Origin of the sequence: Klebsiella sp. 4_1_44FAA (assembly GCF_000238715.1) — a bacterium.
GTDB lineage: Bacteria > Pseudomonadota > Gammaproteobacteria > Enterobacterales > Enterobacteriaceae > Klebsiella > Klebsiella pneumoniae.
This window is the reverse complement of sequence record NZ_JH414798.1, coordinates 892,056-932,899: the sequence shown is the minus strand read 5'-3', so window position 1 is coordinate 932,899 and position 40,844 is coordinate 892,056. Positions and strand designations below refer to the sequence as shown.

Below are 40,844 nucleotides of genomic sequence, written 5' to 3'. Positions count from 1 at the left end.
GATGGCCGACGTCGCATGAATCAGCAGGCTATAGCGAATCACCTGCATCGGGAAATATTCCGCAAAATATGGGCGCCAGATAATCACCCCGGTCACCAGCAGCACAAATATCATGCTCATGATGGTCCAGAACATCATCTTCTGCCCGGCGTTATACTTACCGACGCGCGCCACCTTATGCTCGTTGCCTTTCAGCACCTCGACGATGCCTTTCAGCCACGGAATATCCTGTTTATCAGGGATGTTATGGTGGACAAAGCGCACGAACATAAACATCAGCGCGACAAAAATCAGCACCCCAAAGAACGGGTGCAGAATACGCCCCATCTGCGGCGTGCCGAAGGTTTCCGTTAGCCACTGTAGCGTCGGAAAGAAGAACGATATTCCCGACAGCGCCACGAGGAAAAAACAGATAACCACCGTCCAGTGACAGGCGCGATCGATAAAAGTTGTGCGCACAATCATCTTCGATTTACTCATCATGCTTCTCCTCGTCGTCGTCAACTTCCTTGTTCGGCCCGATACCGATGTAGTGGTAAATCAGCCCGGCGAAGGTGGCGATAAAGCCCGCCGCCGCCAGCGGTTTCAGCGCCCCCTTCCACAGACTGATACTGGTATCGATCTGCGGTTCCTTCGGCAGCTTGTGATACAGCTCCGGCTGGTCGGCATGATGCAGGACGTACATCACGTGGGTTCCGCCGACGCCCGGCGGGTTGTAAATCCCGGCGTTGGCATAACCGCGTTTTTTAAGCTTAGCCACCCGCTCCTCGGCCACCTCCAGCATCTCTTTCTTCGTACCGAAGTGGATAGCACCGGTAGGACAGGTTTTCACGCAGGCCGGTTCCTGGCCGACGCTGACCCGATCCACGCACAGGGTGCATTTATAGACCCGGTTATCCTCTTTATTGAGGCGCGGGACGTTAAACGGACACCCCGCAATGCAGTAGCCGCAGCCGATGCAGTTTTCCTGCTGGAAATCGACGATGCCGTTGGCGTACTGAATAATCGCCCCGGCGGACGGGCAGGCCTTCAGGCAGCCCGGCTCTGCGCAGTGCATACAGCCATCCTTGCGGATAAGCCACTCCAGTTTGCCGTTCTGTTCGGTCTCGCTAAAACGCATTACCGTCCAGGATTTGGCGCTGAGATCCGCCGGGTTGTCGTACACCCCGACGCAGTGCCCCACGTCATCGCGGATGTCATTCCACTCGGAACAGGCCACCTGGCAGGCTTTACAGCCCACGCAGGAGGAGACATCGATAAGCTTGGCGACTTCCGCTTTATAGTCCCGCGCGCGCGGCGCGGGGGTGATCGGGTTGGTCGCGGAGCGTTTAATAATGTCTTGGGTTTCCATCGCCATTGAATCGCTCCTTACGCTTTCTCGATGTTGACCAGGAACGCCTTGTACTCCGGCGTTTGCGAGTTGGAATCGCCAACGTTAGGCGTCAGGGTGTTGGCGATGTAGCCTTTGCGGGCCACGCCTTCAAAACCCCAGTGCAGCGGGATCCCGACGGTCTCCACCTGCTGGCCGTTGACGTTCAGCGTGCGCAGTCGGCGGGTCACCACGGCAACCGCGCGAATGAAGCCGCGCTTGCTGCTGACTTTCACCCAATCGCCGTTAGCGATACCTTTGCTTTTCGCCAGCCCTTCGCTGATTTCGACAAACTGTTCCGGCTGCGCGATGGAATTGAGCAACGCATGCTTGGTCCAGGTGTGGAAATGCTCGGTCAGACGATAGGTGGTCCCGACATACGGGAATTTATCCTTCTTACCTAAGCGAATGGCGTCCTCTTCATACAACCGCACCACCGGGCTGGAGACCACCTTCGGGTGCAGCGGGTTAGTGCCAAGCGGGGTTTCCATCGGCTCGTAGTGCTCCGGGAACGGCCCTTCCGCCAGTTTATCGAGCGCAAACAGGCGACCCAGCCCCTCCTGCTGCATGATAAACGGCCCGGTGTTGCTCCCTGGCGGCGCGGTATTGAAGTCCGGAATATCATTCCCGACCCACTTGCTGCCGTTCCACTGGATCAGCATCCGCTTCGCATCCCAGGGCTTGCCGTTGATATCGGCCGAAGCGCGGTTGTACAGCACCCGACGATTGAGCGGCCACGCCCAGGCCCATCCCAGCGTATTGCCCAGGCCCGAAGGATCGGCGTTATCACGATTCGCCATCTGGTTACCCTGCTCGGTCCAGCTGCCGGTATAGATCCAGCAAGACGACGCGGTGCTGCCGTCATCGCGCAGCAGCGCGAAGCTATTGAGCAGTTGGCCTTTTTTCGCCAGCAGAGTGCCATTTTGATCGTAGAGATCCGCCAGCGCGTAGCCGTTGTTCTCTTTTGCCACTTCTTCCGATTCCGGATGGTCCGGCTGCTTGTAGCGCCAGCTCATCTTCAGCAGGGGTTCCGCGCCCTTCCCGCCTTCGGTGCGGTACAGTTCGCGCAGGCGATGGTAAATCCCGGCAAGGATTTCGCCATCATTGCGCGCTTCACCTGGGGCATCCTGACCTTTCCAGTGCCACTGCAGCCAGCGACCGGAGTTGGCGATCGAACCGTCCTCTTCGGCAAAGCAGGTCGACGGCAGACGGAAGACTTCGGTCTGAATCGCCGACGGGTCGACATCATTAGACTCGCCGTGGTTCTGCCAGAAGGTCGAGGTTTCGGTCACCAGCGGGTCGATAACCACCATATATTTCAGCTTGCTGAGGCTGCGAACTACTTTGTTTTTGTCCGGGAAGGAGGCAACCGGGTTAAAGCCCTGGCAGATATAGCCGGTGACGTTGCCGTTATCCATCATGTTGAAGTATTTGATAACGTCGTAAGCCTGGTCCCACTTCGGTAACCACTCAAAGCCCCAGTCGTTCTCTTTTTGCGCCGCCTCGCCGTAGAAGGATTTCATCAGGCTAACGAAGAATTTCGGGTAGTTGCTCCAGTAGTTCACCTGCTCGGGCAGGGTCGCCTTCGGCGTGTTGGCGCTGAGGTAGCTTTGCAGATCGGTCTGTTTGTCCGATGGCAGCGTCAAATAGCCCGGCAGACTGGTCGACAGCAGGCCCAAATCGGTCAGCCCCTGAATATTAGAGTGGCCGCGCAGGGCGTTGACGCCGCCGCCGGCCATCCCCATATTGCCGAGCAGCAGCTGGATCATCGCCATGGTGCGGATGTTCTGCGCGCCGACGGTGTGCTGCGTCCAGCCCAGGGCATACAGGAAGGTGGTGGTGCGGTCCGCGGCGCTGGTTGAGGCCAGCACATCGCACACTTTAAGGAAGTCCGCTTTCGGCGTACCGCAGATGTTTTCGACCACCTCGGGCGTGTAACGGGAAACGTGCTGCTTCAGCAGGTTCCACACGCAGCGCGGATGGCTGAGCGTTTCATCGCGTTTGGCGTAGCCGTTTTCATCGAACTGGTAGTTCCAGGACGATTTATCGTACTGGCGTTTTTCCGCATCGTAGCCGCTGAACAGCCCCTCTTCGAAGGCAAAATCATCCCGCACCAGCAGGCTGGCATTGGTGTAATGCTTAACGTACTCGGCATTGATCTTGTTATTTTCGATCAGGTACAGCAGCACGCCCGACAGGAAGGTAATGTCGGTACCGGAACGAATCGGCGCATAGATATCGGCCACCGACGCGGTACGCGTAAAGCGCGGGTCGACGACGATCAGCGTGGCGTCGTTATTGTTTTTCGCCTCCATCGCCCAGCGGAAACCCACCGGATGGGCTTCGGCGGCGTTACCGCCCATCACCACCACGACGTTGGCGTTTTTGATATCCACCCAGTGGTTGGTCATCGCACCGCGACCAAATGTTGGAGCAAGACTTGCTACCGTTGGTCCGTGTCAGACGCGCGCCTGGTTGTCTACCGCCAGCATACCCAGCGATCGCACAAATTTTTGCGTTAGCATGCCGGTCTCATTGCTTGCCGCCGAGGCGCACAGCATGCCGGTGGAAAGCCAGCGGTTAACCGTCACGCCCTGTTCATTCTTTTCAATAAAGTTGGCGTCGCGGTCGGCTTTCATCAGTCGGGCGATGCGGTTAAAGGCTTCATCCCAGGAGATGCGCTGCCATTTATCCGAGCCCGGGGCGCGGTATTGCGGATAACGCAGACGGTTTTCGCTGTGGACATAGTCCAGCAGGCCTGCCCCTTTCGGGCACAGCGCGCCGCGGCTCACCGGATGGTCCGGGTCCCCTTCGATATGGTAGATCGCTTCTTTGGCGTTTTTCGCACCGTCGCCGAGGCTATACATTAATAGCCCGCAGCCCACGGAGCAGTAAGTGCAGGTGTTGCGGATCTCTTTCGCACGCAGCAATTTGAAATTGCGTGCCTGAGCCAGCGCCATTTTAGGGGCAAAGCCCAGGGCGGCGGCGGTAGTTCCGGCCATACCGCCTGCGCAGATCTTAAAGAACTTTCTGCGGCTGACGTCCATTGCATTCCTCCATGCAGGATGTTGATTCATCGCGCGGAGGAAACTAACAGCAAAATCCCGGGAAAATTTGCGTCAAATCAAGGAGGAAAACCTTCGCCCCCTTAATCGCCAGCCCTGGCCATTTTCGCTAATCCCTAAGGGTTAGCAACGGCGGAAAATTTCACCCCTCGCCGATAAAAAAATGATATATATGCCGGCTGCATTTGCGTAACCATCAGGAAAAGCATGGAGAAAAAGAGAGCCACGACCATCGGCTTCGCCGCCATTATCTTATGGAGCACGATGGTCGGATTGATCCGCGGCGTCAGCGAAGGACTGGGACCGGTTGGCGGCGCGGCAATGATTTATAGCCTCAGCGGCCTGCTGCTCATTTTTACCGTCGGTTTTCCCAATCTGCGCCAGATCCCGCGGCGCTATCTGCTGGCCGGCAGCGTGCTGTTCGTCAGCTATGAAATCTGCCTCGCGCTGTCGCTGGGCTATGCCGCCAGCCGCCAGCAGGCCATTGAGGTGGGGATGGTCAATTACCTGTGGCCCAGCCTGACGATTTTGTTCGCCATCCTGTTTAACGGCCAGAAAAGCAGCTGGCTGGTGATCCCCGGCCTGCTTCTCGCCCTGCTCGGCGTGGGCTGGGTGTTGGGCGGTGAGCACGGCCTGCAGTTGGACGAGATTATCAGCAACGTCATCTCCAGCCCGCTCAGCTATCTGCTGGCCTTTGTCGGGGCGTTTATCTGGGCTGCCTACTGCACGGTGACGGCCAAATATGCCCGCGGAAAAAACGCCATTACGCTGTTCGTCCTGTTAACCGCCCTGACGCTGTGGCTGAAGTTTCTCGCCACACCGCAGCCGCCCATGATCTTTAGCTGGCCGGTAAGCATCAAGCTGCTGACCGTTTCGGTGGCCCTTGGCCTGGCCTACGCGGCGTGGAACGTGGGGATCCTGCACGGCAACGTCAGCCTGCTGGCGGCGGCGTCGTACTTTACGCCGGTACTCTCCTCTGCGCTGGCGGCGATCCTGCTGAGTGCGGCCCTGTCGTGGTCATTCTGGCAGGGCGCCGGGATGGTGTGTCTCGGCTCCCTGCTCTGCTGGTATGCTACCCGGCGTTAGCCGAGATCGCCCCCGGCCACTGGCAGCGTGACGCCGGTGATATAGCTGGCCTCATCGCTGGCGAGAAACAGGATCGCGTTCGCCTGTTCCGCCAGCGTGCCGTAGCGGTGCTGAAGGCTGCTCGCCACCGTCTGATCGACCACCTGTTGATACCACGCCTTCTCCTGCTCGCTCGGCTGCTCTTCGTTACGCGGCGTCAGGCGCGGCGGCGCCTCGGTCCCGCCCGGCGCCACGGCGTTAATCCGAATACCGCTGCCGCTGTACTCCATAGCAATCGACCGGGTCAGCGCGTTAACGCCGCCTTTCGCCGCCGAGTAAGGCACCCGGTTCACCCCTGCCGTCGCCACCGACGAGATATTGACAATGCTGCCTTTGCCCTGCTTCAGCATCCACGGCAGCGCCGCGCGGCAGCCCCACAGCGTGGGGAACAGCGAGCGGCGGATCTCTTTCTCAATCTGCTCCGGTTGGTATTCGGCAAAGGGCCGCGCCCAGATGGTGCCCCCAACGTTGTTGATCAGCACGTCGAGGCGGCCAAAAAGCGCGACGCCCGCGGCAAACGCCCGCTCGGTACTTTCCCACGCTTCCAGATCCGCCTCCAGCGCCAGCACCGGACAGCCGGATTGCGCCAGCGTCGCCGCCAGCTCATGGACATAGGACGAGCGATCGATGAGCAGCAGTGCCGCGCCTTCTGCGGCCGCCTGCTCCGCCGTCTGGCGGCCAATGCCCTGGGCCGCGCCGGTGATGGCGACCACTTTATCGCTAAAACGCATACTGCCTCCTTATGCCGCCGCGCTCTGGCTGGCGATAAATTTCTCATACCAGAATCCCGCCGGGGTGATCCCGCGGTCGCGCAGCGCCGTGGCGACCGCATTGACCATCGGCGGCGGGCCGCAAAGATAGATGTCGACGTCGCCGTTATTCAGCATCGCGTCGTCGAGATGGTCGGTGACGAAGCCGCGCTGCGGACAGGGGCTGTTTTCATCCGCCACCACCGGCAGCCAGCGATACCCCGTCAGCTGTTGAGTAAAGGTGTCCAGCGCGTCGGTTTTCACCAGATCGCCATCGCGGGTTACCCCGTACAGTAACGTTACCGGACGCTGGCTACCTTGTGTCTGCAGGGTGTGGAGCATGGAGAGCAGCGGCGCCAGCCCGGTGCCGCCGGCCAGCATCAGCAGCGGACGATCGCCGTGGCGCAGATAGAAGCTGCCCATGGGTCCGCTAAGGGTCAGGCGATCGCCGGGCTGCGCCCGCTGCGTCAGCCACTGGCTCATCATCCCCCCGGGCACATTGCGGATCAGAAAACGTCCCTCCCGCGCGCCGGCAAGCGAGCTAAAGGAATAGGCGCGGACGTGGGGCGTACCCGGCACCTGGATATTGACGTACTGTCCCGGCAGGAAGGCCAGCGGCTCATCGAGAGCAACCACCAGCTCGATGGCGGAGTCCGACAGCAAATTGACCTGCTGCACCTGCGCCCCGAGCGTCGCCAGGGCGGTTTTGCACTGGGCAGCGGCCACCGGCACATCAATCACGCAGTCGCTGGTGGGCACCATCTGACAGGTCAGCACCTGGCGGGCCTGCGCTTCCTCGTCGTTTAACGCCTCGTCGAGATACTCCTCGCCGAGGGTATATTCCCCGCTGGCGCAGTGGCATTTGCAGGTGCCGCACACGCCGTCCGAGCAGTCCATCGGCAGATTCACCTTCTGACGATAGGCCGCATCCAGGACTTTCTCTCCGGCGTTGCACTGAATAAAGCGGGTTACGCCGTCCTCAAAATTAAGAGCAATAGAAAAGGTCATAAGCGCCTCTTAAATGTGGTAAACGTCAATCACCTGACGGATATAGTCGTTGTTCAGGCGCACGGTTTTGCGCACGATCTGCGGTCTGCCGTCCTGCTCGGTCAGTGTGCAGCAGGTTGAGCCGAAATAAGCATCCGTGTGCTGATAGCGATAGCTCCAGGTGACCCAGCTGTAACGCACCTCCAGCCCCTCGTCATTTTCCCCCAGTAGCTCAACGTTGCTGATAATGTGGGTGGTCCTCGGCTCCGGCGTGCTGGCCCCGGAGCGCTCGGTTTTAATGCGGTAGACGCGATCCTCCAGCCCTTCGCGGTTGGGATAGTAGATAAGCGAAATCTCTTTTTGCGGGTCGCGGGTCAGCTGGTCGTCGTCGCCCCACGCCGGCATCCAGTAGACTACCTGCGGGCTGTAGCAGCTGAGCCATTCGTCCCACTGACGATCGTCCAGCAGACGGGCTTCGTAGTAGAGAAACTGGCGAACCTGTTCGAGGTTAAGCATCAGGCCACCTCCACGCGCTGAGTAATCGACTGTTCAAAACGCTGCTGTTCCTGTTCAATGGCCGCCAGCATCAGCGTCTGCCAGTGGTGGTGATGGGCGATGTACAGCGCTTCGTCCTCCGATTTCACCCCGCTTAACCGCGGCGAAAAGCCGGCATGTTGCGCATGCTCATCCGCGCCGTCGACCCAGTGCAGCGCGCCGCGGCTGAGATCGCTCCACGGAAGATTTTCGCCGAGATAGCCGCGCTGGCAGGCGCTGAACTCTTCGAGGTCGTCCGGCGTCCCCATGCCGCTGACGTTAAAGAAATCCTCGTACTGGCGGATACGCAGGGCCCGCGCCTGGTCGGATTCCCCTTTCGGCCCGAAGCACCAGATGGTGACTTCGGTTTTATCCACCGCAATGGGACGGATCACGCGGATTTGGGTCGAGAACTGATCCATCAGGTAGACATTGGGGTACAGACACAGGTTGCGGGTTTCGTTGACCATCTGGTCGGCGCGTAGTTCGCCGAATTCCGCCTGCAGGCGCTCGCGGTGGGCATAGACCGGGCGCACTTCCGGGTTGAGCGCCCGGGTCCACAGCAGCATATGGCCATTATCGAATCCGTAGCCCCCGCCGAGGCTTTTAGACCAGCCGTTGGCATCCACCGCGTGCGTCCCTTCCGCTTCATAGTTGCGGCGTGACATGGTCGAGGCGTAGTTCCAGTGCACCACGCTGACGTGATAGCCATCGGCACCGTTTTCCGCGCCCAGTTTCCAGTTGCCCTCATACACATAGCTCGACGAGCCCTTGAGGACTTCCAGCCCCTCCGGCGCCTGATCGACGATCAGATCGATGATTTTGCTGGTTTCTCCGAGATAGGCCTCCAGCGGCTGCACGTCGGCATTGAGGCTGCCAAATAAGAAACCACGATAGGACTGAAAACGCGGCAGCTTTTGCAGGTCGTGGGAACCGTCCTGTTTAAAGCTCGGCGGATAACCGCCAGTGCTCTCGTCTTTGGCTTTTAATAATTTGCCATTATTGCTAAAGGTCCAGCCGTGGAACGGACAGGTGAACGAATTTTTATTGCCGGTTTTGCGGCGACATAACATGGCGCCGCGGTGAGCACAGCTGTTAATTAACGCATGCAGCTCATTCTTTTTATCGCGGGTAATAATGACCGGCTGACGGCCCAGCGTCAGGGTATAATAATCACCCGGCTCGGGAATTTGGCTTTCATGGGCAAGAAATACCCAGTTACCTTCGAAAATATGCTTCATTTCAAATTCAAACAGCTGCGGGTCGGTAAATATAGAGCGATGGCAGCGGTAAATATGATTTTCCCGGTCGACAATTAAGGCATTATTGATTTTGTCTTTGAGCGTCGAGAGCGTTTTTTGCATGAGTCAGTCCCTCCTGCAGAATTCAGGATGAAAGAAACAGGGTGAATTTTTCGTTTTCGAGTGCGATGTCGGGCCCGGGCAGTCGCGTGCCCGGACCGATAATGCCGCTTACTCTTTAGCGCGCAGGCGGGTGCCGCGCTGCTCTTCGTCGGCGCTCAGCGCTTTACACAGAGTGAAATCAAAACAGACCTCGGTGTGCTCTCCCTCAAGATGGCGCTGCGCGATGATCTCGCGGTCGGTCACTTTTACCGGGTCAGCAATCAGGCCGTCGCGGGTGGCAAAGGCAAAATCGTCCCACAGGTATTTATCGCCATTGAGGTTAATCTGGCTGGTCAGATGCTTATGCCCCGGGGCGGAGACGAAGAAGTGAATGTGCGCCGGACGGTTGCCGTGGCGGCCTAACTGGTCCAGTAGCTTCTGGGTTGGGCCATCCGGCGGGCAACCGTAGCCGGAGGGCATGATGCTGCGCACACTGTAGCGGCCATCGGCGCCGGTGCGGATCCGCCGGCGCAGGTTGTATTCGCTCTGGCTTTGATCGAAGAACGAGTAATTGCCGAGGGTGTTGGCGTGCCAGATATCAACAATGGCATTGGCTATCGGCTGGCCCTGGTTATCTTTAACCTGACCGTGCAGCCACATCACTTCCCCGGCGTCGGTACCGTCATCCATGCGGGCGTGGCCGTCGGCCAGCGGCGCATTGGCCACGTACAGCGGCCCTTCAATGGTGCGCGGAGTGCCGGTTTCCCGATGCGCCGCCGCGTCGATGGCGTCCTGGCGCAGGTCGAGGAAATGTTCCAGGCCCAGGCCCGCCGCCAGCAGCGCCGCCTCCTGACGCCCCCCCAGCTCGTGCAGATAGTTTACCGCGTGCCAGAACTCTTCTTCCGTGACGTTATAGTCGTCGATGAGGGTGCAGATATTTTCCAGCAGACGATGGACAATCGCCTTAAAACGTTCATCGCCGCCGGCAACATCTAATCCGGCACTGTCGCGTAATAATTTCTGAATAGCAGGCTGTTGTACGAATACATTACTCATACTGGTTCTCTCTTATATTTTTCAGGGTATACGCCGGGAATACCGGCGTGAGGTCAGATATTGTTATTATTAGCGATCGTCATCGCGAATTGATGACGGATGACGACACAGAGCTTCCACTTTTATCGCCATAAAGGGATAGAGCGGTAATCCCATTAATATTTGATGCAACTCTTCGGCATCTTTAACATCGAAAATACTGACATTGGCGTAAAGGCCGGCGACGCGCCAGATATGTCGCCATTTGCCTTCCCGCTGTAATTGTTGCGAATAGGCTTTTTCGCGTTGTTTAATTTCCTCCGCCTCGGCGGCGGGAAAGCCAGGCGGAATATTGACGGTCATATCCACTTTAAATAACATTTTTTTCTCCTGTCCCCGCTATGGCTGGCGGGTATAAAAACGCAGTTTGTCTTCATCCAGCTCGACGCCAAGACCCGGCGTTTGCGGTAACAGCACCTGACCGTCGGCAAAGGTGAGCGGCACGCTGACGATATCGTCCTTAAGCAACAGCGGGCCGAACATCTCGGTGCCCCACTGCAGCGGCAATGTCGACCACGCGTGCAGAGAAGCAACGGTCCCCACGGTCCCTTCCAGCATGGTGCCGCCGTACAGGCCAATCCCCGCCGCCTGGGCGACGCGGGCCAGCGCCAGCACGCTGTTCGGCCCGCCCGCCTTGGCGATTTTCAGCGCGTAAGCGCCGGTAAAGCCCTGTTGCGCCAGTTGATAACCATCGTAGGCAGTCGCGACGGCTTCATCCGCGAGGATCGCGGTTTCGATTTGCTGGCTTAAGCGCACCAGGGCGGCGTTATCGTGGGCGCTGACCGGCTGTTCGATAAGATCGACGCCCATCGCCGCCAGCTCGCGACAGCCTTTCGCGCCGGTGGCGGCGTCCCAGGCCTGGTTAACGTCGACGCGAATGCTGGCGCGGTCGCCTAACGCTTCCACGATGGCGCGGGTATGACGCAGGTCGGTGGCGAGTTCACGCGCGCCGATCTTCAGTTTGAACGCCCGGTGGCGGCCTTCGGCCAACAGTTTTTCCCCTTCGGCGATATCTTTCGCAGTATCGCCGCTGGCTAAGGTCCACAGTACCGGTAGCGTCGTGTGCAGCGCGCCGCCGAGCAGCGCCGACACCGGCAGACCTAAGGCTTTGCCCTGGGCGTCGAGCAGCGCGGTTTCGATGGCGGACTTCGCAAAGGTGTTGCCTTTAATGGCGCTGTTCATGCGGGCGGTTAGCGCATTCAGGTTATCGGCCGACTGCCCTTTCAACAGCGGCGTCAGATAATGGGCGATCGCCGACGAAATGGCCTCCGGACTCTCAACGCCATAGCTCAGCCCACCGATGGTGGTGGCCTCGCCGATGCCGCAGATGCCATCGGAGCGGGTAAGGCGCACGATCACCAGCGACTGGCAGCCCATGGTGGTCATCGACAATTTATGCGGCCGGATGGTCGGGACATCCACAATCCAGCTCTCGATTTGTTCTACGGTGGCAGTCATTTTCTGTTCCTGATGAGATATATAACTTTTTGTACCCACATCCATAACGGGGAGGTCTGTGCCATTGACAATAGGGTTCAGCCTGGCGGATGGTCAACGGCGATAATCGAAATGTTGTGCGATTATCGGCACGTTTGTTAAAGGGCAGTTAATAATGTGATCGTTGTGGTAAAACCGGCACAATTCAGCGCGCCCCATTTCACGCACGGTATAGTGATCTCCCGTGAGCCTTACGTTGCAACGGAGAAGGATGCAATGAGCGACAATATCCCCACTACGCTAAGCGCCAGGCAGGCCGAGCACGACCCCAACTTTATGCTGTCTCTGGCCCGCGGGCTGGCGGTCCTGAACGCCTTTACCCCCCAACGCCAGCGGCTAACCATTTCCCAGCTCAGCCAGAAAACGCAAATCTCCCGCGCGGCGGTACGCCGCTGTTTGTATACCCTTGCCGCGCTGGGGATGGTGCACAGCCCCGATGGCCGCCACTATGAGCTGCTGCCCCGGGTGCTGGCGGTCGGCCACGCTTATCTGGCCGGCACGCCGCTGGCGAAAGTGGCACAGACGGCGCTGGATGGTCTGGGCAAAGCGCTCGGCGAATCCTGTTCGGCAGCCACGCTCGACGGGGATAACGTGCTCTATATCGCCCGCGCGGCGGTCAATAATTTACTGAGCATCGATCTGGGGCGCGGCAGTCGCCTGCCGGCGTGGGCCACGTCAATGGGGCGGGTGTTACTGAGCGCGCTGCCGGAGGAACAGCTCGAAGTGACATTGTCACGTGCGGCGCTTATCCGCTACACACCGCATACCCTGTGCGATTTGGCCGGATTACGTGCTGAGATCGCCCGGGTGCGGATGCAGGGCTATGCCCTCGCCGATCGGCAGATCGAGGTGGGCTTGTGCTCGCTGGCGGTACCGGTGCTGTCACGTCATGGCCAGGTGGTGGCCGCGCTGAATGTGGGGGTGCCCGCCGCGACGGTCAGCGCCGCGGCGTTAAAAGAGAAGGCCCTCGCCCCGCTGCGCCGCGCGGCGATGGACCTGTCGCTGCAGCTATAGCGCCGCCCGCGGTTTCGCCACAGTGGCAAGGCTGCGCCAGATCCCGGCGGCCAGCAGCAGAAGCAATACACCCGCCGTCGCCAGCACCAGACTGTGAGCCTGAATAAATGCTGTCTTTGCCGCTGCCATCAGCGCCTGCGCCACCCCAGCGGGCAGCGCCTGGGTCAGACTCACCGCCTCGCCAATCGATGACGCCGCCTGCTGCGCCATGGCGTCACTCAGGCCAGACGGCAGCACTATAGAAGCGCTGTAGCTACGGGTCAGGATCAGGCCGAACAGCGCAATGCCAAGACCGGCGCCCAGCTCATAGGCCATGGTTTCAATCGCCCCGGCGGCGGCCGCTTTCTCCTTCGGCGCTGCCGCCATGATGGCGGCGCTGGAAGCCAGCAGCGCGCTGGCCACGCTAAAGCCCAGCAGCGTCATCAGCCCCCAGGCCAGCCACTGCTGGGTGCTGAAATCGGTCAGCGCCAGGCCGAGAAAGCTGAAGGCGCTGAGCAACATCCCGCCGGTCGCCACCTCGCGCAGCCCGAGCCGGGAGACCAGCAGTCCGGCAATCGGCCCGCTGAAGCCGCTGGCCACCATCACCGGCAGCATAAACATCCCCGCCTCGAACGGTGTTTTCTGATGCACGAACTGCAGCTCCTGAGCCATCAGTAGCTCAAAGCCCACCAGGGTAATCAGGGCCGTCATCGCCATCATCACCCCGCTTAAAATAATACGATGGGTAAACAGTCGCATATCCACCATCGGGCGGGCCGCCGACAGCTGCTTGCGGATAAACCAGGTTAACATCGCCGCCCCGCCGAGCGCCACCAGCGCGGTGAGCCACAGCGCCAGCTGGCCCTTCAGCGCCGATTTCGCGCTAAACACCAGCATCAGGATCGCGGCAATCAAAACGAGCGCCTGCAGTAGATTGAGCGGCTGTTCGCGGCGCGCGGGCTGGCGCGGCACCACTTTCGCGTTAATCGCGATAACCACCAGCACGATCGGCACATTGATCAGGAACACCGACCCCCAGTAGAAATGCTCCAGCAGGATACCGCCCACCAGCGGGCCGAAGGCCGCGCCGCCGGAGCCGACCGCTGCCCACAGCCCCAGCGCCATATTGCGCTGGCTGGCCTCGGCAAAGGTGCTGCGGATCCCGGCCAGCGTCGCCGGGACGATCATCGCCGCCCCCACCGCCAGCAAAGCGCGTGAGGCAATCAGCGTCATGGCCGTCGGCGACAGCGCGGCGCACAGCGAGGCGATGCCAAAAATGGCGCTGCCGAGCAGCAGCAGGCGCTTAAAGCCGATCTTATCGCCAAGGGCGCCCATCGGCAGCACCATCCCGGCCATCACTAATGAGTAGATATCAATGATCCACAACAGCTCATTGCCGCTGCTACCCAGCGCCACGCTGAGGGTCGGCGCGGCCACATGCAACACCGTAGCGTCAATCGCCACCGGAATATAAACCAGCAAAATCGCCATCAGCGTCATCCATTGCCGTGACATAGCTTGTACCTCAATCAATATTGAATATTGGACACACGTCCAGGATGGCGATCCTGCCGGATTGTTGAACACATGTCCAACTTTTTGTTACACTCGGCCAAAGCCAGATGACAGCGGGGTTTTATGCACTATTTACAACGTGATGCGAGACGGGAAGGGATTATGCAGGCCGCCATGCGCCTGGCGCTGCGCGGCGGCTTTGCCGCCATGACCGTGCGGCAGATCGCCCGCGAAGCCCAGGTGGCCGCCGGGCAGCTGCACCACCACTTCACCTCCATCGGCGAGCTGAAAGCGCAGGTTTTCATCCGCCTGATCCGCGAGATGCTCGACATGCCGCTGGTGGCTGAGGACGCCAGCTGGCGCGAGCGCTTGTTCTCGATGATCGGCAGCGAGGATGGCCGACTGGAACCCTATATCCGCCTGTGGCGCGAAGGCCAGGTGCTGGCCGACAGCGATCCGGACATCAAAGCGGCCTACCTGCTGACCATGAATATGTGGCATGCCGAGACCGTCGCCATCATCGAGCAGGGCCTCGCCAGCGGCGAATTTCGGTCGGCTGAGCCTGCGGCGGATATCGCCTGGCGCTTTATCGCCCTGGTGTGCGGCCTCGACGGGATTTATGCGCTGGACGCGCAGGCCCTGGATGAGGCGGCGTTTAGCCGCTATGTAAATAAGATGATTACGCTGGAGTTGTTTTAGGCATATTTACATTTAGTAACAATTAATTCCGCTACGCTTACCACGTGCTCTCTGTCAGCACGTTTTTTTTATCTACGCTTCATAGATAACGCAAATTAAGCGTTATTCACTATCCCCTTGTATTCAGCTGTTGACCTTATTTATTTACTCCTTTCCGGGCAAGTAGAGGGCAATATGTCGGTGCAGAATGATAAAGATAATCATTACCTTTTGAACAACTGGCGGCCTGAAAACAAGGCGTTCTGGGAAAATAAAGGCCAAGCCATTGCGCGAAGAAATCTATGGATATCAGTGGCCTGTCTGCTACTTGCTTTCTGCGTATGGATGTTATTCAGCGCCGTAGCGGTCAATCTCAATAAGGTCGGTTTTCATTTCACCACCGACCAGCTTTTTTTATTAACCGCCCTGCCTTCACTTTCCGGCGCGATATTACGGGTCCCCTACTCCTTTATGGTACCCCTTTTTGGCGGGCGCTACTGGACCGTATTAAGTACCGTTATCCTGATCGTGCCTTGTATTTGGTTAGGGGTGGCAATCCAGAATATTACTACTCCGTTCTGGGTATTTATTATTATTGCGCTGCTGTGCGGTTTTGCCGGAGCGAATTTTGCTTACAGCATGGGAAATATCAGTTTCTTTTTCCCCAAAGCGAAACAGGGCAGCGCGCTGGGAGTCAACGGCGGCCTTGGCAATCTGGGCGTAAGCGTGATGCAGATGGTCGCCCCGGCGGTCATCTTCCTGCCGCTCTTCACCTTTCTCGGCGTCCATGGCGTCACCCAGCCCGATGGTTCGACAATCACCCTGAGTAATGTGGCGCTCGTCTGGGTACCGCTGCTGCTGCTCGCCACCGTCGCGGCATGGTTCGGCATGAACGATATCGCCGGTTCAAAGGCCTCGATTCGCGATCAGCTTCCCGTGCTCAAGCGACCGCATATGTGGCTGTTAAGCCTGCTCTATCTGGCGACGTTTGGCTCGTTCATCGGCTTTTCCGCCGGCTTTGCCATGCTGGCGAAAACCCAGTTTCCCGCGGTCGATATCCTCAAGCTCGCCTTCTTTGGACCGTTCATCGGCGCGCTGGCGCGCTCGTTCGGCGGGATCATCTCCGACCGTCTCGGCGGCGTGCGGGTGACGCTGGTTAACTTCGTCCTGATGGCGCTGTTTACCGGCCTGCTGTTTCTGACCCTGCCAGGCAGCGGCTCCGGCAGCTTTCTCGCTTTCTACGTGGTGTTTATGGGGCTCTTTTTAACCGCCGGTCTGGGAAGCGGCTCCACCTTCCAGATGATCGCCGTCATCTTCCGCCAGCTCACCATCGACAGCGTAAAACAGCGCGGCGGCAGCGATGAAGAAGCGCAGCACGAGGCGGTGACCGATACCGCTGCCGCGCTGGGCTTTATCTCGGCGATCGGCGCCATCGGCGGCTTCTTTATTCCGAAAGCCTTCGGCACCTCGCTGGCGATGACCGGCTCACCGGTTGGCGCGATGAAAGTCTTTTTTGTCTTCTATGTGGTTTGCGTGCTGGTGACCTGGCTGGTCTACGGCCGCCGTAAATCCGCTTAACCATAACGATTTATCTGCCGGATAGCGGCTTACGCCTTATCCGGCCTTACGAGTTCGTTCGCTCATCCGGCCGGGTGGCACGATGCCGGACATTATCGGAGCAGGAGAAATGTCATGAGTAAACTTCTGGATCGCTTTCGCTACTTTAAGCAGAAGGGCGAGACCTTTGCCAACGGCCACGGCCAGGTCTACAACAACAACCGTGACTGGGAAGATAGCTACCGTCAACGCTGGCAGTTCGACAAAATTGTCCGCTCCACGCACGGTGTGAACTGCACCGGCTCCTGCAGCTGGAAAATTTACGTCAAAAACGGCCTCGTTACCTGGGAAACCCAGCAGACCGATTATCCGCGCACCCGGCCGGATCTGCCAAATCACGAACCGCGCGGCTGCCCGCGCGGCGCCAGCTACTCCTGGTATCTCTACAGCGCCAACCGCCTGAAGTACCCGCTGGCGCGTAAACGACTGATTGAGCTGTGGCGCGAAGCCCTGGCGCAGCATCCCGACCCGGTCCTGGCATGGGATAGCATCATGCAGGATCCGGCAAAAACCCGCAGCTATAAAGCGGCGCGCGGCAAAGGCGGTTTTGTCCGCTCCAGCTGGAAAGAGCTGAACCAGCTCATCGCCGCCGCCAACGTCTGGACCATCAAACATTATGGCCCGGACCGCGTCGCCGGCTTCTCGCCGATCCCGGCGATGTCGATGGTCTCCTACGCCGCGGGCACTCGCTATTTATCGTTGATTGGCGGCACCTGCCTGAGCTTTTATGACTGGTACTGCGATCTGCCCCCCGCCTCGCCGATGACCTGGGGCGAACAGACCGACGTGCCGGAATCCGCCGACTGGTACAACTCCAGCTACATTATTGCCTGGGGCTCCAACGTGCCGCAGACCCGAACCCCGGACGCCCACTTCTTTACCGAAGTGCGCTACAAGGGCACCAAAACTATCGCCATCACGCCGGACTATTCGGAAGTCGCTAAGCTCTGCGACCAGTGGCTGGCGCCGAAGCAAGGCACCGACAGCGCGCTGGCGATGGCCATGGGCCATGTGATCCTCAAAGCCTTCCACCTCGATAACCCGAGCGATTACTTTCTCAACTACTGCCGGACCTACACCGACATGCCGATGCTGGTGATACTCGAGCCGCGCGACAACGGCAGCTATACGCCGGGCCGTATGCTGCGTGCTTCCGACCTGCTTGACGGTCTCGGAGAAAGTAATAACCCGGAATGGAAAACCGTGGCTTATAACAGCGACGGCGAACTGGTGGCGCCGAACGGCTCCATCGGCTTTCGCTGGGGCGAAAAAGGCAAATGGAATCTCGAACAACGGGCAGACGGCAAAGATGTCGAGCTTAAGCTGTCGCTGCTGGATATTCGCGACAGCGTGGTGTCGGTGGGCTTCCCCTACTTTGGCGGCAACGAAAACCCGCATTTTCGCAGCGTAGCGCAGTCACCGGTGACCCTTCACCCGCTACCGGCTAAACAGCTGACGCTGGCCAGTGGCGAAAGCGGCCTGGTGGTCAGCGTCTATGACCTGATTCTGGCCAACTACGGTCTGGATCGCGGGCTTGACGATGTCAATGCGGCGAAGGATTTCGCCGAGGTCAAAGCCTATACCCCGGCATGGGCGGAGCAGATCACCGGCGTACCGCGTCAACATATCGAACAAATCGCCCGCGAGTTTGCCGATACGGCGCATAAGACCCACGGCCGCTCAATGATTATCCTCGGCGCCGGGGTGAACCACTGGTACCACATGGATATGAACTACCGCGGGATGATTAATCTGCTGGTATTTTGCGGCTGCGTCGGCCAGAGCGGCGGCGGCTGGTCGCACTATGTCGGTCAGGAGAAACTGCGCCCGCAGACCGGCTGGCTGCCGCTGGCGTTCGCCCTGGACTGGAGTCGTCCGCCGCGGCAGATGAACAGTACCTCTTATTTCTACAACCACGCCAGCCAGTGGCGCTACGAAAAACTGACCGCGCAGGAGCTGCTGTCGCCGCTGGCCGACGCCAGCAAATTTAGCGGCAGCCTTATCGACTTCAACGTCCGTGCGGAACGGATGGGCTGGTTACCCTCTGCGCCCCAGCTCAACGTCAACCCGCTGACCATTAAGCAGCAGGCCGAGGCCGCCGGGCTCTCCCCCGCGGAGTTCACCGTCCAGTCGTTAAAATCAGGCGATATTCGCTTTGCCGCCGAGCAGCCGGATAGCGGCAAAAACCATCCGCGCAACCTGTTTATCTGGCGCTCAAACCTGCTGGGATCGTCCGGTAAGGGGCATGAGTACATGTTGAAATACCTGCTCGGGACCGACAGCGGTATTCAGGGTGATGAACTGGGCGCCAGCGATGAGGTAAAACCTGAGGAAGTCGAGTGGCAGACCGCGGCGATTGAGGGCAAACTCGACCTGCTGGTGACGCTGGATTTCCGCATGTCCAGTACCTGTCTCTTCTCCGATATTGTCCTGCCGACCGCCACCTGGTATGAAAAAGACGATATGAACACCTCGGACATGCACCCGTTTATCCACCCGCTCTCCGCCGCCGTCGACCCGGCCTGGGAGGCGAAAAGCGACTGGGAGATCTACAAGGATATCGCTAAATCCTTCTCGCAGGTCTGCGTCGGCCATCTTGGCAAAGAGACCGATGTGGTGCTGGTCCCGCTGCAGCATGATTCCCCCGGCGAACTGTCGCAGCCGTTCGAGGTGCTTGACTGGCGCAAGGGCGAATGCGATCTGAACCCCGGGAAAACCGCACCGTCGATTGCCCTGGTGGAACGCGACTATCCTGCCACCTGGGAACGCTTCACCTCTCTCGGCCCGCTGCTCGATAAGCTTGGCAACGGCGGGAAAGGCATTTCGTGGAATACGCAAAGCGAAGTCGATTTCCTCGGCAAGCTTAACTACGTCAAGCCCGACGGTCCGGCCAAAGGCCGGCCGCGGATCGACAGCGCCATTGACGCCTCCGAAGTTATTCTTAGCCTCGCCCCGGAAACCAACGGCCAGGTGGCGGTGAAAGCCTGGCAGGCGCTGGGAGAGTTTACCGGCCGCGATCATACCCATCTGGCGCTCAATAAAGAGGATGAGAAGATCCGCTTTCGCGATATTCAGGCGCAGCCGCGCAAAATTATCTCCAGCCCGACGTGGTCGGGACTGGAAAGCGAGCACGTCTCCTACAATGCCGGTTATACCAACGTGCATGAGCTGATCCCATGGCGCACCCTCTCCGGCCGCCAGCAGTTGTATCAGGACCATCCGTGGATGCGCGCCTTCGGCGAAAGCCTGGTAGCCTATCGCCCGCCCATTGATACCCGCAGCGTCAGCCAGATGAAGGCCGTGCCGCCAAACGGCTTTCCGGAAAAAGCGCTGAATTTCCTGACGCCGCACCAGAAGTGGGGGATCCACTCCACCTATAGCGAAAACCTGCTGATGCTGACGCTGTCGCGCGGCGGGCCGATCGTCTGGCTTAGCGAAACCGACGCGAAAGAGCTGGGCATTGAAGATAACGACTGGATTGAAGCGTTCAACGCCAACGGGGCTCTCACCGCGCGGGCGGTGGTGAGCCAGCGGGTGCCGCCGGGGATGACCATGATGTACCACGCTCAGGAACGGATTATGAATATCCCGGGTTCGGAAGTGACCGGTCGTCGCGGCGGCATTCATAACTCGGTAACCCGCGTCTGTCCGAAGCCAACGCACATGATTGGCGGCTACGCCCAGCTGGCCTATGGCTTTAACTACTACGGCACCGTCGGATCGAACCGCGACGAGTTCATCATGATCCGCAAAATGAAGAATATTGCCTGGCTGGATGACGAAGGTCGCGATCAGGTACAGGAGGCGAAAAAATGAAAATCCGTTCTCAGGTTGGAATGGTGCTGAATCTGGACAAATGCATCGGCTGTCACACCTGCTCGGTCACCTGTAAAAACGTCTGGAGCAGCCGCGAAGGCATGGAGTACGCGTGGTTCAATAACGTGGAGACCAAACCGGGCATTGGCTATCCCAAAAACTGGGAGGACCAGGATCAGTGGCAAGGCGGCTGGATCCGCGGCATTAGCGGTAAGCTGACGCCCCGCCTCGGCAATCGGGTCAGCGTGTTATCGAAGATTTTCGCCAACCCGGTGCTGCCGGCGATCGACGATTACTACGAACCCTTTACCTACGACTACCAGCACCTGCACAACGCGCCGGAGGGCAAATATCTGCCGACCGCCCGCCCGCGCTCGCTGATCAGCGGCGAGCGTATGGATAAGATTAACTGGGGCCCGAACTGGGAGGAGCTGCTCGGCGGCGAATTCGAGAAACGCGCCCGCGACCGTAACTTCGAAGCCATGCAAAAGGAGATGTACGGCCAGTTCGAAAATACCTTCATGATGTATCTCCCGCGCCTGTGCGAGCACTGCCTCAACCCGAGCTGCGTGGCCACCTGCCCGAGCGGCGCCATCTACAAGCGTGAGGAAGATGGCATCGTACTGATCGATCAGGATAAATGCCGCGGCTGGCGGATGTGCATCAGCGGCTGCCCGTACAAAAAAATCTACTTTAACTGGAAGAGCGGTAAGTCGGAAAAATGCATCTTCTGCTATCCGCGCATTGAGTCCGGGCAGCCAACGGTCTGCTCAGAAACCTGCGTCGGGCGCATCCGCTATCTTGGCGTACTGCTGTATGACGCCGACCGCATTGAAGAGGCGGCCAGTACCGAACATGAAACCGACCTCTATGAGCGCCAGTGCGAGGTGTTCCTTAATCCAAACGATCCGGCGGTCATCGAGGAAGCGCTAAAGCAAGGGATCCCGCACAACGTCATTGAGGCGGCGCAGAAATCGCCGGTCTATAAGCTGGCGATGGACTGGAAGCTGGCCCTGCCGCTGCATCCGGAGTATCGCACCCTGCCGATGGTCTGGTACGTGCCGCCCCTGTCGCCGATCCAGTCGGTTGCCGACGCCGGCGGCTTACCGAGCAACGGCAACATCCTGCCGGCGGTTGAGAGTCTGCGCATCCCGGTGCAATACCTGGCGAATCTGCTGAGCGCCGGCGATACCGGACCGGTCTTGCGCGCGCTGAAACGGATGATGGCGATGCGCCACTACAAGCGCTCGCAAACCGTCGAGGGCGTCACCGATACCCGGGCCATTGAAGAGGTGGGCCTCAGCGTTGAGCAGGTCGAAGAGATGTATCGCTATCTGGCGATCGCCAACTACGAAGACCGCTTCGTGATCCCCACCAGCCATCGCGAACTGGCTGAGGATGCCTTTCCGGAACGTAACGGCTGCGGCTTTACCTTCGGCGATGGCTGCCACGGATCAGATACGAAATTCAACCTGTTTAACAGCCGGCGGATCGACGCCATCGACGTCAGCGGCGTGCGTAAGCATGGGGAGGGCGAGTGATGCGGATCCTGAAAGTGATCGGTCTGCTGCTGGAGTACCCCGACGAGTTACTGTGGGAGAACCGCGACGACGCCCTGGCGCTGGTCAGGGCCGATGTCCCTTCCCTGACGCCGTTTGTCAGTGAGCTGTTGACGGCTCCGCTGTTGGATCGCCAGGCCGAATGGTGCGAGGTGTTCGAGCGCGGGCGCGCCACCTCGCTGCTGCTGTTTGAACATGTGCATGCCGAATCCCGCGACCGCGGCCAGGCGATGGTCGACCTGATGAATCAGTATCAGCAGGCGGGTCTGCAGATCGATTGTCGCGAGCTGCCCGACCATCTGCCGCTGTATCTGGAGTATCTCAGTATTCTACCTCCCGCGGAGGCTCGGGAGGGGCTGCAGAATATCGCGCCGATTCTGGCGCTGATCGGCGGCCGTCTTAAGCAGCGAGCCTGCCCGTACTACCAGCTGTTTGACGCCCTGCTGGCGCTGGCTAAAAGCCCGCTCACCAGTGACAGTGTCACAAAACAGGTGGCGGGAGAAAAGCGCGACGATACCCGTCAGGCGCTGGACGCCGTGTGGGAAGAAGAGCAGGTGAAGTTTATCGAAGATAACGCGACCGCTTGCGATAGCTCGTCGATGCAAGCTTATCAACGACGCTTTAGTCAGGATGTGGCGCCGCAGTACGTTGACATCCGCGCCGGAGGCCCGAAATGATCCAGTATCTGAATGTCTTCTTTTACGATATCTACCCTTACCTGTGCGGAACCGTCTTTCTGGTGGGCAGCTGGCTGCGCTACGATTACGGGCAGTATACCTGGCGCGCCTCATCCAGCCAGATGCTGGATAAGCGCGGGATGGTGCTATGGTCGAACTTATTTCATATCGGCATTCTCGGCATCTTCTTTGGCCATCTCTTTGGCATGCTGACCCCACACTGGGTCTACTCGTGGTTCCTGCCGATGTCCCAGAAGCAGCTGATGGCCATGATCCTTGGCGGCGTATGCGGCGTGCTGACCCTGGTAGGCGGTATCGGCCTGCTGATGCGCCGCCTGACCAACCCGCGAATTCGCGCCACCTCCACGACCGCGGATATTTTGATCCTGTGCATTCTGCTGATTCAGTGCGCGCTGGGGCTGACGACCATCCCCTTCTCCGCCCAGCATCCGGACGGCAGCGAAATGCTCAAGCTGGTGGACTGGGCGCAGGCGGTGGTCACCTTCCACGGCGGCGCCTCGGCGCATCTGGACGGTGTCGCATGGATTTACCGCGTCCACCTGGTGCTCGGAATGACCATCTTTCTGATCTTCCCCTTCACCCGCCTGGTTCACGTCTGGAGCGCGCCGGTGGAGTATTTCACCCGGCGTTACCAGGTGGTACGCTCCCGGCGCTGAGCGCTGGCGGCGTTTACCATTCATCCTTACCGGTAGCCCGGACGAGGCCTTCGCGCCAAATCCGGGTATTTATCGTACCTGACTCCAGGCTTTATGCCGGATGGCGGCTACGCCTTATCCGGCCTACAGGGCCTCTCACAGGCTCAAACCTCGCAGGCCCGCGCAGGCGCAGCGCCGCCGGGCAAGATATCAGGCACGGTACCTGTAATTTCGCCGGGTGGCGGCTGTCGCCTTACCCGGCCTACAGGGTCCTCTCACAGGCTCAAACCTCGCAGGCCCGCGCAAGCGCAGCGCCCGCCGGGCAAGATATCAGGCACGGTACCTGTATCGCCGGGTGGCGGCTACGCCTTGCCCGGCCTACAGGGGCCTCTCACAGGCTCAAACCCCGTAGGCCCGCGCAGGCGCAGCGCCGCCGGGCATGAGGAGATTTACTTCCCGGCTTCCGGATGGGTATCGAACGCCGCCATCACCGCCGCCAGCGCCGCTTCGCTGAAGCCATGTTTAGGATCGTCCACCCCCAGGCCGAAACGGGTCTGCAGCGCTTCATACAGCGCGGAGACATCGGCAAAATCGACCTTCTCCACCACATGGTTATTCTCCCAGTGGGTAAAGTGGAAGTTGGTGAGGGTCATTTTGCCGCCGTCCGGGAGATGACGACACATCAGCAGATGGTGACGGAAGTGGGACTGCGGCCAGTGCGCCGACCAGAAATTGCCCATCACATAATCAGACGCATACTGGCGGCCTAAATCGAAATGGTACATCGACTGCCAGTGTTCGTGATGGTTGAACTGCAGCGTCCACTCATCCCCTTCATGCACCAGACGATAGCTGCCGTGCGGCGTTTGCTGTGGGATATCGGCCAGCAGTTTGATCGGCGCGGTCAGCGTCTGGCCGCCGAAGCCGACGTCGGCGATCCAGCGCTCCCCCGCCACCTCCACCAGCAACAGACGGTGAGTACGCGGCGGCATCTGCGGCGGGTTGGCCAGCACCACGCGGCCCAGCAGGCTGCGGACGTTAAAGCCTATCTCGCGCAGCGCGCGCTCCAGCAGGCCATTCTGTTCAAAACAATACCCCCCGCGGCGGGCGGCGATCAGCTTCTCTTCCAGCGCCCCATCGTCAAGGTGGATTTCACGCGGCAGCAGGACGTCGAGGTTTTCAAAGGGGATGGCGCTGTTATGCTGCAGATGCAGTTCCCGCAGGGTATCAATGGAAACATCAGGCTCACCCGTCCAGCTCAGACGGGAAAAATAGGCGCGTAAAAAGGGACTCATCAGGGCCTCCAGCTGTAGGTGTCCGATATTTATAGCCTATTTTTCCGCGCCGACCGTCTTTTTTGTGCGCTTAGCGTTAACCGCACGTGCGGCGCTGCATCAGCGCCAGCGCCGTCAGCATCAGGACCAGACCGGTCAACAACGTCAGGCTGGCCATCGCCATGCCCTGACCGACGGAACCCTGTTCGAACTGGCGCCAGATAAACACCGCCACGGTTTGCGTACCGGCCGGAGAGAGCAGCAGCGAGGTCACCAGCTCCCGGGAGGCCACCGCGAACACCATCAGCATCGCCGCCAGCAGCGCCGGAAAGACCAGCGGCAGGACAATCAACCGCAGCGCCTGCAGTGGCGACGCCCCATGCACCCTGGCGGCGGGCTCAAGGTTCGGGCCCAGCTGGCGCAGCGCGCTGCCGACATAGCGCACCGGCCAGGGCAACAGCAGGCAGCAATAGGAGAGCAGCAGCATCCACAGCGTGTTATAGGGCGAGCGCGGCCAGAAGGGCTGATTCCACAGCAGGATCAAACCGACCCCCACCACCACGCCCGGCAGCGCCGCCGGCATCAGCGACAGCGCGTCCACCATCCCGCGCCCTTTAATCTTCTGCACCATCACCAGCCAGGCGGCCAGCAGGCCCAGCGCGCCGACGATTAGCGCCGAACCCAGGGCCAGCGACAGGCTGGTGCCGAGGGCCGACAGGGCATCTCCCTGCTGGTCAAACAGCGCCGCGAAATGACGCAGTGTGACATTCTCAACACTCACGCCACCGGAGAGCGTGCCCATCACGCTGGTGAGCATCATCGAGACGGCGGGGACGCCGACCGCCAGGCCGCCGACGGCCGCCATCGCCAGCACGGCGGGCAGCGTCATCCAGCCCAGCGATGCCCCGTGGTTCTCCCCCGGCTTACCGGTGATGCTGGTGACCTCTTTCTCCCCCACCAGCCGCCTTTGCAGCCACCAGGCGAACAACGCCACCGCCATCAGCAGCAGCGACAATAGCGCGGCGCCAGGGAGATCCACCGGCCAGTCGGCCAGCTTTTTCTCAATACCGACCGTCAGCATCACCACTCCCGCCCGGCTGCCCAGCGCCGCCGGTACGCCAAACTCCTCGATGGCGAGGGTAAACGCCAGCAGCATCCCCGCCGCCAGCGCCGGAGAGAGCATCGGTAGCGTCACGTGCCAGAAGGCGCGCCAGGCGCTGGCGCCATGGACGCGGGCGACCACCGCCAGCCGGGTCCCGCTCGCCAGCAGGCTGCGGGAGACGGCAAAGTAGACCACCGGAAATATATTAAAGGTCATCACCAGCACGATCCCGCTGCGGCTGAACAGCAGATCGTTCAGCTGCCAGCCGGTCAGCTGCTGCAGATAGCCCTGGCTTTGCAGGGCCAGCATCCAGGAGAGCGCCGAGATATAGGGCGGCGTCAGAAAGGGGATCAAAAACAGGAGATCCCACAGCCGGGGCAGCGGCAGCGAAAACATACCGCGCAGGATGCCGAGCGGCAGGCCAATCATTACGCTGACCAGCGCCACGCCGGCGGCGATCCACAGCGTACCGCCGAGCATCGCCGGCAGCTGAGGATCGGCCAGCAGCGCCGGGATGCCGCCAAAGGCGTCCCCGAGCGAACCGGCGCTAAAATGGGGAAAAATCGCCTGCAGCAGAATAAACACTAACGGTAACGCGACCAGCATCACCAGGGCGGCAAGGGTCGCGCCGGAAAGGAATGTTTGTTTCACAACCGGTTCCTGAAGCTGAGGGTCCTCCGGCGGCCAGCGCCGGAGAAACGGGATCAATTACTGCGCGTACAGCTGACTGAAGCGGGCGAGCACGGCGCCCCGCTCGCTGCTGCCCTCGCTGGTGGTGGGTAGCACCTTCAGCGCGTCCAGTAGCGGACGTTTAGCCGCCACGTCGCGGCGGGCGGGCATCAGCCAGGCGTCGGCGACCTTCGCCTGACCTTCCGGCGACAGCACGTAATCGATAAAGGCTTTGGCCTCGCCGGGATGCTGGCTGGTTTTGAGGATCATCATCGGGCGCGGGGCAATCACCGTTCCGCTGGCCGGGAAGATCACCTTCAGCGACTCGCCCTGCTGAATATTGCCGTAGGAGACATAATCCACCGCGCCAAACACCGCCGCTTTCGCTCCCTGCATCACCGGCGTCACCGCCTGGGCGTTGGGTCCGCTGACTACCATGCCGTTCTTTTTCAGATCGTCAAACAGTTGCCAGGCCTGGTCGCCCATGCTGTTTTGCAGCCCGATCAGCAAATCCAGCGACGCGCCGGAGAGCGCCGGGTCGGGGGTTGTCACCTTGTCTTTAAACGCCGGCTGGGTGAGATCCCGCCACTCTTTCGGTTCCGGGGTGCCGCTTTTACTGTTCCAGACAATACCCAGGGCGGAGACGCCCTGGGCGATATAGTCCGCCGATTTCAGGTTCGCCGGTACCTGGTCGGCGTTGGCGCTCGCAAAAGGCAACAACCAGCCCCGCTGGTGCAGATCTTCGGCGGTATCCCACGAGGCGGAGATCAGCACATCCGCCTGCGGGTTGGCCTGCTCGGCCTCCAGTCGGGCCATCACTTTGCCGGTGGTGGCCTGAAAAACGGTCACCTTCACCCCGGTCTGTTGTTCAAAACCGCTGGCCAGGCTTTTCGCCAGCGAGCCGGGTCCGGCGGTGTAAACGGTCAGCGCATGGGCGCTGGAGAGCATCATGGCGGAGAGAGCCATCGCGAGTACCACTCCTTTCTTAACGGTCATAACGGTGTTCATGCAACTTCCCCTGAGGTTGGCGTAACGGCGCGGACAGCGGCCACGCGGCCCGCGGATAAATAGACAATCTGGTCGGCTAACAGCTCGGCTTCACGTCGGTCATGGGTGACATACAGGGCGGTGATGCCGAGCTGTCGCAGCAGGCGGCTCATTTCGCCACACAGCGATTCGCGCAGTTCGCTGTCCAGGTTGGAGAGCGGTTCATCAAACAGCAGCACCCGCGGCGCGGCGACGATCGCCCGCGCCAGCGCCACCCGTTGCTGCTGACCGCCGGAGAGGCCTGAAGGCTTACGTTCGGCAAAGCCATTGAGGCCTACCCGCGCCAGCGCCTCGCTGACCCGGCGCTCGCGTTCGCTGCGGGAGACGCCGCGCATGCGCAGCGGAAAGGCGACGTTCTGCGCCACGCTCATATGCGGCCAGAGGGCATAATCCTGAAAAACCATGCCGATATCGCGCTGCTCCGGGGGCAATCCCCATCCTGCGCGGGCGACCAGCCTGTCGCCAAAGCGGATTTCGCCGCTGGCCGGCACGCTCAGCCCGGCCAGCAGACGCAGCAGCGTGCTTTTGCCGCAGCCGGAAGGGCCCAGTAGCGCCACGATGCGGCCGGGTTCGATATGCAACGTGAAGCGGTCAAGAATAGGGGTCTCTGCGAAGGCGAAAGAGACCTCCTGCAGGGTGATAGGGGTCAGCGTGCGCATCATCGCCCTCCCTTTCGGGACAGCGAGACCAGCCCGGCGGTCGACATCCGACGGGGCACGCTCACCTGGGATAGCATCAGGGGAGCCAACATATTGTGATCCTCTTTGGGACTTAGTGCTGGCGACTATAGTCAGACGAGATGACGTATTGATTACATTTTCATTGCGGCTTAACGTGTTACCTGCCAACCGACCCATTATTCAAGGAACGCCTATGAGCCGCTTTCGCCACGTTGAACTGCAGTACGCCAGCCGCCTGCTCAACCACGGCCCAACCATTTTGATCACCAGCTACGATGCCCCGTCCGACCGGCGCAACGTTATGGCCGCCGCCTGGTCAATGCCGGTGGAATTCGCCCCGCCGCGGGTGGCTATCGTGGTGGATAAAAGCACCTGGACGCGGGAGATCATCGAGCGCAATGGCACCTTCGGCATTGTGGTTCCCGGCGTCGCAGCCGCCAGCTGGACCTACGCCGTCGGCAGCGTCAGCGGCCGCGATGAGGACAAATTCAATGCCTGGGGGATCCCGGTAGTAACCGGTCCGGAGCTGGGGCTGCCGCTGATCGAGGAGAAATGTCTGGCATGGATGGAGTGCCGGTTGCTGCCGGCGACGGCGGCCCAGACCCAGTACGACACCCTGTTCGGGGAGGTGGTCTCTGCCGCCGCCGATGAGCGCGCGTTCGTCACCGGACGCTGGCAATTCGACGACGATAAGCTCAATACCCTGCAACATCTGGGCACCGGCAATTTTGTCGCCAGCGGCCGTCATGTGCGGGCAAACTCCCTCGACGAATAAACCGTTCTCGACGATTTCGGCAGCAAAGGCTTTACCGCCGGTGGGATATGGAACTTCGGCGTGCAGACGGAGATTTGGTTCTGACCGAGTGTCACTGGCGGACATCATGCCCGCCAGTGGCAACTACATGCTATAACCCGGCTTCTTAATCAACTGCGCCATCTGTGGGGCGATCTCGCTGTCCCACACCGCCTGCCACGCGTCCGGCTCAACCTGAGTGAGTGCGACGCTGACCGCGCCCTCTTTACTGTTCAGATGGCGGATCAGCACCTCGGTAATGTCGGCGGCCAGCGCGGTTTTTTGTTCATCAGTCAGTTCACGGGGAAAGCATTTAATATCAACATGCGGCATAGCAAAGACTCCTTGTGATGAGAGCCATAACGCTACCACAGAATGGCCGTTATGGTTGGCATCGCGTGCGTTAAATCAGCTTGTTACGGCGTAGCGCCGCGGCCAGCTCCGGTCGCTGACAGACCGCCCGGGCGATGGCGGCGAATTTTGGCGCGTGGTCGTCAAACCACGCCTGGCGGGGTCCCCAGCGGTACATCGCCGCGATATAGCAATCCAGCAACGTTACCGACGCGCCCAGCGCCCACGGCCCGGCGGCCAGCTGCTGTTCGAACCAGAGATAGAGATTTTTCCGGTACTGGCGACAATTCTCCACCAGCTGCTCCGCGGCGGCGGGCGCCCAGCGTTCCGGATAATCGGCATAGGTAAAGGTAGGATAGACATTGGCCACCAGCCAGACCAGCAGGCGCTGAAACTGCGGACGCTGTGGCGTCCCCGGCGCGGGGGCCAGATCGGGACGCTGGTCGAGGATCATCAGCGCGATGGCGGCGGTTTCGGTCATGATGCTCCCGTCGGCCAGCCTCAGGGTGGGCACCTGGCACAGCGGATTAATCTGCCGCAGACGCTCGCGCGCCGGACCGGGCTGGTCAAAGCCCTCCACGTCAACCACCTCGTAGGGAATATCGGCCAGGGAGAGCATCAGCTCGCTAATCGTCGAGCCCCATCCCGGCACGCCATAAACGGTTATCATGGTCTGCCTCCAGGGTAAAGCCTAAGTGTAGGCAGAAATTTGCCGCTCACCCACCCGGCACACCATGCCCTGAAAAGCCTGGCCTACGCCGATTCTCGTGCCACCAGCTGAAAGCCGATATCTATAATCACCCCGCTTTCTTCTCCCCCTTCGATGCGGTCAGCCAGCAGCGTGGCTGCCCGTTCACCGATGGCATGGCGATCGACGCTGACGGTGGTGATGGCTGGACGATTGCTGGCGGCGAAATCCAGATCGCCAAAACCGATCACCGCCAGATCCTGCGGTACGCGTAGCCCCCGGCTTTCGGCTTCCATAATCGCCCCCTGGGCGAGGGTGTCTGAGCTGCAGATGATCACATCAAACTCGCCGGCGGCCAGCAGCTCCGCCAGACCGCGTCGCCCCAGCGCCAGCGACGCCGGGAGCGGCACTTCAACCTGAGGCGCATCGTCCAGCCCTTTTTTAGCCAGTCGGGCACAGAGCCCCTGCTTACGCAACATCGCGCGCGCATCGCCCGCCCACAGCAGGCCTGGTCGCTGGTAGCCTTTCTCCAGCACGTACTCGCCAATGGTTTCGCCAACTTTTTCATGGGAAAAACCGACCAGCATATCCAGCGGCGTCGGGGTGAGATCCCAGATTTCCACCACCGGCGTGGCGGCGTTAAGAATCGTTTTCTTTAACAGCGGTGCATGCTGGATGCCGGTTAACACAACGCCATCAGGGCGCCGCGAAAGCAAGGTGGAGACCAGCTCGGCTTCGGTCTGCCGGTCATAGCCCGCTACGCACAGCAGCATATGGTAGCCGCGCGCCGCCAGGGTATCGCTCAGCGCCTGGATGGTATCGACAAACATATTGTTATTGATTTGCGGTACCACGACCGCCACCAGCTTGCTGCGCCTGGAGGCGAGGCCGCCGGCCAGCGCATTGGGGATATAGCCCGTAGACTGCACCGCCTGCATCACTTTCTCTACCGTTTTTGGCCTGACCAGTTGGGGCGTATTCAGCGCCCGACTGACCGTCATCGGCGACAACCCGGCGCTGCGGGCCACATCCTCCAGCGTCGGCGCCCGCGTCGGTTTTTTGCTTTTCACGGCTAAGCCCCTGTGTTAAGTCGTTTCCTGTGGGCATTATTGATGATGCCCCACGCAATTGCCAGCGCCCGCCGCGTCTCCCCTAACAGAATCAAAGACCTGCAATACCAAATGTTATCGCTATCATTTTTGCTTGTCACTTTTCACAAACTGTTTTGGATCGTGACTTGGACAACATAATTTACACCTTTATAACGGCCAATTGTGATCGTTTGTACAAATTAAAACCACTAATGTAGCGTCAAAATCATTTCACCATTACAAATGATAGCGCAATCATTTTATTACCAAAAAGGACACCATTATGACCTCAAGCGCCAATTCCGAGTCCGTAACCTACGCCAAAGCTTTCGGCGTCAAAACCGCCGCAGAAACCGGTGACCGCATTGAACACGTCAAGCTGTCGCTGGCTTTTCTGCCGTTGGCCACTCCCGTCAGCGATGCCAAAGTGCTGACTGGTCGCCAAAAACCGCTGACCGAAGTGGCGATTATCATCGCGGAAATTCACTCCCGGGATGGATTCACCGGCGTCGGCTTTAGCTACTCGAAACGTGCGGGCGGCCAGGGCATTTACGCTCACGCCAAAGAGATAGCTGATAATCTGCTTGGCGAAGATCCAAACGACATCGACAAGATCTACACCAAACTGTTGTGGGCCGGGGCTTCCGTCGGCCGTAGCGGAATGGCGGTACAAGCTATCTCCCCTATCGATATTGCCCTGTGGGATATGAAAGCCAAACGCGCCGGTCTACCGCTGGCCAAACTGCTGGGTTCACATCGTGATTCTGTGCAGTGCTACAACACTTCCGGCGGCTTCCTGCATACCCCACTGGATCAGGTGTTGAAAAACGTGGCTATCTCCCGTGAAAACGGCATCGGCGGGATTAAACTGAAAGTCGGTCAGCCTAATACTGCCGAGGATATCCGTCGTCTGACGGCAGTGCGCGAATTGCTGGGCGATGACTTCCCGCTGATGGTCGATGCCAACCAGCAGTGGGATCGCGAAACCGCCATCCGCATGGGACGCAAAATGGAGCCGTTCAATCTGATCTGGATTGAGGAGCCGCTGGATGCCTATGACGTTGAAGGACACGCGCAGCTGGCCGCCGCGCTGGATACGCCGATTGCCACCGGCGAGATGCTGACCAGCTTCCGCGAACATGAGCAATTGATCCTCGGCAACGCCAGCGACTTCGTGCAACCGGACGCCCCGCGCGTCGGCGGGATCTCCCCGTTCCTGAAAATAATGGATCTGGCCGCGAAGCACGGCCGCAAACTGGCCCCGCACTTTGCCATGGAAGTGCACCTGCATCTCGCCGCCGCCTACCCGCTGGAACCGTGGCTGGAGCACTTCGAGTGGCTGAACCCGCTGTTTAACGAGCAGTTAGAACTGCGCGATGGCCGGATGTGGGTTTCCGAACGCCATGGTCTGGGCTTCACCCTCAGCGAGCAGGCCCGCCGCTGGACCCAGCAAAGCTGCGAGTTTGGAACACGCCCGTAATGTCTTTTCCCGGATGACGGCGTCCACGCCTTATCCGGGCTACCGGTCCGCAGACCACTGAGGACCGCTAGCCCCGATAAGCGCAGCGCCACCGGGGATAAACCTCTGCCCCGTTGTACTCGCAATACACGAAATCCGTCAGCAAGCATCAACGCAGCATGAAAGATGACGTGTCTTCACAACCCTGCAAAGGAGTTGAATAACATGCAACAGCAAATAAAACGCAGCAACGTGCGTTACGGTATATTAGTTTTTTTATTTCTTGCGACCGTATTTAATTATGCAGACCGGGCCACCTTGTCTGTTGTCGCGCCGATTATGAGTAAAGAGTTAGGTTTTGACCCTGAAGCAATGGGCCTGGCCTTTTCGGTGTTTGGTATTTCCTATGTTATTATGCAAATACCCGGCGGCTGGCTGCTGGATAAATATGGTTCGCGGTTGGTCTACGGCTGCGCACTGATTGGCTGGTCGGTCGTCACTATGTTTCAGGGCACTATTTATCTGTTTGCCAGTCCGCTGGTAGTGCTGGTGATCCTGCGTCTGATGATGGGCGCCATTGAAGCGCCCGCTTTTCCGGCCAACAGTCGCCTGAGCGTCCAGTGGTTCCCCAATAAAGAGCGTGGATTTGTCACCTCGGTCTATCAGGCCGCGCAGTATATTTCGCTGGGAATAATTACGCCGCTGATGACCATCATTCTGCATAATTTAAGCTGGCACTATGTCTTTTATTATATTGGCGCTATTGGGGTGGTACTGGGAATATTCTGGCTATTAAAAGTTAAGGATCCTTCACATCACCCTAAAATTAACCCACAGGAGCTCGATTATATTCGTGAAGGCGGCGGCGTACCGGAATTAGGTAGCCAAAAAACGCCGCAAAAATTAACTCTCGCGCAGATTAAAAGTGTCTGCGTCAATCGTATGATGATCGGGGTATATATCGGTCAGTTCTGCGTCACATCGATTACCTGGTTCTTCCTCACCTGGTTTCCGACTTATCTCTACCAGGCCAAAGGCATGTCAATCCTTAAGGTCGGGTTTGTCGCCAGTATCCCGGCGATAGCCGGATTTATCGGCGGCCTGTTGGGCGGCGTATTTTCGGACTGGCTGCTGAAACGCGGTTACAGTCTGACCACCGCCCGTAAGCTCCCGGTGATCTGCGGCATGCTGCTCTCCTGCGTCATTGTCGTCGCCAACTACACCTCTTCGGAAGTGGTGGTGATCGCCGCCATGAGCCTGGCGTTCTTTGCCAAAGGTTTCGGGAATCTCGGCTGGTGCGTGCTGAGCGACACCTCGCCGAAAGAGATGCTCGGTATTGCCGGCGGCGTGTTCAATATGTGCGGCAACCTGGCGAGCATCATTACCCCGCTGGTCATCGGGGTGATCCTCGCCGACACCCACTCGTTTGATTACGCCATCCTCTACGTCGGTTCCATGGGCGTGCTGGGCCTGTTCTCTTATCTGTTTATCGTTGGACCGCTGGATCGCTTGACGCTCACTCCGCGCACCGTTTGATTGATGACCCTGGCGAGCATTCGCCTCCGCTGTTTCGCATCGTACTCCGGCGAAACAGCGGTTTTTTAGTAGGTTATCCCCGGCGGGTTGACCACCGACTGCGCCACCGCTTCGCCCTGCTCCCCCCAACGCGCCAGCACCTGCTGATATTCACCGCGGGCAATCGCCCCGTCGAGGGCTGCCTGCAGGGCAAAGACCAGGCCGTTGCCTTTTTTGGTGGTTGTCGCCACCCACGCTTTTTTCGGCCCCAGGCCCACCACCCGGGTCTGGCCGTTAAGCGCCGCTTTATAGGCTGCCACCGACTGCGGGCCGAAAAAGATATCCGCCCGCCCGGACTGGATATAGAGGTTGCCGGAGGCATCATCGGTCAGGTAGACCGGCTGGGCCTGCGGCCGTCCGGCGGCGCGGTTGTCCTCGTTCCAGCCCAGCAGGATCCGCTCCTGATTGGTGCCGGACCCGACGATCACTTTGCGCCCCGCGAGATCGGCGGGTCCGTTTACCGCGGCGATATCGCTGGTGGATTTCACCGAGAAGGCCAGGGAGTCCACCCGGTAAGTCGCAAAATCGAACTTCTCTTTGCGCTTCTCGGTCACCGCGATATTGATCAGCGCCACATCGTAGCGGCCGGAGGCGATGCCCAGCGGCCAGTCCTCCCACGCGGTGGGCACCAGCCTGAGCTTCAGGCCAAGGCTTCCGGCCAGCAGGCGGGCTATATCCGGGTCGCTGCCGATCCGCGTGCGGTTGTCGCTAGCCAGCAGGGCCAGCGGCGGCGAATTGAGCGCCGAGATCGCCACCGTTAGCGTCCCCGGCTCGACGAAGCGATAGCCCGGCGGAATTTTCGCTATCGCCTGCGGGTCGCGGGTGACCGGCAATGGCTGCTCATTGGCGCGCAGATCCAGCGCCGCGTGAGCGCTCATGGCAAAAGCGCTGAGAACAAGGGTCATTAGCGCTCTGTTCATGACGGCAGCACCCTGGATAAAAACTGCCGGGTACGCGGATGCTGCGGATGGTTGAGCACCTCGTCGCTGCTGCCCTGCTCGACGATCCTGCCGTCGACCATAAACACCACCTGGTCGGCCACCTCGCGGGCAAAGCCAATCTCATGGGTGACCACCACCAGGGTGGTGCCCGATCGTGCCAGCTTTTTGATCACATCCAGCACCTCGCCCACCAGCTCCGGATCCAGCGCCGAAGTGGGCTCATCAAACAGGATCACCCGCGGGTTCAGCGCCAGCGCCCGGGCAATGGCGATACGCTGCTGCTGGCCGCCGGAGAGATGCCGCGACCAGGCGTCGGCTTTATTGCGCAGTCCGACGACGTCCAGCAGTTCATAGGCACGGGCAATGGCCTCTTTGCGCGTGACCTGCTGGTGGGCGATCGGCGCCTCTATCAGGTTCTCCAGCACCGTCAGGTGCGGAAACAGGTTAAAGTTCTGGAACACGTAGCCGACGTTGATCCGCTGGCGGAGGATCTCCTTTTCTTTCATCTCATACAGCTTGTCGCCTTTGCGGCGATAACCGATATAGTCGCCGTCAATCTGAATAAATCCCTCATCGACCCGTTCGAGGTGATTTATGGTGCGCAGCAGCGTGGACTTGCCCGAGCCGGAAGGGCCGAGGATCACCGTCACCGTGCCCGGGGGGATCTCCAGCGACACATCGTCCAGCGCCTTGTGGCGGCCATAGTATTTGCTGACCCCGGTGATAGAGATATGGCCATTATGAGAGCTGGGCATGAACGGCCTCCTGCGGCTGTGGTTGACGTGCGGGTTGATTCAGACGGCTGCTGCGGGCGCTGTTTACCGCCGAGCGGCGCTCGCTGCGCGCCAGGCCCCGTTCCACCAGATACTGAATGGCGGAGAGGACGCTGGTGATCGCCAGATACCAGGCGGCGCCGACCATCAACAGCGGGATCACCTCCTGGGTACGGTTGTAGATCATCTGGATGGTGTAGAACAGTTCCGGCATCGCCAGGACGTACACCATCGCCGTTCCCTTGGCCAGACTGATGATCTCGTTGAAGCCGGATGGCAGGATGGTGCGCAGCGCCTGCGGCAGAATAATGCGCAGCGTGCGCCGCCAGGCGGGTAGCCCCAGTGCGGCGGCGGCTTCATACTGCCCGTGGTCGACGCCGAGAAAGCCGCCGCGAATAATCTCCGCGGTATAGGCGCTCTGCACCAGGGTCAGGCCCACCACCGCCGTGGAGAATTGCCCCAGCACGTTAATGGTCTGATAGCTGGCCCAGGTCACGCCGGTAAACGGGATCCCCAGCGACAGGGTGTCGTAGAGATAGGAAAAGTTATAGAGAATGATCAGCACCACAATCAGCGGCAGCGAGCGAAACAGCCAGATATAGCCCCAGGCGAGACTGCTGAGCAGCCACGATGAGGACAAACGGGCCAGCGCCAGCAGGCCGCCGAAGATCACGCTTAACACCGTGCCGAGCAGGGTCAGGAGCAGAGTTTGCCCCAGCCCCTCGAGGATCACCGGGTCGAAGAACCAGCGGGCGAAGACGCCCCACTCCCAGCGCGGGTTAAAGGCCACCGACTGGATCACCACCGCCAGCACCAGCAGGGCGACCAGAGCCCCGACCACCCGCAGCGGATAGCGCGCCGGCACCACTTTGATCGTTTCAGATGAATGCATAATGCCTCCTCAGGCGCTGTGGCTGTAGGCGCTCACCGCCAGCGCTTTAGTGAACCGCAGCCGGCCATCGTACGGCGGCTGACTGTACTCTTCCGGGTCTCTCGTGAGGTCAAACTGCGCCTCATACCCCTGGCTGAGATAGAGCTTTACCGCCTCCGGCTGACGGAAACCGGTCGTCAGGTAGATATGGCTGTACCCGGCCAGCACCGCCCGTCGTTCCAGCTCCTGGACCACCTTCGCCGCCAGCCCCTGCTGGCGCAGACGGCGGTGCGTCCAGATACGTTTGATCTCTGCGGTGTGGCGATCCTTCGGCTTATACGCGCCGGTGGCGATAATTTCGCCCTCACGCTCAAGGACAATAAACAGCCCCTGCGGCGGCACATACCACTCACTTAACTCCACTTCCACATCGCGGGAAAAATAGTCGCCGTAGCGGGCGGCATATTCGGCAAACAGCCCGCTAATAATCGGCTGCAGCTCCGGAGCCTCCGGAGAAATATCGCGGAATGCTTCGCTCATCGCGCCTCCTGTCAGTCGCCCAGTCCGGGCGGATTGATTTCCGATTGCGGAATGCTTTCCACCCCTTCGCCCCAGCGGTTAAGCACTTTGGCGTAGTCCCCGCTGGCGATAGCCCCGTTCAGCGCCGCCTGGACGGCATTCACCAGCCCGCTGTCTTTTTTCAGCGTTACCGCGATGTGCGCCGCTTTTGGCCAGCCGCCATCGACGCTGCCCACCAGTTTGGTTTTGCCGGTCAGCGCCGCCTTCCACGCGCCAATCACGTTGGGGCCGAAGAAGGCGTCGGCTCGTCCGGTCTGCAGGGCCAGCGTCTGGGCGGCATCATCCTTGGTGTAGACCGGGATAAACGGCTTCAGCCCCTTCTTGACGTTCTCCGCGTTCCACGCCAGCAGGATCGCCTCCTGGTTGGTGCCGGAGCCGACAATAATCTTTAGCCCGGCGATATCTTCCGCTTTGTCAATCTTGCTCAGCGGGCTGGTGCTTTTGACGTAGAAGCCCAGCGAGTCTTTGCGGTAGGTGGCGAAATCGAACTTCTCTTTCCGCTCTTTGGTGACGGTAATATTGCTGATCGCGGCATCATATTTGCCGGAGGTGACCCCCAGCGGCCAGTCTTCCCATGAAGTGGGAACCACGTTTACTTCCAGCCCGAGGCTCTCCGCCACCAGCCGGGCGATATCCGCCTCGCTGCCGAGCAGGGTTTTGTTGTCATCGGCAAAGACCGTCAGCGGCGGAGAGTTCAGGGCCGCCACCGCGACGGTGAATTTCCCCGGCACCGCCAGATGCAGATCTTGCGGCAACAGGGCAATGGCCTGCGGATTTTTCGCTGTGTGAATCGGCGTTTTGTTGGCCTCCAGGCTCACTCCGGTGCCATTGATCTTGACGTCCTGACCCCACGATGAGGCGCTAAATACCAACGCGACGGCCAGCAAGAGTGTTGTTTTCTGCATAGCGTGATTCTCTTTTATTATTTTTGGAATTGATTAGCGGGTAGCGCCAGACCCAGACTTTCCCGCAGGGTGGTGCCCGGATAGTCGCGACGGAACAGTCCGCGCGCCTGTAACAGCGGAACCACCTCATCCACAAAGCGCGGGAAGGTTTCCGGCGTGCCGCCCTGAATAATGAAGCCGTCCGCCGCGTGCTGCTCGAACCACAGTTGCAGGCCATCAGCGACATCGCTGGCGGTGCCGGTAAAGCGCGGACGCGGGCTGGCTGCCTCCAGAGCCACCTGGCGCAGGGTTAACCCCCGCTCGCGGGCGTGACGTTTAATCTCGTCGGTGGTGCTGCGGAAGCTGTTTTGTCCGAGGTCGCCAATATCCGGGAACGGTTCATCAAGCGGGTACTGCGAAAAGTCATGGTGTTCGAAATAGCGCCCGAGATAATTCAGCGCATCCTCGATGGAGACCAACGCCGCGGTGGTCTGGTACTGCCGCTCCGCGTCCTCGGCGTCATCCCCGACGATGACGCTGACGCCCTGGAAAATATGCAGTTGGTCCGGGCTGCGCTGATATGCGGCGAGTTGGCTTTTGACATCCCGATAAAATGCCTGCGCCTCGGCCAGCGAGTCCTGATGGGTAAAAATGGCATCGGCGTGGCGTGCGGCTAATTTTTTGCCGTCATCCGACGCGCCGGCCTGGAAAATAATCGGTCGGCCCTGCGGCGTGCGGGCAATATTCAGCGGCCCGGCGACTTTAAAGAAATCGCCGTGGTGATCGAGCGTATGCAGTTTATTTTTATCAAAGAACTGGCCAGTCTCCTTATTGCGCACAAAGGCATCTTCTTCCCATGAATCCCATAAGCCTTTCACCACCTGCAGGTATTCATCGGCAATGCGATAGCGCAGCGCATGATCCGGATGTTGGGCCCGGGAGAAGTTTTTCGCCGACCCCTCCAGCGGGGAAGTGACCACGTTCCACCCCGCCCGTCCCTGGCTTAAATGGTCAAGGCTGGCGAACTGGCGGGCGGTGGTAAACGGCTCGCTGTACGAAGTCGATAAGGTCCCCACCAGCCCCAGTCGCCGGGTGATCGCGGCCAGCGCGGAAAGTACCGTTAAGGGTTCGAAGCGATTTAAAAAATGGGGAATCGATTTTTCGTTAATATATAAACCGTCGGCGACAAAAATAAAATCCAGCTTCCCCGCTTCTGCTTTTAGCGCCGTCTGGGTGACGAAATCAAAATTAATACTGGCGTCCGCCTGGGCCGCCGGATGACGCCAGGCGGACATATTTCCCGATGCGCCATGCAATATGGTTCCCAGACGCAATTGTCGATTTTCAGACATAGCTACCCCTTCCCCTGTCATTCGTTAAATGTGTTGTAACGCTTCTTCCGCGAGACGGGCGAAATAGTGCGCCGCGGGCGCAATCAGCCGTTCATCCGGATTAAATGCCGGATGGTGCAAACCATATTCGCTGGCGCTGCCGATGCTGACGAACGCCCCGGGAATATGCTGAAGATAGACCGCAAAATCTTCGCCACCGAGATGCAGATCGGCATGGTGGGTGCGATACCCGGCCTGGGCTGCCACCTCGCTGGCGAAATCGGCCCAGCGGGCGTCGTTGACCAGCGCCGTCGGGCCGGCGTACCAGAAGACGTCAATCTGCGCGCCAAAGGCGCTGGCGAAACCGGCGGCAATCTCGCTGACCCGGGCCTTGACCCGCTGCTGCACTTCACTGCTGTGGGTGCGCAGCGTCCCCTCCAGCTCGACGCTCTCCGGCAGCACGTTCCAGGTATTGCCTCCCTGGATCCGCGTCACGCTGAGCACCACCGAGTCGAGGGTGTTCACTTCCCGGCTGGCCACGCTCTGCAGCACCGTCACCAGCTGGCTGGCCAGCAGGATCGCATCCCTTCCTTCATGTGGGCGGGCGGCATGCGCCCCCTTCCCGGTCACTTTGAAGACGAAGCGGTCGACGTTGGCGTAGAACGCGCCGCCGCGGGTGGCAAATTCGCCCACCGGCAGGCCGGGCTCATTGTGCATGCCGAAGATCGCCGACACCTCCTCCAGCGCCCCGGCGCGGATCAGGGTTTTCGCGCCGCCAAAATTTTCCTCCGCCGGCTGAAACAGGATCCGCACCCGCCCCGGGAGTTCCGCTTCCCGCTCCTTCAGCAGCAGCGCCGCCCCCAGCATCACGCTGGTGTGAATATCGTGGCCGCAGGCATGCATTACCCCTTGATTCTGCGAGCGGTAAGGCAGACCGGTCGCCTCCTCGATGGGCAACGCGTCGATGTCCGCCCGCAGGGCAATCACCTTGTCGCCGCTGCCGACTTCGGCGACCAGCCCGGTTTTCAGATCGTAGGGCAGCAGGGTCAGCCCGCCGCTCTGCAGCCAGTCACGGATCCGCGCGGTGGTGGCCACCTCCTGCAGGGAGAGCTCCGGGTTCTGGTGCAGCTCGCGCCGCCAGCTAATCAGTTGTTGTTCAAAGGACATTCAGCACCTCCTTGCCGTAGTGAGCCTGCGCCAGCAGGCGCAGAGAGTGCAGGCGCGCTGGCCCGTCGCTAATGGGGGTATCAATGATGAGTTCATCCAACTGTTCTTCCGCCTGCAGCGCGTCAAGCCGGGCTTTAACCTGTTCGGGAGTACCGGAGATCAGCGAAGATTCACGGCGGGCAATGCGCGTCGGTCGGCTGCCGGCCTGGCGGGCAAAAGCGACGGCCTGCGCCTCACTGCCGACGGTCACCCGCTGGCCGTTCTCCAGCTCGACGCCCCACACCTCGACCTGCT

At 60.0% G+C, this 40,844-nt stretch carries 33 protein-coding genes and 4 pseudogenes; 12 read left to right on the top strand and 25 right to left on the bottom strand.

The window, feature by feature from the left end:
• The 3 genes from fdnI to fdnG all read right to left on the bottom strand — a co-directional run.
• On the bottom strand, positions 1-480 hold a 480-nt coding region (gene fdnI / locus HMPREF1024_RS21165), incomplete at its 3' end, for a formate dehydrogenase-N subunit gamma (protein WP_009307778.1).
• On the bottom strand, positions 473-1,357 hold the full coding sequence (gene fdxH, locus HMPREF1024_RS21170) for a formate dehydrogenase subunit beta (protein ID WP_004143747.1): 885 nt from the start codon (positions 1,355-1,357) through the stop codon (positions 473-475). The genes fdnI and fdxH, both read right to left, overlap by 8 nt.
• A gap of 11 nt (positions 1,358-1,368) precedes the next feature.
• The gene (fdnG, locus tag HMPREF1024_RS21175) at positions 1,369-4,416 is read right to left on the bottom strand and encodes a formate dehydrogenase-N subunit alpha (protein WP_085955640.1); all 3,048 of its coding nucleotides are present in this window, start codon (positions 4,414-4,416) and stop codon (positions 1,369-1,371) included.
• A gap of 225 nt (positions 4,417-4,641) precedes the next feature.
• Between fdnG and yddG the strand changes: the two genes are divergently transcribed.
• Positions 4,642-5,520: an aromatic amino acid DMT transporter YddG gene (gene yddG / locus HMPREF1024_RS21185; protein ID WP_009307776.1), complete on the top strand. Its 879-nt coding sequence runs from the start codon at positions 4,642-4,644 to the stop codon at positions 5,518-5,520.
• Here the strand turns inward: yddG and HMPREF1024_RS21190 are convergent.
• The 7 genes from HMPREF1024_RS21190 to HMPREF1024_RS21220 form a co-directional block, all read right to left on the bottom strand.
• Positions 5,517-6,290: a 1,6-dihydroxycyclohexa-2,4-diene-1-carboxylate dehydrogenase gene (locus tag HMPREF1024_RS21190; protein ID WP_009307775.1), complete on the bottom strand. Its 774-nt coding sequence runs from the start codon at positions 6,288-6,290 to the stop codon at positions 5,517-5,519. The genes yddG and HMPREF1024_RS21190 overlap by 4 nt on opposite strands.
• A 9-nt stretch (positions 6,291-6,299) precedes the next feature.
• On the bottom strand, positions 6,300-7,316 hold the full coding sequence (gene benC / locus HMPREF1024_RS21195; protein WP_009307774.1) for a benzoate 1,2-dioxygenase electron transfer component BenC: 1,017 nt from the start codon (positions 7,314-7,316) through the stop codon (positions 6,300-6,302).
• Between the two features lie 9 nt (positions 7,317-7,325).
• A complete protein-coding gene (gene benB / locus HMPREF1024_RS21200; protein WP_009307773.1) occupies positions 7,326-7,811 on the bottom strand; it encodes a benzoate 1,2-dioxygenase small subunit in 486 nt (161 codons plus the stop codon).
• Positions 7,811-9,193 (bottom strand): Rieske 2Fe-2S domain-containing protein, encoded by a 1,383-nt coding sequence (locus tag HMPREF1024_RS21205; protein ID WP_009307772.1) that lies wholly within the window; start codon positions 9,191-9,193, stop codon positions 7,811-7,813. The genes benB and HMPREF1024_RS21205 overlap by 1 nt, the downstream gene beginning before the upstream one ends.
• A 108-nt stretch (positions 9,194-9,301) precedes the next feature.
• Entirely contained in the window at positions 9,302-10,228 is a 927-nt protein-coding gene (catA, locus tag HMPREF1024_RS21210) for a catechol 1,2-dioxygenase (protein WP_009307771.1), read from the bottom strand.
• Positions 10,229-10,297: 69 nt separating this feature from the next.
• On the bottom strand, positions 10,298-10,588 hold the full coding sequence (gene catC, locus HMPREF1024_RS21215) for a muconolactone Delta-isomerase (RefSeq protein ID WP_009307770.1): 291 nt from the start codon (positions 10,586-10,588) through the stop codon (positions 10,298-10,300).
• 18 nt (positions 10,589-10,606) lie between these two features.
• Positions 10,607-11,770, bottom strand: a complete 1,164-nt coding sequence (locus HMPREF1024_RS21220; protein WP_074195915.1) for a muconate cycloisomerase family protein — start codon at positions 11,768-11,770, stop codon at positions 10,607-10,609.
• A 210-nt stretch (positions 11,771-11,980) separates the two neighbouring features.
• Here HMPREF1024_RS21220 and HMPREF1024_RS21225 point away from each other — a divergent pair, with 210 nt between their 5' ends.
• Positions 11,981-12,778 carry an IclR family transcriptional regulator C-terminal domain-containing protein gene (locus HMPREF1024_RS21225; RefSeq protein ID WP_009307768.1) on the top strand — a complete coding sequence of 266 codons (798 nt, stop codon included), beginning with the start codon at positions 11,981-11,983 and terminating at the stop codon, positions 12,776-12,778.
• Here the strand turns inward: HMPREF1024_RS21225 and kmrA are convergent.
• Positions 12,773-14,272 (bottom strand): efflux MFS transporter KmrA, encoded by a 1,500-nt coding sequence (gene kmrA, locus HMPREF1024_RS21230; RefSeq protein ID WP_009307767.1) that lies wholly within the window; start codon positions 14,270-14,272, stop codon positions 12,773-12,775. The genes HMPREF1024_RS21225 and kmrA overlap by 6 nt on opposite strands.
• Before the next feature lie 123 nt (positions 14,273-14,395).
• Here kmrA and HMPREF1024_RS21235 point away from each other — a divergent pair, with 123 nt between their 5' ends.
• The 6 genes from HMPREF1024_RS21235 (at position 14,396) to narI (ending at position 23,296) form a co-directional block, all read left to right on the top strand.
• Positions 14,396-14,971: a TetR family transcriptional regulator gene (locus tag HMPREF1024_RS21235; protein ID WP_004888643.1), complete on the top strand. Its 576-nt coding sequence runs from the start codon at positions 14,396-14,398 to the stop codon at positions 14,969-14,971.
• A gap of 174 nt (positions 14,972-15,145) precedes the next feature.
• Positions 15,146-16,528: a NarK family nitrate/nitrite MFS transporter gene (locus tag HMPREF1024_RS21240; protein WP_009307766.1), complete on the top strand. Its 1,383-nt coding sequence runs from the start codon at positions 15,146-15,148 to the stop codon at positions 16,526-16,528.
• Positions 16,529-16,642: 114 nt separating this feature from the next.
• Positions 16,643-20,383, top strand: a complete 3,741-nt coding sequence (locus tag HMPREF1024_RS21245; protein ID WP_009307765.1) for a nitrate reductase subunit alpha — start codon at positions 16,643-16,645, stop codon at positions 20,381-20,383.
• A complete protein-coding gene (narH, locus tag HMPREF1024_RS21250) occupies positions 20,380-21,924 on the top strand; it encodes a nitrate reductase subunit beta (RefSeq protein ID WP_004148517.1) in 1,545 nt (514 codons plus the stop codon). Before HMPREF1024_RS21245 ends, narH begins: the two co-directional genes overlap by 4 nt.
• On the top strand, positions 21,924-22,619 hold the full coding sequence (gene narW, locus HMPREF1024_RS21255; RefSeq protein WP_004180106.1) for a nitrate reductase molybdenum cofactor assembly chaperone: 696 nt from the start codon (positions 21,924-21,926) through the stop codon (positions 22,617-22,619). The genes narH and narW overlap by 1 nt, the downstream gene beginning before the upstream one ends.
• Positions 22,616-23,296 (top strand): respiratory nitrate reductase subunit gamma, encoded by a 681-nt coding sequence (narI, locus tag HMPREF1024_RS21260; RefSeq protein ID WP_004180107.1) that lies wholly within the window; start codon positions 22,616-22,618, stop codon positions 23,294-23,296. Before narW ends, narI begins: the two co-directional genes overlap by 4 nt.
• 428 nt (positions 23,297-23,724) lie before the next feature.
• On the opposite strand, the gene nhoA is transcribed toward narI, so the two are convergent.
• From nhoA to HMPREF1024_RS21280, 4 genes are all read right to left on the bottom strand, one after another.
• A complete protein-coding gene (nhoA, locus tag HMPREF1024_RS21265; protein WP_002906551.1) occupies positions 23,725-24,570 on the bottom strand; it encodes an N-hydroxyarylamine O-acetyltransferase in 846 nt (281 codons plus the stop codon).
• A 76-nt stretch (positions 24,571-24,646) separates the two neighbouring features.
• Positions 24,647-26,302 (bottom strand): iron ABC transporter permease, encoded by a 1,656-nt coding sequence (locus HMPREF1024_RS21270; protein ID WP_009307764.1) that lies wholly within the window; start codon positions 26,300-26,302, stop codon positions 24,647-24,649.
• A 57-nt stretch (positions 26,303-26,359) separates the two neighbouring features.
• Entirely contained in the window at positions 26,360-27,328 is a 969-nt protein-coding gene (locus HMPREF1024_RS21275) for an ABC transporter substrate-binding protein (protein WP_004189830.1), read from the bottom strand.
• Positions 27,325-28,029 carry an ABC transporter ATP-binding protein gene (locus HMPREF1024_RS21280; protein WP_004189827.1) on the bottom strand — a complete coding sequence of 235 codons (705 nt, stop codon included), beginning with the start codon at positions 28,027-28,029 and terminating at the stop codon, positions 27,325-27,327. Before HMPREF1024_RS21280 ends, HMPREF1024_RS21275 begins: the two co-directional genes overlap by 4 nt.
• Between HMPREF1024_RS21280 and HMPREF1024_RS32035 the strand changes: the two are divergent.
• Positions 27,926-28,693: pseudogene (locus tag HMPREF1024_RS32035) on the top strand (flavin reductase family protein); the annotation flags it as partial. The gene HMPREF1024_RS21280 and the pseudogene HMPREF1024_RS32035 overlap by 104 nt on opposite strands.
• Positions 28,694-28,807: 114 nt before the next feature.
• Positions 28,808-28,906, top strand: a pseudogene (locus HMPREF1024_RS31665) (hypothetical protein); the annotation flags it as partial.
• Positions 28,907-28,945: 39 nt separating this feature from the next.
• Here HMPREF1024_RS31665 and pptA read toward each other — a convergent pair.
• From pptA to HMPREF1024_RS21300, 3 genes are all read right to left on the bottom strand, one after another.
• Positions 28,946-29,173, bottom strand: a complete 228-nt coding sequence (gene pptA / locus HMPREF1024_RS21290) for a tautomerase PptA (RefSeq protein WP_004891592.1) — start codon at positions 29,171-29,173, stop codon at positions 28,946-28,948.
• Positions 29,174-29,243: 70 nt separating this feature from the next.
• A complete protein-coding gene (locus tag HMPREF1024_RS21295) occupies positions 29,244-29,861 on the bottom strand; it encodes a glutathione S-transferase family protein (protein ID WP_004175955.1) in 618 nt (205 codons plus the stop codon).
• An 83-nt stretch (positions 29,862-29,944) separates the two neighbouring features.
• Positions 29,945-30,949 carry a LacI family DNA-binding transcriptional regulator gene (locus tag HMPREF1024_RS21300; RefSeq protein ID WP_009307762.1) on the bottom strand — a complete coding sequence of 335 codons (1,005 nt, stop codon included), beginning with the start codon at positions 30,947-30,949 and terminating at the stop codon, positions 29,945-29,947.
• A 304-nt stretch (positions 30,950-31,253) separates the two neighbouring features.
• Between HMPREF1024_RS21300 and HMPREF1024_RS21305 the strand changes: the two genes are divergently transcribed.
• Positions 31,254-32,450, top strand: a complete 1,197-nt coding sequence (locus tag HMPREF1024_RS21305; protein ID WP_009307761.1) for an L-talarate/galactarate dehydratase — start codon at positions 31,254-31,256, stop codon at positions 32,448-32,450.
• 204 nt (positions 32,451-32,654) lie between these two features.
• Positions 32,655-33,965 carry an MFS transporter gene (locus HMPREF1024_RS21310; RefSeq protein WP_009307760.1) on the top strand — a complete coding sequence of 437 codons (1,311 nt, stop codon included), beginning with the start codon at positions 32,655-32,657 and terminating at the stop codon, positions 33,963-33,965.
• Between the two features lie 65 nt (positions 33,966-34,030).
• Here HMPREF1024_RS21310 and HMPREF1024_RS21315 read toward each other — a convergent pair whose 3' ends face one another.
• From HMPREF1024_RS21315 to HMPREF1024_RS21350, 7 genes and pseudogenes are all read right to left on the bottom strand, one after another.
• Complete coding sequence (locus tag HMPREF1024_RS21315) at positions 34,031-34,882, bottom strand: transporter substrate-binding domain-containing protein (protein ID WP_074183216.1); 852 nt, start codon at positions 34,880-34,882, stop codon at positions 34,031-34,033.
• A gap of 38 nt (positions 34,883-34,920) precedes the next feature.
• Positions 34,921-35,700, bottom strand: coding sequence for an amino acid ABC transporter ATP-binding protein (locus HMPREF1024_RS21320; protein ID WP_002906697.1), 780 nt, complete (start codon positions 35,698-35,700; stop codon positions 34,921-34,923).
• Positions 35,684-36,610 carry an amino acid ABC transporter permease gene (locus tag HMPREF1024_RS21325; protein ID WP_004189808.1) on the bottom strand — a complete coding sequence of 309 codons (927 nt, stop codon included), beginning with the start codon at positions 36,608-36,610 and terminating at the stop codon, positions 35,684-35,686. Before HMPREF1024_RS21325 ends, HMPREF1024_RS21320 begins: the two co-directional genes overlap by 17 nt.
• 9 nt (positions 36,611-36,619) lie before the next feature.
• The gene (locus HMPREF1024_RS21330) at positions 36,620-37,129 is read right to left on the bottom strand and encodes a GNAT family N-acetyltransferase (RefSeq protein WP_009307758.1); all 510 of its coding nucleotides are present in this window, start codon (positions 37,127-37,129) and stop codon (positions 36,620-36,622) included.
• Positions 37,130-37,140: 11 nt separating this feature from the next.
• Positions 37,141-39,404, bottom strand: a pseudogene (locus tag HMPREF1024_RS31660) (NtaA/DmoA family FMN-dependent monooxygenase).
• A 24-nt stretch (positions 39,405-39,428) separates the two neighbouring features.
• On the bottom strand, positions 39,429-40,550 hold the full coding sequence (locus HMPREF1024_RS21345) for a M20 peptidase aminoacylase family protein (protein ID WP_004180131.1): 1,122 nt from the start codon (positions 40,548-40,550) through the stop codon (positions 39,429-39,431).
• Positions 40,540-40,844 (bottom strand): annotated as a pseudogene (locus tag HMPREF1024_RS21350) (alkane 1-monooxygenase); the annotation flags it as partial. The gene HMPREF1024_RS21345 and the pseudogene HMPREF1024_RS21350, both read right to left, overlap by 11 nt.

Excerpts from the sequence above, each read along its gene's own strand:
- HMPREF1024_RS21275 (WP_004189830.1), bottom strand. The coding sequence starts at position 27,328 with ATGAACACCGTTATGACCGTTAAGAAAGGAGTGGTACTCGCGATGGCT.
- HMPREF1024_RS21310 (WP_009307760.1), top strand. The coding sequence starts at position 32,655 with ATGCAACAGCAAATAAAACGCAGCAACGTGCGTTACGGTATATTAGTT.
- HMPREF1024_RS21190 (WP_009307775.1), bottom strand. The coding sequence starts at position 6,290 with ATGCGTTTTAGCGATAAAGTGGTCGCCATCACCGGCGCGGCCCAGGGC.
- HMPREF1024_RS21245 (WP_009307765.1), top strand. The coding sequence starts at position 16,643 with ATGAGTAAACTTCTGGATCGCTTTCGCTACTTTAAGCAGAAGGGCGAG.
- catC (WP_009307770.1), bottom strand. The coding sequence starts at position 10,588 with ATGTTATTTAAAGTGGATATGACCGTCAATATTCCGCCTGGCTTTCCC.
- benC (WP_009307774.1), bottom strand. The coding sequence starts at position 7,316 with ATGACCTTTTCTATTGCTCTTAATTTTGAGGACGGCGTAACCCGCTTT.
- narI (WP_004180107.1), top strand. The coding sequence starts at position 22,616 with ATGATCCAGTATCTGAATGTCTTCTTTTACGATATCTACCCTTACCTG.
- HMPREF1024_RS21280 (WP_004189827.1), bottom strand. The coding sequence starts at position 28,029 with ATGATGCGCACGCTGACCCCTATCACCCTGCAGGAGGTCTCTTTCGCC.
- HMPREF1024_RS21295 (WP_004175955.1), bottom strand. The coding sequence starts at position 29,861 with ATGATAACCGTTTATGGCGTGCCGGGATGGGGCTCGACGATTAGCGAG.
- HMPREF1024_RS21315 (WP_074183216.1), bottom strand. The coding sequence starts at position 34,882 with ATGAGCGCTCACGCGGCGCTGGATCTGCGCGCCAATGAGCAGCCATTG.
- HMPREF1024_RS21320 (WP_002906697.1), bottom strand. The coding sequence starts at position 35,700 with ATGCCCAGCTCTCATAATGGCCATATCTCTATCACCGGGGTCAGCAAA.
- narH (WP_004148517.1), top strand. The coding sequence starts at position 20,380 with ATGAAAATCCGTTCTCAGGTTGGAATGGTGCTGAATCTGGACAAATGC.
- HMPREF1024_RS21225 (WP_009307768.1), top strand. The coding sequence starts at position 11,981 with ATGAGCGACAATATCCCCACTACGCTAAGCGCCAGGCAGGCCGAGCAC.
- yddG (WP_009307776.1), top strand. The coding sequence starts at position 4,642 with ATGGAGAAAAAGAGAGCCACGACCATCGGCTTCGCCGCCATTATCTTA.
- narW (WP_004180106.1), top strand. The coding sequence starts at position 21,924 with ATGCGGATCCTGAAAGTGATCGGTCTGCTGCTGGAGTACCCCGACGAG.
- catA (WP_009307771.1), bottom strand. The coding sequence starts at position 10,228 with ATGAGTAATGTATTCGTACAACAGCCTGCTATTCAGAAATTATTACGC.
- benB (WP_009307773.1), bottom strand. The coding sequence starts at position 7,811 with ATGCTTAACCTCGAACAGGTTCGCCAGTTTCTCTACTACGAAGCCCGT.
- HMPREF1024_RS21205 (WP_009307772.1), bottom strand. The coding sequence starts at position 9,193 with ATGCAAAAAACGCTCTCGACGCTCAAAGACAAAATCAATAATGCCTTA.
- fdxH (WP_004143747.1), bottom strand. The coding sequence starts at position 1,357 with ATGGCGATGGAAACCCAAGACATTATTAAACGCTCCGCGACCAACCCG.
- HMPREF1024_RS21305 (WP_009307761.1), top strand. The coding sequence starts at position 31,254 with ATGACCTCAAGCGCCAATTCCGAGTCCGTAACCTACGCCAAAGCTTTC.
- HMPREF1024_RS21220 (WP_074195915.1), bottom strand. The coding sequence starts at position 11,770 with ATGGATGTGGGTACAAAAAGTTATATATCTCATCAGGAACAGAAAATG.
- HMPREF1024_RS21345 (WP_004180131.1), bottom strand. The coding sequence starts at position 40,550 with ATGTCCTTTGAACAACAACTGATTAGCTGGCGGCGCGAGCTGCACCAG.
- HMPREF1024_RS21330 (WP_009307758.1), bottom strand. The coding sequence starts at position 37,129 with ATGAGCGAAGCATTCCGCGATATTTCTCCGGAGGCTCCGGAGCTGCAG.
- HMPREF1024_RS21325 (WP_004189808.1), bottom strand. The coding sequence starts at position 36,610 with ATGCATTCATCTGAAACGATCAAAGTGGTGCCGGCGCGCTATCCGCTG.
- HMPREF1024_RS21240 (WP_009307766.1), top strand. The coding sequence starts at position 15,146 with ATGTCGGTGCAGAATGATAAAGATAATCATTACCTTTTGAACAACTGG.
- pptA (WP_004891592.1), bottom strand. The coding sequence starts at position 29,173 with ATGCCGCATGTTGATATTAAATGCTTTCCCCGTGAACTGACTGATGAA.
- nhoA (WP_002906551.1), bottom strand. The coding sequence starts at position 24,570 with ATGAGTCCCTTTTTACGCGCCTATTTTTCCCGTCTGAGCTGGACGGGT.
- kmrA (WP_009307767.1), bottom strand. The coding sequence starts at position 14,272 with ATGTCACGGCAATGGATGACGCTGATGGCGATTTTGCTGGTTTATATT.
- HMPREF1024_RS21235 (WP_004888643.1), top strand. The coding sequence starts at position 14,396 with ATGCACTATTTACAACGTGATGCGAGACGGGAAGGGATTATGCAGGCC.